Genomic DNA, 55,052 nt, shown 5'->3' on the forward strand with positions numbered 1-55,052 from the left:
AGCGATCAGATGTCACCGACAGAATATGAAAACCAGTATTATCAACGGCTCGGAAGTGTCTAAATTATCCGTGGCGATTCAATGGCCCAGATTTGACGGTGTAGCTCTGCACGCTGCTGAAGGCTTGTCATTTTGTATCCTGTTGTATGATTCTTAACTACTTTTATTGGCCCAATTTTATCGCAATTTCATATTGATGACAGGCTTTGTTGACCACTACAGTTTGCCCGATTGTGTAAGCAGCGCTCTTTCAGTCAGGCCAGTAGAAACGTTGTGCTGACGATAAATACTGAAGCCCCAATACTATCGGGGCTGAACGTTCAGTCGGTGAAAATTTCTTCATCCGTATCCATTGTGGATGGTGATGAATCTATTTTTGTTGTAAGAAATACCCGATTCAGCAGTCTTTGCTTCAGGGCGTTTCTTCGCTCATTGTAGAATTCCGGGAAGCGACTGAACTCAATATTGTCATCTGAAACTAACAACATTGATGGCGTATAGTTGTTTGATGAATGAGATAGCCATTGTTTCAGGGAAGTATCCTGTTTACTTATATTCTGAGAATGATTCAGTAAATGAAGATTAGGTATGGTGTCCCAGTGTTCCGGGTTTTCATAAAAGCTGAGGTTCTCTGGTGAGTTCGCAACATAATCTAATTTTTCAAGATATTTCTTTGAGAAGTGATTTCTTGGGTGAAGGTGATCAATATGAAACACCTCGGTCGGATTCATTTCAGGGAACAGAAGATGCAATAGTGCGCGGCAACGACCTTCGCCATATCTGATATCGAGAAGGCTTTCGATGTATTCGTCGTCAAATCTGAGGTCCTTATTCGAGCCTTTATATCTGTCAATAATCTTCTCAAGAGGAAAGTGAATATCTGAAAGACTATTTTTCATTACATCTCTGATGCTCGTGAGTAGCGCATCGGCCTGGCTTCCAAAGATCCCTTTCAGAAGTACCATGTAAAACCACTGGCTAATTACTGAGCGTTCATTGTGGTTCTTATTCAGGAGATTAATCGTTGTATATAATGGATGTCCACTGGTTTGCTTTTTGTAAAGCCAGTAGGCCACAGGAATGACTGCATTTTTAGATATCAAAGACTGTGGATTGATGCCGAATCGCCTGATAAGAATAAAAGTCTCCTTGATACAGGATTTTATTTCAGACCATTGTTGTTGTATCTTACCGACCTCCTCTGAAGTGAAGTTTTTTACTTTGAACCGGACGTCAGAGTCAATAAGCATCAGGCTGGTTTTTAAGAACCAGTCTCTTTCAATATAAAAACCCATTTCATTATTCTGATAAATATTTTTTGTCAGTTCATCCAGTTCTCTTCTGAAATCCCCCTGCCAGTGCGCTACCGCTATTGACATCAGTAAGTCGGAGAACTCAAGTTTTGTCCCCCCGCTGTTCGTGCGGATGAAAACATCCAGCACATGATCAATGTCCTGACTGCTCTCATTGAAGTAGTGGATGATGTTCTCAGTTCTTATTTTTGTATAAAGTCTCAGTAATGTTTTTCTGGAAAATTCACTGGAAATGAGTCCTCTTTTTTCGAGTTCTGGTACGACAACGTTAAATAAAATATCATCAGGAGAATCATGTTGCTCGTATTTGAATATTTCGTGCAGGCAGAACCAGTGATGTTTGTTGTCTGTAAGTGAATCAGTGTATTGCTTGTCGGTCAGGAACCTGAAGTTATACTTCATCATGAGCTCATCGTCTGAATTAAGTGGCGCTGTTAAATCGACGTAAAGCTTTCTTGGCGGCAGGATGCGATCATCCTGTGCCGAAGGCCACCACACCCGGGGCTGTTTATACGCATACGTTCCACACAATCCAATATATAATGATGTGAGACGTTGCTGACCATCAATCACAGCCTTGAAATCATGAAATCCAGCATTTGTTGCTACACAGGGATTTTCTTCATTAAATCGCTGACAGTATTCTTTCAGGAATTCATAGAATTTGTAATCGTTTTTAATACTGGCACTACGGATATCCCACATCATGAAAGAGTTTATCGGGTAGTCTCGCATGATGGAATCAAACAGCAGACATATCTGCCTGCTGCTCCAGACGAACTTCCTCTGAATTGCAGGCAGAAGATAGTGGCGTAAATTAATTGAATCTATCGCTTGTTTTATCGTTATTGCTTTTTCATACTGGCCAGCCATCATAAACCTCATATGTTATATTAGCTGGCCTATTTTAATTTAAAGCGTGTCGGTAGTACAGTCTTTGCACAAACTAATTTATGCAGTGGAAAAGCTGACGGCTCGGTTTGTGTTTTTCATTCGGGTAGACCCGCATTGCGGATGCACAAAGTGATGAAACCTGTCTTGCTATATTTTTACCGAAGTTAACAAGAAGGCCGTGCTTTATTTTTTCACCCTCTGCCCTGATGCTGATGATAAAGCTGAACTGATATACGATTACCTCAATGAGGTCATTGCCAAATGTTATAATGGCGGCGTTGTTTATTTCATGTTCATAATCCCTCAGGTCAGTGTTAAGTCTTGCTGTTGCATCTACAAGTGCGTATTCTTTATCGATAATCATAACTTTCTCACTTATCATGTTAATGTGATTTAATCATCACTAATAATATGTTGTGATTTTAATTACGATTATTCGTCTGTTTACTCCCGTAATGCATTATCTGATGAATAATGTTCATGTGGGGTAAGGCTTCCATAAAGTCAGACTGTTCAATCAGCGAAATGAGTGTGTTATCGATCTCAAACGTTGTATCCGGTATTACCTCAACCAGCCTGATTCGGGACAGGGAGATAACGAACACGCCCGATGACGTACATCCGGCAAGAAACCACTCCGCATGGCTGCAAAGCAGACGATAGGGATGAACGGTATGGCTGACGTTTTCGTCGGTTTTGATACGCACCTTGGTCTGGTTAAGTATGGCGAGCGTAAGTCTGCTGAAATCACCGAACAGCGTGGGTTTCTGGCGCGGCTCCGGAAGCATAATCCTGTAGGGCGAGGGATGCTCCCCGTCAAGCAGAAGGCTCAGCAGTTTGGCGTCCATCGCGGGTAACAGACGGTCAAGATGTAGCAACCTCGCCAGTATCTTCATATCCCGTTCCGTGCGGCGACGAAAGTAATGAGAGGCGAGCTGATACACGCCGTTGCTCTGTTCAATATCAAGGTATGTCAGACGGACGTTGAAATCCCGTCGCAGCGTTCGCGTCGTCACTCCAAATTCCTCTGCCAGCGTCCCGATATGCAGCTTTTCACCCTGAAACAAACGGCTCAGGATGATGGAAAGGCGGGTTGCCAGTCTGTCATGTTCGTTTTCTTGTGTTATCAGCGTCATACATCATTTCCGAATTTAGCCGGGAAATGATGCCAGCAGTAGCGGACAGGATTTGTCCGCCCTCTGAAGTTTTTTAAAGTCTGAATACCTTAAATGTAAGTGCTAAACGTCAGTATTCTCAGGTGAATAAAGATGCTTCTGGCGCATGTAGGCAATAAAAATGCAGGATGGTAGCGTCACCCGGTATGCGGGACCGGCTAAATCAATCAGCAGCCAGAGAGAACTGAGCACCCAGCCCACGGGACCGGCAAAAGCGCCCATGGTACGCGTCAGCATGGCATTTCCTGCAACGGTCAGCCCTCTGCCTAACAGGGCTTTCGCCACACCATTTGTGACAACAAGTGCCATCTGATAGGCCGCAAACCCGGATGTTTTAATCCCCGCCTGGATTGCCATGGTCAGCAGCTCCGGCGTGGGATTGCTGTAGCCTGTCTGCAATTCTTCCGCCACGGTCTTTAGCTGAGCGGGTGTCATCTTCTCAAGGCTTTTCTCCAGGATCTTCATCAGCAGATTCATTTCAATGGTTTCAACACTGGATTTGCTGTTGTAGTTCACCTTCATTTTATCGCAGGCATCGGTAAGGATTTCCCGGTACAGCACCCCTTTACCCCAGCGGAGCAGCGTGGCAAAGCTGTTTGCCCCAAACGTCTGAACCTCGGCGGCAATGGCATCCCAGTAGCGCGGGTGGTTGGGTTTGTGTTTTTTATACTGAGGATCGTAGGTCAGCGTTTCCGTGATGCGTGCCAGTCCGTCTTTCGGATCGCAGATAAGCACAGAAACCAGTAAATCCAGATCGTCACGATGACAGTGGCGCAGAAACTCAAGGTCAGGGTCGTGTCGGTAGGTAGCCATATTTCACCTCATTGCAGATATTGGACCTGACAGTTTAAGGAAGCCCCCGGACAGGGTTTGTCCGCCTGAAAAACAAAAAAGTAAAAAAAAACCTGCCCGAAAGCAGGTTTCTGTTCACCGGATGGAGGTATAACGCGTCGGGATTACTTTCCGCGCCATTCCTTTTCCACTTTATCCGCAAAGGCATCGCACTGCCGGGCATACTCGGGGTTATAGAGCAGCTCCGACTGCGAAAGCTGCATGGCGGTCATGCTGCCGTTACGGGCATTTGATTCGAGCCAGGTTCTGCCATAGGTTTTGTTCATCACCTGAAGTACCTTGTTGAATACCGAGCCGTTGAAGCGGGCATTGAGATTAACGCCTTTTACCTGAAGGCCGCTGTCACTGGTCTGGGTCAGGCGGGTGGAGTACATCGCGCAGAAGGTCGAGTTGGTTATCATCTGAGCGTCAGCCTGCTCGTCGGCGAACGCGCTGTGGCTGAAGGCTGAAAGCAGAATTGTGGCGGTTAACAGTTTTAAAATTTTCATCATGTTCCCTTATGGATTGAAAAGCGGAGACAGCCTGCCATACGGGGTGGTCAGGAGATGTCCGGCAGAGAAAAAAGTCAGGGTTTCAGCGAGGGAGCCAGTCGCCAGCGGTGAGGGCCAGCGGATTCCAGCACAAAGGCCAGTTGAGCGAGGTCCCGTCTTGCGGTCCGGGGAGATACGTCAAACTGCCGGATGATGTAGCGAACAGATATTGTCTGACCGTAAAACAGGGCTATGGTCAGCCGGATAAGCCGTTCTCCCTGTCCGGTGACACGTTGCCTGCAACGGCTGGCTTTCATCGTTGCCATACGCGCCATCGGTCCCCTTTCTGAAAAGAATCGAGGTGTCTGGCAAGCCAGATATCAGGGCACGAATCGCCGGTAACGCAGCGGGCAGTAAACCGGTGGCAGTTAAAGTCGAGCAGGCTGTAGGGATAGTGCTGACCCACTGCCGCCTTTGCCCGTTCAGCGGCCCGCGCACAACCCTGAGGCGTCAAACCCATACAGTCGGTATACACCGAGATAGCGGAGTTCCAGCCATCGAGCCGGTCAAGAAACCCTTTAGCCTTACTTTTGATAACGGTTCCATCGCCATCAAGATGAACAATATCGCCGTTACCCACATAGATACCGCTGTGTGCGGCAAGGCCAAAAAGCAGTTCGCACTGCACGATACCACCGTAAGCCGGTTCATCGACGCAGGAGAGAATGCAGTTATCGATAAATGAATCCACGAAGTTCAGCAGCAGAAGCCGGTACATAACATTCAGTTCCTTACTACGGGGGAGAGGGGGGATGCGGGGGAAACGTAGTGAACACTCAGCTTTCCCACAACGTACGGACCGTGAAAACCCCCATATCGTGGTAAGCCATAAAGTTACTTTCCCACAGCGACCAGAACTCACGGGCGTCGACATGAGAGATATCGCCACAGCGGGAAAGCCACGTGTATTGATGCGTCCAGCTCACATCGACATCTTTTTCAAGTTCAGGCCACGGATACCCTGCATAGTGAAAGTCGGTGACGTAATCGAGCTGCCAGTCTTCTCCGGCAGAGGTGAGGCGTATTTCGACCGGATGCCAGCCGCCCGTTTCCGGTGAGTATTCAGGGTCACGAAAGTTAATGGTTAATCCGGTGATGGGGTGACGATGAGGCGGTTTTTGCGCGACGATATCCAGAAGCATTTGGGTGAATGACCGGGAGACAGGCAGCACATAGCCGCCCTGCAATATTGCGGGTGATGACATAGTGAATATCCTGATTTTGGATTAACGGAACACAGAAAAAGTGAGGATTAGTCCTGACTGAGCGCAGCAAGCTGCGTCATACGATGTTGCCAGTCGGCATAACAACGGTGCATAAAGAGTCTGCTGCTGTCCGCTTCGATAAGGCAGATATCCGGACTTCTGAGCACAGCGGCAAGAAACCCTGCGTTATTGGTGCTGCCCTGACCAAACAGTGGGCGAAATACACGGGACGGAAAGCTGTCTGGCTGCTGTTCCAGAATGGCGTGAATCGCATCAAGCGCTATCCATTCACGGGAGAACAGGCCCCCTTCGCCATTGGCGGTTAAACGCAGGGCAAGGCTTCCGGTTTCATCCTCCTTACCCAGCTCATACGTCAGCAGTCCCTTACTGTGTGGACTGATTTTCTCGGCTTCACCCCTGTAGAACACGGTATAGCTTTCGGTGACGGCGGCTTCGGTAGCGACTTTTTTCTTACTCATGGTTCAGCGCCTCAATCAGGTTCTGGAGTTGAGTGATAACGGTCGTGTCCGGGAACACCAGATAGATACCCTGTCCGTTATCGCAGACGATACCGAGCAGGAGATACCAGCCATCATCAAGTGCGGTGACGTATTCCGGGTTAGCCAGTGCCACTGCCAGCAGCGGGTCTTCGGGGAGAGTGTCGTCGTGGTTGAGATGCCAGAGCAGGGTTCTTGTTTCGTTCCAGAAAGCAGTAAACAGGTCGATATCATCGACGGGGCCAAGAATTTCATTGCTGAGGGCCGCCAGTGCGGAGGCGGGCAGGTTGAGAAGGGGAAGACTGGTGGGTGTCGTGAGCTTGAACATGATTATCTCCATAATGAATTGATTTACATGGAAATAATATGTGCATAAAAAGAGGTTTTTTACGTTCATAGTCGTTGGGGTTGGTGAGCTTTGTGAATGTACAAAATCAAAGCACCCGCAGGTGTAAAATGTGATGATTGTCACAATAATAAAAATTAATGGAGTGTGGTTTTGATTGTTGAAGGGTTGATTTACCCTTAAGTTGGGCTGCATATTGTCAAAATCATCACTTTAATCTATTGATTTAAATAGCATTAATTTTAAATGCCTTATTGGGTTGTTTTTTAGTCGAAAATCGGTGGGGTCTATTACCATTTTCTTATTTCAGGGCCTCAAAAGTTGACTTACTTTGGGCGATGCATCCGGAACACAATTTTTTTATAGGGTTTAACGCTATTTTCCCTTTTCCCTGAGCAGGAGTACTCCTGATGAATCATCATGGTCTTTCTGACTTGAGTATTAAATGTCAATGGGCATGTAAGAGCTGATTTTTCATGGGCTTGAAAGTGATGCCACGAATAAATAAGCTTATCCCATTGTTGGCCGACATATTAAATTACTCATTATCATCTGAATTTTCAGAGGACCATGTACATATTATGAATGTTAATTACCCTTTAAATAAAATAACGCAAGTGCTGGATGAAAAGAGCATCACAGCTGCTCATAAAAATTCCTTCAATGTAGATGTGGAAGCTCAGGGGTATTCCGACTCTGGAGTATCTGATGTTGTAGAATATCCAGGGGTTGCACCTAAAAATACTGGAGGTGTTTTTACTAAAGCCCTTTTTGATGAATATAAAATCCGTGCAGTACAAGCTGCACAAACAATCGAGACCAGCGATAAGAAGTTAACCGGACTTAAGGCAATATTCTATCCATCAGGTCGCATTAAATTTATTGTCCGCAAAAGTATTCGCGGAAAGAATATCTACGTTGCCGTAGGAGGCTACCCGGAAATTTCAATTAAAGATGCAAGGGAGCATGCCTTTAAAATAATTCAGGAGCTCAAGACCGCCGTTGAGGCTTACGGTGAGCGTTTTCTTACTCACAGTAAAATGACGTTTAATGAGCTTGTGGATGAGTATGAGAAAAGCGTACTCAGCACGGGCGTTAAGCGTTCAGCTAACACCGACCTTTCTAAGATCCGTAAATACCTGCGCCCTCTTCTCGGTGACAAAAAGCTGGCAGGTATGACGGAGGCGGATATTCTGAGCTATCTGTATGCTCTCGATCTCAAGCCAGCCACCCGCAACCGCCATCTGGCGCTCATTAAAGCGGTGTTTACCTGGGCTATACGCATGGGATACACCAACCGCTCTCCGGCGCTTTATATCAAAGCGCTGCCTGAAGTGACGTCAGATCGCCGCGCCATGGATGATTCCCAGCTTCAGTGCTGGATGGAAGTGTGTGAGTGCTGGCGTAATGGTAAACCCGATCATGAAGCCCTTGCTCTGCTCATGTTCCTTGCCCTGACGGGACTGCGTCTGGGGGAAACCCGTCATCTTCGCCTTGAGGATGTGGACTGGAGCCGCAAAGTTATCACTCTTCGCCACACCAAAAACGGCAAACTCCGCCGTGTACCGGTATGTGATAAGGCGTTCGTTCTTCTGACAGAACAGCGTCAGCATCTGGGTGATGAAGGCTGGGTATTTCCGGGCAAGGGGACCGACAATCCGGTTGCTGAGCCGCGTCGCCTGCAAAAACGACTTTGTGAGGCTGCGGGTATTCCACCGTTCACCATCCATGAGATGCGTCATACCTTTGCGACAAAGCTCATTGAGAGCGGGGCCGACATTCACACCGTCAAAGACTTACTGGGCCACAGCACGATCAAAGTAACGTCACTTTACTTGCACTCATCACCGGCGCGTTACCACGAAGCCGTTAACCGGGCGATGGCAGATTTGAACCTTGTAAACATGACTTAATGAAAACATTCATAGAGCAGGACATGGCTTATACCGTTATATATTTTACAGGACAGAATTAATGACAATTGAAACTAAAACATTATCAACGCTACCACCTGCGCTTTCACCACTCGCGAAAATTATGTCAAATATGCATCGTGAAAAAACTGACAGGTCAGATGTCAAGAAGCTGCTGAGAAAAGCTTCACAACATAAAGATATCGATCTTTCCGTTATCAACGAAATGGTATTCCGTGAGGGATTGCCGGAGGGTTATGGAGCCAGTGCAGAAGCGCTTTATTCACTCTCAGGTAAGGCCCCGGTACCGTTTACATTTACACCTGTATTTCCTTATGCGAAATGCTTTTCTGCTGATAGTCAGTCTGATATGCAGTTGTTGCTTGTTGCAAGGAATCAGGCTGGAAAGATTATTTCTATTCGTATCAAAATGGATGAACTGTATGCCGATATTGATCGGGTAATGGCCTCTCTCGCTCACAGAGGCGTTGCGATTGATCCTGTTCGTAAAAATGAACTGATTAGATTCATTCTCAAGTGCATGGATATGAAGTTACCGTGTTATCTGGTGACGCCATCTATGGGAATGATCGATAAGAAAGCCGCTTTTTTGCACGGAAAAACCCCTATTTTCTGTGACCTTGACGGATTTGAAAATATTATCCCGGCTTCTGTAAAGCGTATCCCCGAAGGGATTAAGGAATACGGTGAGCTAGATCAGTGGCAGGAACTTATTGCTGAACATGCAAAAGGTGATTATCAAATTTTTGCCATCATGCTCTCTCTTGCATCCCCTTTGCTTGGGCTTGCCGGGCAGGATATTGCTATATTCCATTTCTATGGTCTTTCCACGACAGGAAAAACAATCCTGCTGCAACTGAGTGCATCGTGTCACGGGTATGGAGGAGATGCCGGAAGTAACGGCCCGTCGCTCATTGCCCGGTGGAATGCCACGAGCAACGGTATCGAGAGTCATGCTGCTTTACAATCCGGTACCGTGGTATGTCTTGATGAATTAGGAGCATTTTCTGGAAAAGAGCTTTCCTCCCTGATCTATAACCTGACATCCGGTGTCTCAAAAATTCGTATGGATAAAACGCAGGAGATGCGCGAACCGTTAAGGTGGAACTCGTTCTTTGTGTCTTCCGGCGAGATATCATTTTCCCATAAGCTGCGAGAAAAAAAACAAAACCTGCAGGGCGGTCATGAGCATCGGGTTATCAATCTCCAGATTTTCCCGAAAGATGCCGGAGCCCCTGGAGAGGGGCCGGAAATTATTCGTCAGCATGCTGACAAACTTAAGTCGGGACTTGAGCACTTCTGTGGGACGGCTGGACCCGCTTTTCTCCGTAGTCTGCTTTCTCAGACTGATGAAGAGGGGCTTCCCGTGAGTTATCAATGGTTACATGAATCCGTTAAAGCTAAGGTATCAGAATGTGAAGGCCTGCTTCTGGCTGAGCTGATTGATGAAGGGTATCTCCTGACGGATCTTCAACTCCGTGCGCTTCGACGCTTTTCTTTCGTAATGGCTGTAGGTCTGCTGGCGCAGGAACTGGGTATCTTGCCTTACTCTCCGGAACGAATTGCGACCGCCGTCTGGGAAATAGTTGTTCGTTGGCTGAGTGATACCTCTGTGCAATATAACCCGGTCCAGCAAGCATTGATTGATATTCAGCGTGATCTTGTAAAAAGGGAAGGGGCACATTTCATCGGCCTGAAAGATCGTGAGAGCCGTAAACCCGGAAACCACTGGGGGTATATCCACCATACTAATGAGGATTTTTTAATCTTCGCACCTGTATTTGAAGAGTGGTGCCAGAAACATTCATTAAGCGCTCGAGAAGTCGCTAAGGAGCTGGCATGCCGAAAACTTCTTCGGGTAGAAAGTAAAGGGCATTACAAAAAGCGTCCTCTTACTGGTATGGATAAGTGTTACTACCATATTAAGCGGGAGTTTATCAGTGTTGATTTGAATTTTTCTTAAAGCATTATCTGAATGTAGTTAACTAACTTATCTTTAAACTTATTATTCTGAATAAATTAACAGAAGGGGAACCCCATGACTGAATTCTGCGAATTAAATGAGACTCACTTTTTTCCTGGCGCTATTACAGGCTGTGAAACTATTCGTCCACCATTTACGCTTTATGGTCTTATCATGACGCAGGCTAAATGCAATTTCTATGGTATCTGTAGGGAAGTGACAGACAGTGAGTATCCTGAATTAAAAGCAATGATTAACCGGAATGAAAAGATTCGTTTCTTTGCCAGTTATATTTTCAAAGGTAACGTTCGTTATGATTATCTTGGCGAATTACCAACACTATCAATCGATCAGGCTCGCAATAAAGCCCGATATCTTGCCAGAAGTAATGAGGATGAGACCGCTTATGAATACATCCCATTCTGATTGATGAGTTTACCCTCAAAAAAAGCAGGGGCATTTGCCTCTGCTTTTCAGTTATCGCAAAGAAGGTAGCTGAGCTGTTATCCTTTCCGCCAGAAGTTGGCTGGTGTTTTGTAAGCGCTGAGGATGAAGGTGCGCATAACGCTGTGATGACTGACTACTGCGATGACCTAACTGCGCCTGAACGTCATACAGCGTTCCACCATGGGAAACGATGAGCGCCGCAACCGAATGGCGGCAGGTATGAATACACACTTCTTTGTCGAAAATTCCCGCCCGTCGCACGATACGCTGAAAGGCTTTGACCGGATTGTTCAGCGGCATTCCTTGTTTTTTACCGATAAACAACCACGGATTTCCACGCTGTGTTGGCAGCGTTCTGATTACGTCCATCGCCAGTGAGTTAAGATGAACAATCCGTCCATAGCCATTCTTGGTTTCAGGGAGCCACAGGGTGCGTTTAACCGGGTCAACATGCTCCCACTTAGCCAGACGCAGCTCATCACGACGAAGGCCGGTCAGTAACAGCAGTTTGACATAGCATGCAGCGACGGTGCTGGTATCATCATCGGCGGAGAGAAAAATACGACGAATTTCATCCTCGGTGAAATAGCGCTGTCGGGCGTTGTTCTCCCTGAGAAGCTGTACCACTCTTGCCGGATGGATAGAGGTAATGCCTCGCCTTCCTGCCCAGGTAAATACCGCTTTAACCAGTACGATGACACGATTACAGGTTGCTGCTGACAGTGAAATGCTTAACGTCTGCTGGAGGCGAAGAATCCTGGCTGGTGTGATATCACTCAGTAGCATTAGACCTAAGACGGGACGGATATGATCCCGGTAGCGCTGGAAATCCTTTCCCCAGCTACGTTTTGCAGATTTTGCCCATACCAGATAATGCTGGTTAAAGAGTTCATCGAATGTCATTTCTTGTCTCTTGTTTTCACGTTCCTGCTTAGGGTCAGTTCCGGTGGCAAGTGAGCGTTTATGCTCCATGGAAATCTTACGGGCTAAGGTGACATCTACCTCAGGCCAGTGACCAATAGCTATGGCGCGTTTTCGTCCATGATAGAGGTAGCGGAGCAAAAATTTTTTACGTCCTTCCCCTTTGCTGACCAGACACTTCAGGCCAGAAATCTCGGTATCGCTGTATTCGGCATCGGTGCTGTGTGAATCTGATGTGTTAGGGGGCAGGGATTTAATGAGCTGATTAGTAAAACGGAAGCGTTTCGGGCTGGACATATTACCTCCTGTGACTGGTGTTAAGTACGTCAGGGTTGACCCATCCCCGGCACGGCGTTGTTAATGGCTACATTGATTTTCTGGCGTGGCGAAGGAAATGCTGGTGCTACATGGTATGAGTTAAGACGGGAAATGCAGAAAGAGCAGGCTTTACGGTCTGATTCTGGTCTTGAGGGGAAAGATTGCCGTTGGGGAAGAGCTCACAGAAATAATATGTGTTTAAGTCGGATACAGTTACATGTCATCAGGGCAAGAACAGTTGAATATTCACTGGTTCATCTCATTGGAATATGCGCAAGTCAAACTCGACAAGTGGCGCAGGAATATAATCATGAGAGAACGCACCCACCATAAAATGACATGACTCCGGCTGAATTTATCCGGAGACTGAAAAAAGGCGAATATCTCTGATTTAGCACTTAATTGATTTTAGGACAGAATCAGAGCCTTTCAAATGCAATAATATTATCCAGATAGTTCCCGGCATTAATGGCATTCATGACTTCAGTGCTGTCGTAATAAAAGCCATTAATTAGAAACTCGACACAAAAAGCTCCATCTACCTTTAGCTTATCAATCTTTTCCTGAAAATCCTTTTGTATATAACTTAAAACTGGTGCGTTTAATGCATAATTAACAAAGTTCACAAAAGTAAAACGTTTTAATGTAACTTCTTGTTCATCAAAAAATTGCCGCTTATTAATCCATGTCACTAAATTGCTATCTAAAAATGCATCTTTGTCAGACGCTTTAGGATTCTCAATCTTAAGCAACAATGCACCGTTCTTTGTAGGCACGTGAATTTTAAACTCTTTTCTCTCACCTGCCCGCTCAGGAGGTCTTGTTATATATGAACGCACTGTTAGTTCTAAGCTCACCAGACCAGTCAAAATTTCCTCAAGCGCATCGGTAAGAGTCTGACACCCTAAACGTTGCACTACTCTTTCTAAACAATGTCGGGATATATTGACTACTGAGTGGAATGACTTCTCCTTCGAATGCAAATCAAAAATACATATTACGAGTGAGCCAGGGATAGTCCCAGCATCGTCTAAAGCAACAAAAACATTAACCATACTTTTTTTTTGCTTATGAATCTCATATAAAAGTTTTGATTCTGATTCTTGACATTTTTTCAAGTATTTTTTACTCAACCCAACACAATCGGAGTCATGAACTTTACTTAAAATTCCATAGGAATTGGAATGTATTGCAGGAACATAGCGATGAAAGAAAGGGAAGTGCATTTGTTTTATTTTTTTTAAAATCGCTTCTTCACGTAAGTCACGTGTTTTGAAGTTTTTAAGCTCCCGAGTAATAACATCAATAGTTTTCATTAATTCAGATGCATTGCCTTTCCAGTTCCGCAAATCTCTTTTCACAATGCCTTTTGCTAAAGTTTCATCAATGTAATGCATTATAAAATCCCAGAAGATGACTGCAATTTGAAACTATATCAAAAAAATTCTACCTTTGCCTCACAAGGTACCAAATATTGATAATGCCCAGTAAATTTCGTTTTAGTAAGAATAAAGCATGAGAATCATCAAGCTAAATAGTGTCTTATACTAGATGAATGCCATTTCAGTGAAGTGTTGCAAAACTAGTGAACCGTTTATCTTGAGCCCGTGAGTACCTATGTCTTATAATAGTAGTGTGACCTGCTACCCGTTGATTAATACACCGCGATTTTAGTAATGTCTTCATTATGATCCTGACCCCTGTTATTCCTGATTATGATTGAAGCATATTTGGTGTCAGAATCAATCATTCCGGTATTCTGTTTCTGAATGGGGCAGGATTTTGGGTCTGGGTCAATTAAACAGCATTTTGTTTATCACACAAAGAGCTGTACTCTCCAATGACATGATTATACCTGTCGTTCTACTTTTTTATCGATGGGGAACAGGTCTAATCTGCAAGTAGTCAGTCATTTGAAACTCAAATACCCAAATGAATCCCTGATTAGATAGAATAAAGCCCCAGTTGGGGCTTATCTTAATATAGGCTAGAGTAATCTTAAGGTTCTAACCAATCTCGATCGGGGCGTGCTAGTTGCCGAGCGTTGTTATAGGCCATATCTAGGGTCAAGCAAGTGGATGCTCTGTAGAATCCAGAAAAACGTTCTACTACCAATGCCAGGTCAGCTTTTGAAGCATCTTGTAAAGCCAGAGGAAGTAATAACTGCATAGTGCCTTGATAGTATTGGGGGATTGCAGTTTTGTAATTTCTTTTTGCTCGTTCTTTAGCTGAATCAATTGCACCATTAACGACATTTTGCAGTAAGAAATCACTCATGGACTGCATATTTTTCGGGAATCTGCTTTTATTGTCAGAAATAATGTGGTCAACATTCACTCTCAGATCGAGACGAGTATCGTAGACAAGAACCGAGGGGTCATCAAAGTAATGTGCCATTTCAGGAATGGCTGCAAATTTATTCAGATAGCCTTCCCCTTTTCGACTGAATCGGGAAAAATGCCAATAAGTTTTATGATCTTCAAGCTTATTTTTTTCAAAAAGAATGAATAGAGGCTCTTGCTTTTCTGTAATCAACCCCGTATTCCAGCAAGCGAAGTTCTCATCAGCTGTGATTGCAATCTTTTTTTCCTCTGCAATTCTCTGATAAGTATAAAGCAAGTAATTTTTAAGTATTGGGAATTTAAACGTATCGGTTGTGTTTTTATATCCCCAGTCTTCTGGCTCCGCTAAATTTCTCAGTTCTTCAATGCAATCTTGGAACTTTGGCATTAAAGCAAAGTCATAGAACGAGTTTGGAAATTCATAAGCACTATTTTTAATCATAAATCCCTCTGTTAAATACTTATATGACTCGATGTCGAGTCAACGCGCAAGCATACGACTCCAAAATAGATCAATGAGCGTTCAAAGAAAATAGGTCGATTGCAAATTCCTAGATATCGCAACGTAATGACCAAAACTCCCGATTGATGGGCAAAATTTGAATAGCTACTTTTGCGCCAAAAGTGTGAACCGCTCCTCGTTGATTAAGACACCTCAATGTTAGCCATGCTGTTGTTGGAGTAGTGAACTTCCGCTCCTCGCTCACAGCGGACACTCAGGTTTAACAGTCCAGTACGTTTAGCTTACGGATAAATCATTTTATGATGGCGTGGAGAACGGGTGATTCTGAAAACGGTAAGAAGTGAAAGGGCAAGAAGAGCTTGTTGCTGGTGGACGGACTGGTGAAGATCCCCATGTGAATGGTGGAGGGGATATGCTGCCAGGTTTACCCGTTTGCTATTGGGGATTTACCCACCTTATTCCCCGCGACAAAATCACGTTAAGACCAGCGGATTAAGGCGAAATGATAATTCCCCCGTTTCCCCCGTGTTTTCTACTTTATCATGTATGATCTTAGAGAAAGGTACCGTAGAAAGACCGTAGCTGTGAGGTAAGGAAAGGCACACCAGAGGATGTTGAGGTGTCTAAAAGTAAGGAACATCTGCGAAAATGGCGAGAAATGCAGCAAAAAAATAACGTGTTGCAACGACCAGAAATCTACCGTAGCCAAGAAAGGAAAAAGCCCCGCTTTGCAGCGAGGCCTTATGAATAGTGGTGCCCGGACTCGGAATCGAACCAAGGACACGGGGATTTTCAATCCCCTGCTCTACCGACTGAGCTATCCGGGCAACGGGGCGCATTAAACCCGATCCTCCCTCCGGCGTCAACGAAATTTGTTGCTTTCGGTGCAGACTGCACACTCTCTCACCATTTCGTCGCAAACTTAAGCGAAAAAGTGCGTCCAGAGCGCGGATAGCGGCATCGCGAGCAGGAGGGCAGGGAGCATGTTCACCACTGCAAACATCTTAATGCCACAGATTCGCAGCCCTGTCGCCAGCAGCAACAGGCCGCCGACGGCGGTAAAGTCTGCCATCATCGCTGGTGTTGTCAGCGGCAGGATCAGCGTGGCGCAGGTGGCCAGCGCCAGTTGAATAAGCAACATCGGCACGCAAATCGCGGCGACGGCGATGCCGAGGGTGGTGGCAAAGATGGTGGCAGTAAAGAAATCCAGAAACGCTTTCGCAATCAATATGCTGGGATCGCCGGTCATCCCTTCCTGCATCGAACCGAATATCCCCGTGCCGCTGGCGCAGAACAGAATAATGATCGCAACGTAGTTCTGAATAAACGACTCGTGCGTGCCGTGCTTCGCCTTGCCCGGTCGGGCAATCAGATTTTTGGCTTTGCCTACCGCGTGATTGATGCCCTTTTCCAGATAGCAAAATTCGCCGATCAGTGCGCCGAGCAGCGTCGCCAGTACCATCACCGGCAAGTTGGCGCATTTCACCACTAAAAGGATACCAATCCCTAACGACGCCAGGCCAAAAATGGAGGGCATGGAGACGCGAATACGCTCCGGCAACCGCTGGCTTAATACTGCCCCAAGTACACCGCCCAGCAATACGGCTCCCGCATTGATAAAGGGTCCAATTACCACGTTTAACTCCTGTTATTTAAGCACTGGCATTGCATCATTATGGCATGTTCGTCCCTGATTACGCTTAGCTTTGGGAGGCGTAACGCATACTGATTCCTTCTTGCACCTGAAAATAAAAGGTGACATGATTGCGCGAATTTTCTCCTTCCTGTCTCACCGTTCGGTGAGGGTATTTGCGCCTATGAAAACCATGAAAATTGCCGTCAGCCGCGAGCTGGTATCCAAAGTTTCTACGCATCGCGAAAAGGTTATGCTGGATAACACTGATTTCACCGATGTGGCGGCAGTCGTCATTACGGTTGTTGAAAGCTACAGCGGCATTCTCGCGTTGCTGAAGCGTACGGGCTTTCAGCTACCGGTATTTATGTTCTCAACAGAGCCAGGAGAGGTGCCAGAGGGTGTCACGGCGATCATCTCGGGTAAAGCACAGGAATTGCTGGAACTGGAATCTGCCGCCTGCCGGTATGAAGAGAACCTGCTGCCACCCTTTTTTGGCACCCTGAGCCAGTATGTGGCGATGGGAAACAGCACCTTTGCCTGTCCGGGTCACCAGCACGGCGCCTTTTTCAAAAAACACCCGGCGGGGCGGCAGTTTTACGACTTCTTCGGTGAAAACGTGTTTCGTGCCGATATGTGCAATGCCGACGTGAAGCTCGGTGATTTGCTGATCCACGAAGGTTCTGCCAAGCACGCGCAAAAGTTCGCGGCGAAAGTGTTCAACGCGGATAAAACCTACTTCGTGCTGAACGGCACGTCGGCGGCCAATAAAGTGGTGACCAATGCGCTGCTGACTCGTGGCGATCTGGTGCTGTTCGATCGTAACAACCACAAGTCCAACCATCATGGGGCGCTGATCCAGGCCGGGGCAACGCCTGTCTATCTTGAGGCAGCCCGTAATCCGTTTGGTTTTATCGGCGGGATTGATGAGCACTGCTTTGATGAGGCCTGGCTGCGGGAACTGATCCGTGACGTCGCGCCGCAGAAAGCCGCCGAGGCGCGCCCGTTCCGTCTGGCGATCATTCAGCTCGGCACCTACGATGGCACGATCTACAACGCCCGTCAGGTGATCGACAAGATCGGGCACCTTTGCGACTACATCCTCTTTGACTCCGCCTGGGTCGGCTACGAGCAATTTATCCCGATGATGGCGGAAACGTCTCCGCTTCTGCTGGAACTGAACGAGAACGATCCGGGAATTTTCGTGACCCAGTCGGTCCACAAGCAGCAGGCCGGGTTCTCACAAACGTCGCAGATCCATAAAAAGGATAACCATATTCGCGGTCAGTCGCGCTTCTGCCCACACAAGCGGCTGAACAACGCGTTCATGCTGCATGCCTCCACCAGCCCGTTTTACCCGCTGTTTGCGGCGCTGGACGTGAACGCCAAGATCCACGAGGGCGAAAGCGGACGCAGGCTGTGGGCGGAGTGTGTCGAGTTGGGCATTGAAGCGCGCAAGGCCATCATCGCTAACTGCCATATGATCAAACCGTTTATCCCACCGGTGGTGGCGGGGCGGCCATGGCAGGATCACCCCACGCAGGCCATCGCCAGCGAACGTCGCTTCTTTAGTTTTGAACTGGATGCAAAATGGCACGGTTTTGAAGGCTATGCCCGCGAGCAGTATTTCGTCGATCCGTGCAAGCTGCTGCTGACCACGCCGGGCATTGATGCTGAAACAGGGCACTATACCGATTTCGGCATTCCGGCGACCATTCTCGCCCACTACCTGCGCGAGAACGGCATTGTGCCGGAGAAGTGCGATCTCAACTCCATCCTGTTCCTGCTGACGCCAGCCGAGAGCGCGGAGAAGCTGATGCAGCTGGTGGCGATGCTGGGGCAGTTTGAACAGCATATTGAAGACGACACACCGCTCGCGGATGTGCTTCCGACCATCTATCAGAAATACCCGGTGCGTTACCGCGACTATACGATCCGTCAGCTATGCCAGGAGATGCACGATCTCTACGTCAGCTTTAACGTGAAGGATTTACAGAAGGCGATGTTCCGTCAGGAGAGCCTGCCTGCCGTGGTGATGAACCCCCAGGATGCCAACCAGGAGTACATTCGCGGGAACGTCGAACTGGTGCGTATTCGTGACGCCGAAGGACGCATTGCCGCCGAAGGTGCGCTGCCATACCCGCCGGGCGTTCTGTGCGTGGTGCCGGGGGAAGTCTGGGGTGGAGCAGTACAGCGCTACTTCCTGGCACTGGAAGAGGGCATTAATATGCTGCCGGGTTTCTCCCCAGAGTTGCAGGGCGTTTACAGCGAGAAGGATGCGGACGGGATCAAGCGGCTGTATGGGTACGTATTAAAGTAGGGACCCTCACCCTAACCCTCTCCCCAAAGGGGAGAGGGTATTGCACGGAGCCGTTTTTTCACCCTCGCCCCTTTGGGGAGAGGGCCGGGGTGAGGGGAGTTAAGTCGCACTACGCCTGTACATCCTTCTCGGATGTCCAATCTTACCGTACAGCATCTCCACCGTCAGAAAACCTACCTCCACGCAGTGTTCCAGATAGCGCCGGGTGGTGGTTTTACTCAGGCCCGTCTCGCTCACCACCTCATCCACCGTAAAACAGTGCGCCGCCTTGTTGTTAAACAGCATTTGCACCCGCGCCAGCGTGTTCTCCTCTATCCCTTTGCTGCCGTTGTCCAGACGATAGTTTTTCGCCTGTAACTGATAGAGTGAATCCACGTTCTGCTGGTCGACAATCTTCCAGACGCGCTGCTGTTCGGCAAACTGCACAAAACGCTCCAGCGACTGGCTGAGCCGCTTCCAGGAGACCGGCTTAAGGATATAGTCGAACGCGCCGTTACGAATGGCCTGGCTACAGGTGTCCATATCGCTGGCGGCGGTGATGAAAATCACCGAGCAGTTGGCGCGGGTGAGCATCGGGTTGCTGATAAGGGTGATGCCTTTGCCGTCCGGCAGGTAGTTATCCAGCAGCATCAGCTTCGGCTGTTTGCTCTCCAGTTGTACCTGCGCGTCGGCCAGCGACGCGGCAATCCCCACCAGCCTCAGACGCGGATGTTTACCGATAAGCTCCGCGTGCAGTTGCGCCAGTTCGTTCTCGTCTTCAACAATCAGTACGTCGATAAGTTCATGTTGCATAGTCGGTATCTTCCAGTTCCTGTACGGGGTGCCGGGCCGTTCCCGTGGCGGGAATAAACAGTGAGAAAATGGCACCGCGTGGGGTGTTATCGGCAACTTCAATTGCACCGCCAGCCTGTGTGACATAGCTTTCAATCAGATACAGGCCAATACCATGATCGCCGCGCGTTTTGGTGGTGATGCCGCGCTCAAAGATCCGGTCGCGGATCTCCGGTGTGATGCCGACGCCCTGGTCGGCGACTTCAATAATCAGTTCCTGCTCGTTCAGCTTTATCAGCACGTCCACCGGGGCATGCGGGAGCGGTGCACGCTGGGTCGCTTCAATGGCGTTATCCAGCAAGTTCCCGATGATCGAGATAAGTTCCGATTCGAGCAGCGGCAGGAACGGTTTATCCACCCGGCAGGCCGGATCGAAACTCAGCTCAACGCCTTTTTCACGCGCGCGGGCGGCCTTTCCAAGCAGCAAACCACACAGCGTCGGAGAGCTAAAGCGGGACGAGATAAAGTCCAGCAGCTCCTGAGCGTGTTCCGACTGCGCCTGTATGTAGCGAATTGCCTCGTCATAACGGCCCATATGCAGCAGGCCGGACAGCGTAGTCATGCGGTTCAGCTGTTCATGGCGCATGATGCGCAGGTTATCAACGTAGCGCTTCACCTGGCTGAGCTGGGCGCTGAGCGAGTCGATCTCGTTGCGATCGCGAAAGGTGATCACCCAGCCCTGCAATGCATCTTCCAGCATTATCCGCACCCGGCTGGCAATGACCGTGAGATCGTTAAAGCGACAGATCTCATCGTGGGTGTCTTTCGCAAGCATGGTTTGCGCGTTGAAGAACGGGACGGGCGCGATCACCTGGCTGATGAGTTGACCCCGCAGTTCGCGGGCGGGCTGGCGTAAGCCTAATAATTTACGCGCCGCCTGGTTGATCACCTCAATGCGGAGATCGTCATCGATGGCAATCACCCCTTCATAAATGGATTCCATCATCGCCTTTTGCTGGCGCACCAGCAGGCCGATTTCGCGCGGCTCCAGAGAGAATATCTGCTTCTTGATGCTGCGGGTGAAGAACCAGGAGAAAATAAACAGGGCGATAAGCAGCAGCACGGCGGCAATCAGGATATTAACCACCTTGCTGACGGTGATGGTGTCCAGATAGCTTGTGAGATAGCCTACCGAAACAATCCCCACCACCTGCCCGGCATCATTAAAAATGGGCGCTTTGCTGCGCAGTGAAATGCCTAACCCGCCCTTGCGGATGGTGATGGTACTTTTGCCGTGTAATACCTCGTCGTTATCTCCGCCAACCAGCGTTTTGCCTACCCGGTCGGCAAACACGGAGTGGAAAAGATGCAGCCCCTTATTGTCACCAATCACAATAAAACTGGCGTCGCTGCGGGCGGCTATTTTCTGCATAAAGTCATGGATGCCTGGATATCCTTTTGTTCGACTTCTTTTCGCAGGGTTGGAATAAGCGCAATTTCTTCAGCCTGTATTTTTGCGCGCGCGCTCATTTCCTGATAAAGCTGCCTGCCGACATCGACATAATAATATCCGCCCAGTAATGCGAACAGCACTGAGAAAAAGGCGACCAGCGAAATAAACAGCTTGATCTGAAACGATACTTTCATAACTTTCACGCGAGATATCAACAGGTCGGCTGAATATATCATCTTTTAAGGCCAGGATGCCCGCTTTGCCGAAAACTTGTGATCCCTTGCACAGCGCAGCCTGTAAAAGATTTTTCCGAAGGTCTCATCCTCTTAAGGTTAAATGAATAAATGTTATTTCTTTGTTCAGCTAAGAAAAGAAACCATAAAAACCACGGCAATAAATAAGGCATAAATCACATTAAATAAAAGAAACCATTAAAACCATAGCGTCCATTAAAACTTCGCTTTTAATATGCCATCCCTCACATAAAGTAAGCCTTTGTGACTCTAAGCTGAACGCACAAAATAACTAAGGGGCTTATTATGAGCACAACTGACGATTCATTCTCTGTTACCCACGACCCGATTGATATTCAGCGGCCATCGCTCAAAGAGCGCTGGTGGCATATTATGGATACCTGGAAAATCGGCATTATACCTCTGCCGCTGTTCGTTCTGGCGGGCGCGCTGATTGCGATTGATTGCCTGGGCGGAAAACTACCGAGCGACATTGTGGTCATGGTGGCCACGCTGGCCTTCTTCGGCTTTGCCTGCGGTGAGTTCGGCAAACGCCTGCCGATTGTCGGCAAGCTCGGCGCGGCGGCAATTTGCGCCACCTTTATCCCTTCCGCGCTGGTCTATTACGGCCTGCTGCCGGATGTAGTAGTGGAATCCACCACTAAGTTCTATAAATCCACCAACATTCTTTATCTCTATATTTGCTGCATTATCGTCGGCAGCATCATGAGTATGAACCGCACCGTGCTGATCCAGGGCTTCCTGCGCATCTTCTTCCCGATGCTGTGCGGTGAAATCGTCGGCATGATTGTCGGCATGGGTGTTGGGCTGGCGCTGGGCCTCGAGCCGTTCCAGATCTTCTTCTTTATCATTCTGCCGATCATGGCGGGCGGCGTCGGGGAAGGGGCAATCCCGCTTTCCATCGGCTATGCCACCCTGTTGCATATGGATCAGGGCGTGGCGCTCGGCCGCGTACTGCCGATGGTGATGCTCGGCGGCCTGACGGCGATCATTATCTCCGGTTGCCTCAACCAGCTCGGGAAACGCTACCCGCACCTGACCGGTGAAGGCCAGCTGATGCCTAACCGCGCCAATGCCGATGCCACCGTTTCTTAGCCTGCGTTCTCCGGCAAGGCGGACGTGACCACGATCGCCTCCGGCGCGCTGCTGGCGGTGCTGCTCTACATGCTGGGCATGCTCGGCCACAAGCTGATCGGCCTGCCTGCGCCGGTCGGCATGCTGTTTATGGCGGTGCTGGTGAAGCTCTGCAACGGTGCCTCTCCGCGTCTGCTGGAGGGTTCCCAGGTGGTGTACAAATTCTTCCAGACCTCTGTGACCTACCCGATTCTCTTTGCCGTTGGCGTGGCCATCACCCCATGGCATGAACTGGTGGCCGCCTTCACGCTGACCAACCTGCTGGTGATTATCAGCACCGTCTCCGCGCTGGTGGCAACCGGGTTCTTCGTCGGCAAAAAGATTGGTATGCACCCGATTGATGTCGCCATCGTCTCCTGCTGCCAGAGCGGCCAGGGCGGTACTGGTGACGTGGCGATCCTGACCGCAGGCAACCGCATGAGCCTGATGCCGTTCGCCCAGATTGCTACCCGTATCGGCGGGGCGATTAACGTCTCCATCTCTCTGCTGATTCTGGGCAACTTCCTCGTTTAAGTTTTCAGGAAAGAACAATGAAACTCGCAAGCTTTTTATACCAGGGAAAACGCAGCTACGGCATCGTTCAGGCCGACGGCGTGATTGATTTAGGCCGCCGCCTCGGCGAACGCTATGGCGACCTTAAAGCGCTGTTGCAGGGGAACGGGCTGGCGCAGGCCACCCGATTCCTGAACGACGCGGTGGACGTGCCGCTGAACGCCATCACCTTCTTACCGGTGATTGTACAGCCGGAAAAAATCCTCTGCGTGGGCATGAACTATGCCGACAAGCGCAAGGAGTTTGACCAGCACAACCCGGCCCCGACGCTGTTTGTCCGCTTCCCGGACTCACAGACCGGCCACAACGAGCCGGTGCTGAAGCCGCGCCACTCCAGCGAGTTCGACTACGAAGGCGAGCTGGCGGTGATCATCGGCAAAGGCGGGGAGAACATCAGCCGCGACGACGCCCTGCGCCACGTGGCGGGCTACAGCTGTTACATGGACGGCTCCGCCCGCGACTGGCAGCACACCTGGTTCACCGCCGGGAAAAACTGGCGGCAGACCGGGGCGTTCGGCCCGTGGATGGCGACGGCGGATGAGATCCCCGATCCGCACCAACTGGCAATCCGCACCTGGCTGAACGGCCGCATGGTGCAGGAAGACAACACCAGCAGCATGATCCACAAGGTGGCGGAGCTGATCGAGTACATCAGCACCTTCACCCGTCTCAGCCCGGGCGACGTGATCATCACCGGATCCCCAGGTGGGGTGGGTAAAAAGCGTAACCCGCCGCTGTTTATGAAAGAGGGGGATCGCATTGAGGTGGAGATCGAGCATATCGGTCATCTCAGCAACGTGATCGTGGAAGCGCCAGCCGTCGGGCTTGCGGCAGCACATTAAGTAAGGCGGCAGCATGCAATCGCAACCCATTGATTTTCGGCACACCGTTGTGGCGGAACACCCGGAACGCTTAAGCCAGATCCGCTACCTGCTGGCAGACAGCGGCCTTGGCCTGGACAACGACATCACGCTGTTTGTCGAAGCCTGGTCCGGCGCGCAGCTGGTGGGTTGCGCCGGGCTGGCTGCCAACGTCATCAAATGCGTGGCGGTCAACGAGCAGCTTCGTGGGGAAAACCTCAGCGCGCGTCTGCTGGCAGAGGTGGAAAATGCGGCGCTGGAGCGCGGCCATTTTCACCTCTTCCTCTGCACCCGGCCGTGCAACCGGGAGCGCTTTGCCCGCAGCGGCTTCTGGCCTATCGCCCAGAGCGGGAACAACGCGGTGCTGATGGAGAACACCCCGCAGGGGATCGCGCGCTACTGCCGTTCCCTGCGCGCGAAGCGCAAGTGCGGGGAGAACATTGGCGCCATCGTGATGAACGCCAACCCGTTCACCCTCGGCCACCGCCATCTGGTGGAGCAGGCGGCGCAGCGATGCGATGCCCTGCATCTGTTCGTGGTGCGCGAAGACGCGTCGTTCTTCCCGTTCAGCGCGCGTCTCGAGATGGTGCGCGCGGGCGTGGCGCACCTGCCGAACGTGGTGGTGCATGAGGGCTCGCAGTACATCATTTCCCGCGCCACGTTTCCGGCCTACTTCCTGAAGGAGACCGGCAAAGTGCAGCAGGCGTGGAGCGAGATCGACGTGCTGATCTTCCGGGACTTTATCGCCCCGGCGCTGGGCATCACTCACCGCTTCATCGGCTCGGAGCCGTTCTGCGATATCACCCGCCAGTACAACCAGACGCTGCACGACCTGCTGGCCTCGCATATTGACGTGGTAGAGATGCCGCGCATCAAGGCCACCGGCAACGCCATTTCGGCCTCGGAAGTGCGCCGTTTACTCAAGACACAGCAGTTTTCCCGGATCCGGGAGATTGTCCCGGACTCCACCTTCGCGCACCTCGAAGCACATTATCGTGCGAGTGCGGAAGTCGCATAACTATCAGGAATTTATCATGAATATTGTAAGGGAGGCGCTGGCCGGAACGCAGGAGTCCAGCGACCTGATGGTGAAAATCGCCCCCGCTCACGGTGAGCTGGAGATCGTCATCCACAGCGAAGTGATTAAGCAGTTTGGCGAGCAGATTCGCCAGGTGGTCAACGACACATTGCGCGCCATGAACGTGCACCAGGGATTAATCATTATTGAAGACAAAGGGGCGCTGGACTGTGTTATTCGCGCCCGCCTGCAAAGCGCGCTGATGCGTGCCGCCGATGAACAGGCCATCAACTGGGAGGCGCTGAAATGAGCAAACTCCGCCGCAGTATGCTGTTCCTGCCAGGCGCCAATGCCGCCATGCTCTCTACCGCCTTTATCTACCGTCCCGACTCCATCATGTTTGACCTTGAGGACGCCGTGGCCCTGCGCGAGAAAGACACCGCACGCATGCTGGTGTTCCACGCGTTGCAGCACCCGATGTATCAGGATATCGAAACCGTGGTGCGCATTAACCCGCTGAGCACGCCGTTTGGCCTGCTGGATCTGGAGGCCGCCGTGCGCGCGGGCGTGGACGTGATACGCCTGCCGAAAACCGACACCCCGGACGATATTTACGAGCTGGAAGGCCACCTCGAGCGTATCGAGCAGGCGTGCGGCCGCGAGGTGGGTTCCACCCGCGTGATGGCGGCGATTGAATCGGCCATTGGCGTCATCAACGCCGTGGCGATTGCCCGCAGCTCTCCGCGCCTCATCGGCATTGCGCTGGCCGCCTTTGACTACGTGATGGATATGCAGACCGAGCGCGGCGACGGCACCGAGCTGTTCTACGCCCGCTGCGCCGTACTGCACGCCGCCCGCGCGGCAGGCATCGACGCCTTCGACGTGGTGTGGTCAGACGTTAACGATGAAGCCGGGTTCCTGCGCGAGGTCGACCTGATCCGCAAGATGGGCTTTAACGGCAAATCGCTGATTAACCCGCGCCAGATAGACCTGCTGCACAACGCCTACGCCCCGACACGGGAAGAAGTGGAACACGCGAAACGGGTGATTGAGGCGGCAGAAGAGGGCGAGCGTAACGGCCTGGGCGTGGTGTCGCTCAACGGCAAAATGGTGGATGCACCGATTATTAACCACGCGCAGGTGGTGCTGGAGCGCGCGGCGGCCTCCGGCGTGCGTCGGTAAGGATGACATAATGAATCAGACAGAACTTCTCCATATGAATTTCCCCCATCTGCGGGATCTGAAACCCTTTGATACCGCCCACAGCGCGACGCCGTGGCTGGCGGACAGCGAGGCGAAGCACAGCCGCAAGCTCTGCGCCTCTATTGAAGAGGCGGTTAAGCGCTGCGGCTTGCAGGACGGGATGACCATCTCCTTCCACCACGCCTTTCGCGAAGGCGACCGGGTGATCAACACCGTCGTGGCGCTGCTGGCGCGGATGGGCTTCAAAAATCTGACCCTGGCTTCCAGCTCGCTGATGACCTGCAACGACGCGCTGATCGAGCATATCGAAAGCGGCGTCATCACCCGGATTTACACCTCCGGCATGCGCGGCAGGCTGGCGGATGCCATCTCTCACGGGCTGATGGACGAGCCGGTACAAATTCACTCCCACGGCGGGCGCGTGAAGCTACTCCAGGACGGCGAACTGAACATCGACGTGGCGTTTCTCGGCGTGCCGTGCAGCGATGAGTTTGGCAACGCCAACGGCACGCACGGCAAATCGTGCTGCGGCTCGCTGGGCTACGCGATGGTGGACGCGCAGTTTGCCCGTAAGGTGGTGCTGCTGACCGAAGCGCTGGTGCCGTTCCCCAATATGCCCGCCAGCCTGGTGCAGGATCAGGTGGACTACATCGTGCAGGTGGAGAGCGTGGGCGACCCGGCGAAAATCAGCGTCGGCGCAGCGCGCGTCACCAGCAACCCGCGCGAGCTGATGATCGCCCGCTATGCGGCGGACGTGATTGAACACTCCGGCTACTTCAAACCGGGCTTCTCGATGCAGATCGGCTCCGGCGCGGCGGCCACGGCCTGCACTCGCTTTATGGAAGAGAAGATGGAGCGCAGCGGCGTGAAGGCGCGCTTTGCGCTCGCCGGCATCACCGGCAGCCTGGTGGATCTGCACGAGAAGGGGCTCATCGAAAAGCTGCTCGACACCCAGTGCTTTGACGGCCAGGCAGCGGCCTCGCTGGCGCGCAACCCGAACCACGTGGAGATCTCCACCAACGTCTACGCCAACCCCGGCAGCAAGGCGGCAAGCTGCGACCAGCTCGACGTGGTGATCCTCAGCGCCCTGGAAATCGACGTCGACTTTAATGTCAATGTCATCACCGGCTCCGATGGCGTGATGCGTGGCGCATCCGGCGGACACTGCGACGTGGCGGCGGCAGCCAACATGACCATTGTGGTCGCGCCGCTGCTGCGAAGCCGCATCCCGACCGTCGTGAAGCGCGTTACCACTCGCCTCACGCCGGGGGAGAGCATTGACGTGCTGGTCACCGACCACGGTATTGCGATCAACCCGGCGCGCCCGGAGATCCGCGAACGACTCATGGAAGCAGGGATGAAGGTTGTAGATATCAACGCGCTGTATGAGCGAGCGATTTCGTTGACAGGCGTACCGAAACCGATTGAGTTCACCGACAAAATCGTCGGGGTGATCCGCTACCGCGACGGCAGCGTGATCGACACTGTGCGACAGGTGAAGGAGGAAGTATGACTTTAGCGACACCCGTGCGGGCGGGTGTCAGCCTGGAGGAACTGCTGGCGGCGAAAGAGCGCCGCGCAGCCCGTCAGGCTGACTGGCTTACGCACTATCAACAACCGGTGATCTCCCTCACGCTGGTCACGCCCGGGGAAGTCAAAGACAGCCTGCGCTACCGCAACACCATGGGGGTGGCGTTACAGATGTGCGACCAGCTGCTGTGGGAAAACCGCTGGCAGGTGCTGGACCGCCTGGTGCTCTGGCTACCCACCGGACCTGAAGCATTGTGGTGCGTCGCGCATCCGGCGGCGGAAATCAAAGCGCACTGTGCAGAACTGGAGCAGACGCACCCGCTCGGCAGACTGTGGGATCTGGACGTGATCTGCCCTGAAAACGGCCTCGTGGGCCGTCAGTCGCTGGGTTCACACCTCAGACGCTGTCTGATTTGCGACGAGCCCGCCCACGCGTGTTCCCGTTCGCGCCACCATCCCGTTGAGCAGGTGGTTTCCCGCGTGGAGAAGATGATCGATGACTGGTTTGCTCGCGACTAAACCGCGCCCGGTTGACGTGCCTGCGCTTGCCGAAGCGGCGCTGTGGCAGGAGCTGGAGCTGACGCCCAAGCCGGGGCTGGTGGACAGGCTCAATAACGGCTCGCATCGGGATATGGACCATGCCTTGTTTGTCCGCAGCATTATGGCGATTACGCCGTGGTTTGCCCGGTTTGCGGAACTGGGTGGAGCACATGCGGCCAAACCTGCCGATCGGCAGTTGCGGATTCTCCGCCCAATGGGAATGGCCTGCGAGCAGGCAATGTACGCCGCCACGGGCGGGGTAAATACCCACAAGGGCGGTATTTTTGCTCTTGGTTTGCTCTGCTTCGCCGCCGGTCGTGTGAAAAATATCTCTGCGGATAGCCTCTGTTGTGAGGTAAGTAACATCTGTCGCGGGCTGGTGGCGCGGGAGCTGGCCGGGCGCAGCGGGCAAGCAACGGCGGGGGAGCGGCAGTTTCAGCATTACGGCTTAACCGGGGCGCGAGGCGAGGCGGAGAGCGGCTTTGCGACGGTGCGTAAGGCGCTGGGGCAGTGGAACGGACAGTTGCTTCACGACCTGCTGTTGCGCCTGATGGCGGTCAATCAGGACAGTAATCTCGTGTCACGCGGCGGCATTCAGGGGCTGCGCTATGTTCAGGGCTACGCGCGTGAATTACTGGCAAGTGGCTGGGATCGCGAGGCGTTGCTTAAGATGGATAAGGCACTGATTGAACGAAACCTGAGTCCGGGCGGCAGCGCGGATTTGCTGTCGGTGGGGTGGGTGCTCTCTGCAATAAAATAGCCGGGTGGCGGCTTCGCCTTACCCGGCCTACGGTCTGGTTTTGTAAGCCCGGTAAGCGCAGCGCCACCGGGCACAACAATCAATGCGCGATCGGCTGCGCACCATTCGGCACGCGAACATGCTTGTACTTGAACAGCGCGATGAACGCGAAGAACAGCACCAGCGAGTACCCGGCGAAGATCAGCCACACCGGCTGCCAGTCTGTAATGCCGTTGGTGGTGTACATCTCAACCACTTTACCGCTTACCACGCCGCCCAGAATACAACCGAAGCCGTTGGTCATCATCAGGAACATGCCCTGCGCACTGGCGCGGATTTCAGGCTTCACCTCTTTTTCCACAAACACCGAGCCGGAGATGTTGAAGAAGTCGAAGGCACAGCCGTAAACAATCATCGACAGAACCAGCAGCACGGTGCCGAACGCGCTTGGGTCGCCATAGGCGAACAGACCGAAGCGCAACATCCAGGCGGCGATACTGATCAGCATGACGTTCTTGATACCGTAGCGGCTCAGGAAGAACGGGATGGTCAGGATGAACAGCGTCTCGGAGATCTGCGAGATGGACATCATCACCGACGCGTGTTCGACGATAAAGCTCCCGGCAAACAGCGGATCGTTATCGAAGCTGTGCAGGAAGGTATTACCGAACATGTTGGTGATTTGCAGTTCCGCGCCCAGCAGCATGGAGAAGATAAAGAAGATCGCCATGCGCTTGTTTTTGAACAGTGCGAAGGCGTCCAGGCCAAGCATGGTGCTCCAGCTCTGGTTTTTCTGCTGGTTAGACACCGGAATGGTGGGCAGCGTCAGGGTGAACAGCGCCAGCAGCACGGAGAGCGCGGCACCAATATACAGCTGCATATGGCTCAGCTCGAAGCCCGCGAAGCTCACGCCCCACATCGCCATGATAAAGCCGATGGTGCCCCAGATACGGATAGGCGGGAAGTCGGTGACGATATCCAGTCCGGCAGATTTCAGGCGGTAGTAGGAGATGGTGTTGATCAGGCCAAGCGTTGGCATATACGCCAGCGAGTTAAGCAGGATCACCATAAACATCGCCCCCGGCGTGGTCACTTCGGCCGCCATAAACAGCGTCCCCGCACCCACCAGATGGCAAAGCATGTATAGCCATTTCGCACTTAACCATTTATCCGCCACGATACCGAGCAGCGTTGGCATGAAAACAGCCGCAATGCCCAGCGAGCTGTAAACGGCACCGATCGACGCACCATCGAACTTGAGCGTCACAAACATATAGGAGCCGAGTGTAGTCAGCCAGCTACCCCACAGGCAGAACTGCAGAAACGACAAGATTTTAAGCTGCAGCTTAAGGTTCATGTTACTTTCCTCACAAGTGAGCGGGAGATATGTTGTTATAGGAACATTCAGGGTTGTTATTTGATGCAATTCTATCAGTTGGCAACGTTATGTTTTGTTACCTCCCGCAAAAAAATGCAATCCACATTAATTTGCAGTCTGGATTGTGATGCAAATAGCATTTTCGTATGGGTGGGGGGGATGAGTGCGGCCTGATGCCCCCTCACCCTAACCCTCTCCCCAAAGGGGAGAGGGAACTTGAACACCCTCTCCCCTTTGGGGAGAGGGCAGGGTGAGGGGTGGTGTTGGTTTTTAGCGGCGACGATAGTTCTTCTGCGCCGTATTCACCTTATACAGATAGCGGCGGGATTCCGCAGACGGGTGGCGGGTGGTGAGGGTAGCGTACACATCCCCTGGCGCCATGCTGTTGATGATGTTTGCGGCCTGCACTTTGTCATTTGAGAAGACGCGCAGCACGCTGCCCGCCCCGCCGTTGTAGGCGGTGATCACCGCATAGCGACGTGAGGTTGGGTTATCAATCCCGCCGAGATAGACATTGTTCAGCATCGCCAGATAGGCCGTGCCGGTATCAATGTTGCTCTGCGGGTCAAACAGGTAGCTGCGGCTCGGCGTGCCGGATTTCCCCTGCGCGCGGAACACGTCTTTACCGGCGCTGTGCTGCACAACCTGCATCAGCCCCAGCGCGTCGGAACGGCTTACCGCGTAGGGGTTGAACGAGGACTCGGTCTGCATAATCGCCAGGATCAGCGACTCATCCACGCCATACTTACGCGACGCCTGACGCACCATGCCCAGATACTTATGCGCACGCTTGTCGAGGTGGTTCGGCACCAGGTTGATGGTGACGCTGTAGATCACTTTCAGGCCGTTGGTACGGCTTTTCAGGCGCGTTTGCAGCAGATAGTCGGCAAATTTCGTGGCGCGGCCTTCCCAGCGGATCGGCTGACCGGTCTGGTCAACGACCTGGCCATACAGGAACGGCTCTTTGGAGATGGTGATGTCATCGGCATCAGAGTAGAGGTCGATAGACCCCGGATCGTCGCCCATCAGCAGGGTTTTAATGATGGCCTGACGTAAATGCGCCGCAGGTTCAGTCCCCGCGATGGTTTCAACCGTAATCGTACCGTCATCAAAGTTGATGTGGCTACGGGTCTGATAGGCGTCGGTGTACTTAACGTAGTCCTTCGGTCCGGCAATAAGAACTTCGTTAAATCCCCATATGTTCTCGATGTTGTGGGCAAACTGCCCCATCAAAATGTCAAAACCGTTGGTGTCCTTGACCCAGGCTTCGTTGTATTCATCGCCTTTTTTGGAAGAACAAGACACAAGCAACGGCGCAACAAGGGCTAGCGCTAAAAGTTTTTTCATCATTCCGGGAGTGCGTGTTGTGTTTGCTTTGGGGTTGCTGTTGCCGGGTGGCGCTGCGCTTACCCGGCCTACATAACCGTAGGCCCGTGCAAGCGCAGCGCCGCCGGGCAGCAGCTGCGCGTTATTATTTTTCCGGTGGCGTATAGCCTTCGATGTGGACGTCTTTACCCTCGAACAGGAAGTTCACCATCTCCTGCTCCAGCAGTTTGCGGTGTTCCGGGTTCATCATGCTGAGCTTTTTCTCGTTGATCAGCATGGTCTGTTTTTTCTGCCACTGTCCCCAGGCTTCTTTGGAGATCTCGTTGTAAATGCGCTTACCCAGGTCGCCCGGGTAGAGCTGGAAATCCTGGCCTTCAGCGTCGCGCTGTAGGAAAGTACAAAAAATGGTTCTGGCCATACTCATTCCTCTTTGTCTTGCCGATGCTAAACCATTGCACCGACACGTAATTGCTGTAACAGGCGCTCCACGGGAGCCGCCAGCCCGACTGATGGCGGTTGCGCTAAGTTATACCAGAGAGCGGTGCCTTCATCCATGCACGACGTGAATGAGGACACGGGAAGCCACATCGGCACAATGTCCAGATGGAAATGGCTGAAGGTATGACGGAACGCGTTGAGTTGCGTCAGGGTTTCGGCCGCAATGCCGCGCTGTTCAAGCCATGCCCGAAGCGAGGCTTCATCCTCAAACTGTGGGAAGCAGTATAGACCACCCCACAGGCCACTCGGCGGACGCTGAGCGAGAAACACCTCGTCGCCATGCTGCATCAGCAGCATGTACCCGGTGCGTTCAGGCAGCGTCTGCTTCGGTTTTTTCCCCGGATACTGCGCCCAGGTGTGGTTCGCATAGGCCACGCAGAGGTTGTTTACCGGGCAGAGTTCGCACTTCGGTTTTGAACGGGTACAGACCATCGCGCCCAGATCCATCATCGCCTGGTTAAAACGCTCCACCCCTTTCGCCGGAGTGACCGCTTCACTTATCTCCCACAGGCGTTTCTCAACCTCTTTCTTACCCGGCCAGCCATCTACGGCGTAGCAGCGTGCGAGCACGCGCTTGACGTTGCCGTCGAGAATAGGGAAATGTTTGCCTAAAGAGAGGGAGAGGATTGCGCCTGCGGTCGAACGCCCGACGCCGGGCAAATCCGCCACCTCGTCGAAGGTTTCCGGGAATTTACCGTTGTGGCGCGTCGCGACCTGCTGTGCGGCCTTGTGCAGGTTGCGCGCGCGGGCGTAATAGCCAAGCCCGGTCCACAGGTGCAGCACCTCGTCCAACGGGGCGTTCGCCAGATCGGTGACTGTCGGGAAGCGCGCCATAAAACGCTCGAAGTAAGGAATGACCGTCGCGACCTGCGTTTGTTGCAACATCACCTCGGAGAGCCATACTTTGTACGGCGTTTTTTCAATTTGCCAGGGCAGGGTTTTACGCCCGTATTTGTCGTACCAGTCCAGCACCTGGGCTGAAAATTGAGAGGCTTGCATGGTCATCGATTCGCTTAATCAGGGACGCAGATTGCAGCACAGCGTCAATCTGCTGTAAACCGGATCTTTCCCATGCTTGCATAGAAGCCTTAACTTTGGATAATGCCCGTTTCCCGAACATTCTCACAAGCAGACAACTCTTTTATGAAAAACGACGTCATTTCACCGGAATTTGATGAAAACGGTCGCCCGCTGCGCCGTATTCGCAGCTTTGTCCGCCGTCAGGGGCGCCTGACAAAAGGGCAGCAACACGCGCTGGACAACTACTGGCCGGTGATGGGCGTTGAGTTCAGCGAGCAACCGCTCGACTTCACCGACCTGTTTGGCCGCGACGCGCCAGTGACCCTGGAGATCGGCTTTGGTATGGGCACCTCGCTGGTCACTATGGCGAAAGCGCGCCCGGAGCAGAACTTCCTCGGTATTGAAGTACATTCGCCGGGCGTCGGCGCATGCCTGGCAACGGCCCATGAAGAGGGCGTTGAGAACCTGCGCGTCATGTGTCACGACGCGGTGGAAGTGCTGCACAAAATGATTCCTGACAATTCTTTGAACATGGTTCAGCTCTTTTTCCCTGACCCATGGCACAAAGCGCGTCATAATAAACGCCGTATCGTTCAGGCGCCGTTTGCCGAGCTGGTGAAAAGTAAGCTCAAGCTGGGCGGCGTTTTCCACATGGCAACCGACTGGGAACCTTATGCGGAACATATGCTGGAAGTGATGTCGTCCCTGGACGGGTATAAAAATCAGTCTGAAAGCAACGACTACGTACCGCGTCCGGATTCACGTCCGGTGACAAAATTTGAACAGCGTGGCCATCGTCTTGGTCACGGCGTATGGGACTTAATGTTCGAGAGGGTGAAATAATGGCAAAGAATCGTAGCCGTCGTCTGCGTAAAAAGATGCACATCGAAGAATTCCAGGAAGTGGGTTTCTCCGTTGCCTGGCGTTTCCCGGAAGGCACCAGCGTTGAGCAGATCGATCAGGACGTTGATGCGTTCATCAACGAGGTGATCGAGCCAAACAAGCTGGCCTTCGACGGTAGCGGCTATCTGGCGTGGGAAGGTCTGATTTGCACCCAGGAAGTGGGGAAATGCACCGAAGAGCATCAGGCGCTGGTACGCAAATGGCTTGAAGACCACAAACTGGAAGATGTCCGCGTTAGCGAACTTTTCGACGTTTGGTGGGACTAATAAAGCAAGAACGGGCCAGCATTAGCTGGCCCATTTTGTCTGAGGGAGTGTTAAAGATGCGCAAAACGTTGCTGGCTGTTGCTTTACTGGCAATCGGATCCACCGCCCATGCGGAGTATAAATGTAGCGTCACCCCGCGTGATGACGTGGTGCTGAGTCCGCAAACCGTGCAGGTTAAGGGCGAGAATGGCAATCTGGTGATTACGCCGGATGGCAACGTGACCTTTAACGGCAAACCGCAAAACCTGACGGCCGCCCAGCGCGAGCAGGCGATGGACTACCAGGCCGAGTTGCGTACCGCGCTGCCCTGGATCAACGATGGCGCGCTGACCCGCGTTGAAAAGAGCCGCGTGGCGCTGGATAAAATCATCACCAAAGAGGTGGGGGAGAGCAGCAATATGCGCACCCGCCTGACGAAGCTGGATAAACAGCTGAAAGAGCAGATGAACCGTATTATCGAGACGCGCTCTGATGGCCTGACGTTCCACTATAAGGCGATCGATCAGGTGCGTGCCGACGGTCAGCAGCTGGTGAACCAGGCGATGGGCGGCATTCTCCAGGACAGCATCAACGAGATGGGCGCCAAAGCGGTGCTGAAGGGTGGCGGTAATCCTTTGCAGGGTGTACTGGGTAGTCTGGGCGGACTGCAAACCTCGATTCAGAACGAGTGGAAGAATCAGGAAGCCGATTTCCAGCAGTTCGGCAAAGACGTGTGTAAGCGCGTGGTGTCGCTGGAAGACAGCCGGAAGGCGCTGGTGGGGACGCTGAAGTAATTCACTTAGCCCCTCACCCTAACCCTCTCCCCAAAGGGGCGAGGGGATGTTTGCCCCCTCTCCCTTTCAGGGAGAGGGCCGGGGTGAGGGTTGCAGCGCTTGCAGCGTTTCAAGGATCCTTTCTAACACCGCCTCTTCGTTATTCCAGAGTTCGTTGTTCCAGAATCGAATGACGTGCCAGTCCTTATGGTTTAACCACAATGTCCTTTGTCGATCGTATTCCTGATTTTCATCATGTTGTCCGCCATCCAGCTCAACGGCCAGCCGAGCCGCGCAACAGGCGAAATCCAGAATGTAGTTACCTACCGGGTGCTGTCGGCGAAATTTATAATTTTCGAAACGGCGGCTGCGCAGTAAATACCAAAGCCGTCTTTCTTCCTGTGTCAGCTCGCGTCTGAGCTGCTTTGCGTATGAACGTATTGTTTCCATCCCCACACTCTGCCAGCCTTTCCCTCAGCCAGCAGAACGGGATGTAAAATTCTGAATCAGCCTTCAGGATTTTCAGCGAGGAACAACTCAAGAAGGGAGTTCAGGAACAGCTTGCCGTACTCGGTGATCTGCCAGGACTCATCACACTCGGTCAGATACCCCTGCGCCAGCGCCTCGTCAATCTGCGGGCGAATCACTGACTCCGGCAGCCCGGTATAACGCGTAAATTCCGCGCGCGGAGCGGCTTCCAGCAGACGGAAGCGGTTCATAAAGAACTCAAACGGCTTATCCACCGCCTCGACGTCGTGCTGACGCTCCAGGTAGCGGCCTTCCATATACCCGCGCGGATGACGCGTTTTGGCGGTACGCAGAATGCGTCCGTCCGGGAAGGTCACCTTGCCGTGCGCACCGCAGCCAATTCCGAGATAGTCGCCAAAACGCCAGTAGTTCAGATTGTGCTGACACTGATAGCCCGGCTTCGCATACGCCGACGTTTCGTATTGCTGATATCCCGCCGCGGTCAAAAGCTGGTGGCCCTGCTCGAAGATATCCCACAGCGCGTCGTCGTCCGGCAGCACCGGCGGGCGCGAACCAAACAGGGTGTTCGGTTCAATGGTCAACTGATACCACGACAGATGCGGCGGGTTCAGTTCAATCGCCTGACGCAAATCGTCAAGCGCTTCTTCGAGCGACTGATCCGGCAGGCCGTGCATCAGGTCGAGGTTAAAGCTGCGCAGCCCAAGCCCCGTTGCCAGGTTTGCCGCGCGCTTTGCCTCTTCCGGGCCGTGAATGCGCCCCAGACGCTTCAGCTTTGGCTCGCTAAAGCTCTGCACGCCGATAGAGATACGGTTCACGCCCGCACGCTGGTACTCGACAAAACGGTCGGCCTCAACGGTGCCGGGGTTGGCTTCCATCGTAATTTCAGCATCCGCTGCCAGGTTCAGGCGTGCGCGCACACCGTCCAGCAGCGTCTGCATCGCCGGGCCTGAAAGCAGGCTCGGCGTACCGCCACCAATAAAAATGGTCTTCACTTCACGTCCCTGTGCGTACGGTACATCGGCATCCAGATCGGCCAGCAGATGCGCGACGTAATCATCGTGCGGCACTTCACCCTTCAGCGCGTGCGAGTTGAAATCACAGTACGGACATTTCTGCACGCACCATGGGATGTGAATATAAAGACTCAGAGGCGGCAAATTAGCCATTACGCAGTGCTTCCAGTAACAGTTTCAGGGCGCGTCCACGGTGGGAGATCGCGCTTTTCTCTTCGCGGGTGAGTTCCGCAGCGGTTTTGCCCTCGGTCGGGACAAAGAAAATCGGGTCGTAACCAAAGCCGCCGTTGCCCGCCGCTTCACGGGTGATCACGCCCGGCCAGCTGCCGTGACAGACAATCGGCGTGGGATCTTCCGCGTGACGCATGTAGACCAGCACGCAGTGGAACTGCGCGGTACGCTGTTCGTCAGGAACGTCTTTCAGGGCCACAAGCAGCTTTTCCAGGTTCTGCTGGTCGGTGGCGTCCGGCCCGGAATAGCGGGCGGAGTAAATCCCCGGCGCACCGCCCAGAAAATCCACGGCCAGACCGGAATCATCGGCAATCGCGGGCAGTCCGGTTACCTGCGCCGCATGGCGCGCTTTCAGAATGGCGTTTTCGATAAACGTCAGGCCGGTCTCTTCGGCGGAGTCCACGCCCAGCTCGGTCTGAGCCACCACGTCCAGCCCAAAATCATTTAATAGCGAGGCCAGCTCGCGCACTTTACCGGCGTTACCGGTGGCGAGAACAACTTTCTGCATGGTTTAGTCCTGTTCTGTCAGAGCCGCGACTTCCGTCGGGATAGATTGCGGGTTAAGGATTTTTACCTGTTTATGCCGGCCAAGTTCACCTTTCTCAATGATGACCTGGCTTTTAGCGACGCGAAACTGTTTAGCCAGATATTTGGTCAGATGCGCATTCGCCTGGCCGTCAACCGGCGGGGCCGTGATGGCGACTTTTAGCTCGTCGCCATGCAGCCCAACAATACTGTCGCGGCTGGCTTTCGGCTGAATGTACAGCCGTAAAACCAGCCCGTCGGCGCAGGGGCTAACTGCACTCATAACGCCATCCACAGCCCCGGCAGCAGCATATTACCCGTCGCCTGTAACAGTTCCGCGATACCCATATTCAGCACGTACAGCAGCAGAACGAGAAGCATCGGTGAGAAGTCGATTCCGCCCATCGCAGGCAGCAGGCTACGAATTGGACGCAGCAACGGTTCCGTCAGCTGAATCAACGCGTACTCCACCGGGCTACGGCCCCGGCTTACCCAGCTCATGATCGCCATCACCAGCAGGACCCAGAAGATCAGCGAGCCGACGGTTTTAACCAGGATCAGAACGGCTGAAATCCAGATAATCGGCTGGAAAGTGATGACCATAAACAGCACGATCGCTTTGATAACGCTCAGAATAAACGCCATCAGCAGAGATGAACTGTCAATCGGCCCCATTGCCGGAATGATGCGGCGAAGCGGCCCCACAATGGGCTGCGTGATTTTCACGATAAATTGTGAGAATGGATTGTAAAAATCACAACGGGCCCACTGCATCCAGACGCGCAACAGCAGCGCCATCGTATACAGTTCAATGACCGTTGAAAGCAGGAAAGTCAACGTCTTCATGGCGTTCCTCAGGTTTCCTTATTATTGGGGGTAATCGCGCGCACCGAAAATTGCCGTGCCGATGCGCACCATGGTGCTGCCTGCCGCGATGGCGGCTTCCATATCATCCGACATGCCCAGAGAAAGCGTGTCTACCGTGTCATAGCGCGCTTTAAGCGCCTCAAATGCTACAGCCATTTGCTGTGCTACGGCAAACTGCCTTTCATAACTTGACTCTGGCGCCGGGATAGCCATCAGCCCGCGCAGGGTTAAGCGCGGCAGCGCCGCTACGTCCGCCGCCAGCGCATCCAGTTCGCTCAGCGTAATGCCGGACTTGCTGTTTTCATCGCTGATGTTGATTTGAATTAGCACGTTAAGCGCTGGCATCTCAATAGGGCGCTGGTCGCTCAAACGGGTAGCGATACGCAGACGATCGATGGTGTGACACCAGTCGAAGTGCTCTGCTACCAGACGGCTTTTGTTCGACTGTAGCGGACCGATAAAGTGCCATTGCAGGTCTGCATTTCCCCGTTCCCGGAAAGCGAGAATCTTATCTACGCCTTCCTGCACATAGTTTTCACCAAAGGCACGATGACCGGCGGCTATCGCTTCTGCGATGGCGCTCGCAGGCTTGGTTTTGCTGACTGCAAGCAATGTAATTTCTTCTGGAGCACGGCCGCAACGCGTTGCCGCGGCTGAGATTTTGTCCCGGACCTGTGCCAGGTTATGCGCAATGTCGTTCATTTTCCGAGGAGTAGTCTATGGATGTGGAAGAAATTGTGGCCCTTAGTGTAAAGCATAACGTCTCCGATCTACACCTGTGCAGTGATTCACCACCGCGCTGGCGCAGGTCAGGCCGTCTTGAACCTGCGCCGTTTCCGCCCCCGGATGTGGAGGCATTATTAAAAGCGTGGCTCAACGACGAACAGCAGGGCGCCTGGTGGGCAAATGGGCAGGTGGATTTTGCCGTTACCCTCGCAGACCGTCAGCGGCTGCGCGGCAGTGCGTTTAAGCATATGCACGGCGTTTCGATCGCGCTGCGCCTGTTGCCGCTGACGTGCCCGCAGCTCTCTGCGTTAGGTGTGCCGCGAGCGATCCCGGAGCTTTTGTCCAATGACAATGGCCTGATTCTGGTCACCGGCGCCACCGGCAGCGGGAAATCGACCACCCTGGCCGCGATGGTCGATTTCCTCAATCACCAGACGGACGGGCATATTCTGACCCTGGAAGATCCGGTGGAGTTTATGTACCAGAGTGAACGTTGCCTGATCCAGCAGCGGGAGATAGGCCTGCACAGCCCGTCCTTTGCCGAGGCCCTGCGCAGCGCGCTGCGTGAAGATCCGGATGTGATTCTGCTTGGTGAGCTGCGCGACAGCGAGACGATACGCCTGGCGCTGACGGCGGCGGAAACCGGCCATCTGGTGTTGGCCACGCTGCACACGCGCGGTGCGGCGCAGGCGATCGAGCGCCTGGTCGATACCTTTCCGGCGCAGGAGAAAGATCCGGTGCGTAATCAGCTGGCGGGAAGCCTGCGTGCGGTTCTGGCGCAGAAGCTGCGTCAGGATGTCCAGGGCGGGCGCGTGGCGCTGTATGAGCTACTGGTGAATACGTCGGCGGCGGCAAACCTGATCCGCGAAGGCAAAACCTGGCAACTGCCGGGCATTATTCAAACGGGGCAGCAGGCGGGGATGCAGAACTTTGAGCAGAGTCTGGCGGAGCGACGGGCGCAGGGGCGGCTGTAGACCCCTGCGCTCAGTAACCCTGTTCGAAATAGCTTTCGAGGATAATGACGGCTGAAGCTGAATCCACGCTGCCTTTGTTCAACGCCCGGAAGCCACCGTGCTCGAACAGGCCAGCGCGTGCCTCGACGGTGCTCAAACGTTCATCGTGCAGCTTAACGGAGACACCAAAGCGGCCATGGATTTTGTTCGCGAACTTGCGCGCGCGGGCGGTAAGCGGCTGCTCGGTACCGTCCATGTTCAGCGGCAGACCGACAATCACGTCGTCCGGCTGCCACTCTTTGAGCAAGCGCTCAATAAGGTTCCAGTCCGGCGTGCCGTCGTTAGCTTTCAGCGCAGTGAGCGGGCGAGCGGTGCCGGTGATCCGTTGACCCACAGCGACGCCGATGCTTTTGGTGCCGAAGTCGAAGGCGAGAAGGGTGCCGCTCATTACGCGTGCCCCGCAACGCCAGGCATGGTCAGAATATCAATGCCAATCAGTTTTGCCGCGTCACGCCAGCGATCGGCGATAGGGGTTTTAAACAGGATATTCATATCCGCAGGGGCCGTCAGCCAGGCGTTGTCCAGAATTTCTTGTTCCAGCTGCCCTTTTTCCCAGGAGGCGTAACCGAGCGCAACCAGCACCTCAGAAGGCTGATTTGCCGTGCCCAGTGTTTCGAGCACATCGCGAGAGGTGGTGACGACGGTGTTATCGGAGATACGAATGCTGGACGAGAAAACCGGCGGGGTATGCAGGATAAAACCACGATCTTCTGCAAGCGGGCCGCCGAGCATCACCGGTTTATCGAGACGGATTTCCGGCAGCCGCGCTTCAGCAGGGATTTTCAGCTTGTCCAGAATCCCTTCAACCTGAAGGTTTTCCAGCGGCTTATTGATGATAATCCCCATCGCGCCGTCTTCGTTGTATTCACAAATATAGACCACGGCGCGGCGGAAAATCGGATCCTGGAGAGCAGGCATGGCAATAAGAAAGTGATGCTGTAAATTCATTGTCAGAGGTACTGTTTCCTGGTTTAAAAAGCGACAGCGCCCAGTATGGGGATAAACACAGGCGCTGTCACAGGTTATTTCTGTAAACGTTTTTCGATAGCGTCCATCAGCATTCCGGTGATCGAGATCGGGAATTCCGCTTCGATTTCACGAATGCAGGTTGGGCTGGTGACGTTCACTTCGGTCAGACGATCGCCGATGATATCGAGGCCAACGAAGATCAGGCCTTTGGCTTTAAGCGTAGGGCCGACGCGGCGGGCAATTTCCCAGTCGCTTTCGCTTAACGGACGCGGTTCGCCACGGCCGCCAGCCGCCAGGTTGCCACGGGTTTCCCCTCCCTGCGGAATACGCGCCAGGCAGTAAGGCACCGGCTCGCCGTCTACGACCAGCACACGCTTGTCGCCGTCTTTAATGGCTGGCAGATAGTTCTGTGCCATACAGAAGCGGGTTCCCAGCTCGGTCAGCGTTTCGGCAATCACGCCAATGTTCGGATCGCCCTCTTTCACCCGGAAGATCGACGCGCCGCCCATGCCGTCCAGGGGTTTCATGATGATGTCGCCGTGCTTCTGCCAGAATTCTTTCAGCTGCGTTTTGCTGCGGGTGACGAGCGTTTCCGGCGTCAGGTCAGAGAACCATGCGGTATAGAGCTTCTCGTTGCAGTCGCGCAGGCTCTGCGGCTTGTTGACGATCAGCGTGCCTTTCTCTTCGGCACGCTCAAGGATATAGGTGGAATAAATGTATTCGGTGTCGAACGGCGGATCTTTACGCATCAGGATGACGTTGAGGTCGGCCAGGGCAATATCCTGCTCGGTACCGAATTCGTACCATTTTTCGTAGTTCTGCTCGACGTTAACGATGCGGGTGCGTGCGCGGGCTTCACCGTTGATCAGGTAAAGATCGTTCATCTCCATGTAGTGGAGTTCATAGCCGCGACGCTGCGCTTCCAGCAGCATAGCGAAGCTGGAGTCTTTCTTGATGTTAATGTTTGCGATGGGGTCCATCACGATGCCGAGCTTAATCATCTTCTTCTCCGGTTATGGGTCTTTGCTTCAACCCAGATCGCCAAATCGCACCTGTAGCGCGGTAATGGCGGTGAGTGCCGTTGTCTCAGTGCGCAGAACGCGAGGTCCCAACAGAATATCAGTAAACTGGTAACGCGCCGTCATGGCAATTTCGTCAGCCGACAGGCCGCCTTCCGGGCCAATCAGCAGGCGTACACGCTCAACGGGCAGCGGCAGCGTATTGATGCTGGCGCTGGCGCGCGGATGAAGATTAAGCTTAAGCCCGCTTTCCTCTTCTGCACACCAGTCCTCCAGATCCATCGCCGGGCGGATCTCCGGGATACGATTGCGGCCGCTCTGTTCGCAGGCCGCAATGGCAATTTTTTGCCACTGCTGGATCTTTTTGTTCAGACGTTCCGCATCCAGTTTAACGCCGCAGCGCTCAGAAAAAAGTGGCGTAATGAGGCTTACACCCAGTTCAATGGATTTCTGAATGGTGAACTCCATTTTTTCCCCACGCGACATCACCTGGCCCAGGTGAATGTGCAGCGGGGATTCCCGGTCGTCCACGTCGCCACGCAGCACCTTCACGTGCACGCTTTTTTTATCGGCGCGCGTAATTTCAGCGTCGAAAACCTGATTAGAGCCGTCAAAGAGCTGAATCGCCTGGCCTGCACCCATGCGCAGCACGCGGCCTACATGGTTTGCGGCATCATCAGACAGGGCGATTTCGCCGCCTGGGGTAATCAGTTCAGGGTGATAGATGCGAGGGATGCGCATAGTCAGAAATTCCATGTGTCATGCGATATAAGCGAATTGCCGTAGTGTAGGTTAGCTCTTTTGCGCCTGGCAAGCCCGCTGGACGTAAGGGTTGTGATTCCCCTGGACTTTGGCGATACGTTCGTCGCGCTGGCATTCCCAGTCCGTCACCGGGTAGAGCTTGTCCCAGGCATTGAAGAGCTGCGTCTGCTGGCGGGAAAGATTGAGATCGTAGCGGTCGCGCATATAGAAATAAGTGCGGGCGATGCTACCGCGCGCGCGGGCAGGCGGTTCGGCGACTTTCTCTTTGAAATCGACCTTCATGGCGCACTGACCGTACTGGCCTTCGCCACCGTTCCACTGGCTGTACATGAAGTTTCCGCGGTCGCCATTGACCTCACCCACGGCGGGTTGCAGGTTGTGCATATCGCTTTCCATCTGGCGGTAGACCGGATCTTTTGCGCAATTTTTACGTCCACCGTCCTGCCAGCACTGGCGCTGGTGGCCAAACTGCCAGGCCGGAACGACGTGTTCCCATTCGATTCGGCTGGCGCGGTTCTCGTTCTTGCGCACCTTATAGCCGCAGGATCCCAGATCCACGACCCCTTTCTTACCCTGCCAGTTAATTTTACAGCCGCAGTAGAAATCACCCGGTACGTCGGCGTTAATCTTTACGCCTGCGGTTTTTGCCTGAGAGAAACTGTGAATACCGTCGGCCAGAGCATGGCCGGAGAGCGCTGTCGCCAGAAAAGCGACCGCGAGAGAAACATTACGGGACATCTTACACTCCGTGTCAAAACGAGCCCGCAACGTAACGAATGTTGTTCCCGTATGCAATCAGTCAGATCAGGAAAGTTCCTGAAAGTTCGCGTGATTATTCCGCAACCAGCGGTTCGCCGCATTTAACGCAGCGGTAGGTCGCCTCGCCCCGCACTACGCGGTTATGGCGGCGGACGGTAAGCTGGTGCTGCTGGCACTGGCAGCGGTAGGGGAAGGTATTGCGGCGTACCGATTCCAGCTCGAACTGATGGGTGCGACGGGCCGGAACGCCGAGCACCGCCTCCATCATCCACTTCCACTCTTTGCCGTGCGGCGCGACGCGGCCAAAGTGCTTCCACACCAGCAGATGCGCCAGCTCGTGCGGCACCACTTCTTCGATAAACGCCTGCTGATTTTCCATCATCAACACCGGGTTGAGGCGGATCTCATACGATTCCAGCCAGGCGGTACCTGCCGCGGTGCCACGCTGCTGATAGACCAGCTTCGGTTCAGGATAATTGCGGCCGAGCTTCAGGTTGGCCTGGGCGAGTTTTTCCCGCAGGCTGCGCATAACGGCTTGCTGAATGGCGATGGGGAGACGGGGTGCTTTCATAGGGGCAGAGCATAAAGCGGGAAGCGGGGAGGCGCAAGAGGCGCCTCCCGCAGGAGGATCAGTCGTGTGCGCCGATTTCGCGCAGAGGACGACCTTTCATCAGGTTACGTTCAATGTGTTCCAGTGAAACATGTTTGGTTTCAGGAACCAGCCAGATAGTGAGAACAATAAAGAACAGGTTCAGACCGGCGTAGACCCAGAAGGTGTTGGCATTACCCAGAGTATTAAGCATGGTCAGGAACGTTGCGCCGACGATCATGTTGGCAATCCAGTTGGTCGCGGTAGAGCAGGTGATGCCAAAATCACGTCCTTTCAGCGGCTGGATCTCAGAGCACAGCACCCAAATCAGCGGACCGGCGCTCATCGCAAACCCAATGATAAACATCAGCAGCATCGCCACGGCGAAGTACTGTGCCGTTGGGGAGTGAATGCCCATGTGCATCATGGTACCCAGCACGCCCATCCCGACGGCCATCACCAGGAAGCCCAGCGTCAGGGTTGGCTTACGTCCCCAGCGGTCCACCAGACCGATAGCGATAAAGGTCGCCAGCACGTTGGTCAGGCCAACGATCACGGTGCCCCACATCTGCTCGGTGGTGTTGGTGTAGCCCGCCAGTTCGAAGATTTTCGGCGCGTAATACATGATGACGTTCATCCCGGTGAACTGTTGCATGATCTGTAACAGCACGCCGAGGAACACCGCGCGGCGGAAGTTGCTGTTCTCTTTGAACAGCGCCCAGCCGGACTGTTTGACCTTCAGGCTTTCGCGGATCTCTTCCAGCTCGTTTTTGGCTTCGGCGCTGGTATCACGCAGGCGTAAGAGCACGCGTTCGGCATCATGGAAGCGGCGTTTGGCGGCGAACCAGCGCGGACTGTCCGGCAGGAAGAAGACGCCAATCAGCAGCAGGATGGCAGGAATGATGATGACGCCCAGCATCCAGCGCCATGCGCCGCTGTAGCTGAATGCGGTATCGGAGAGATAAGCCCCCAGAATACCGATGGTGATCATCAGCTGATACATGGAAATCATGCTGCCGCGGATTTTTTCCGGAGCGATTTCAGACAGGTACAGCGGGGCAGTATAAGACGCCACGCCCACTGCCAGACCGAGCAGCACGCGGGAGATGATCAGCACTTCAACATTAGGCGCAGCGGCAGAGAACAGTGAGCCGGCAACGAACAGGATCGCGCCAATCATCAGGCTCTTTTTACGCCCGAGCTTAAAGGAGAGCCAGCCGCTGCCGACCGCGCCGACGGCGGCACCGAACATCATGGAGCTAACCACCCATTCCTGAGTGTGTGCGCTAATCTGGAACTCATCGGTGATGAAAGGTAATGCACCGGCAATTACGCCAATATCCAGGCCAAAGAGTAATCCTGCCAGAGCGGCGAGGAAGCAGACGAAGAACGTCATTGCCTTATTGGACGTACGCCCCTGTTTATTATTGTCAGGCATTATGCCCTCCAGTTGGGTTATCAGTTTTTACGATATTAAGAGTAGGTGAGCGGCTCATAAAAATATGTGAGTCAAATCACAACGGTGTAATCGGTTACACTGGCTTGTAACCGTAAAAATAATTAAAGCTTTGAAAATATAGAGGTAAATTAATTGATGTGCATCGCGTTTGCACAAATTTCAGACTTAACTGAAAGGGAATGTAACAGCAGAAGAAATGCGATCATGCAAAGAGAATATTCTGAAAGCGGGGTATAGAGAGTGAGGTGTAAACGGTTCCAAACATTGTCGGGTGGCTGCTGCGCCTTACCCGGTCTACAAAAACTCACTACCCGTAGGTCGGGTAAGGCATAGCCGCCACCCGACATAAAAAAGGCCAGCACAAAGGCTGGCCTGTTTAAGCTGCTGGCAGTCGATTATTTCAGACCGGCAGCATCACGCAGCAGGGCGGCTTTGTCGGTTTTTTCCCATGGGAAATGTTCGCGACCAAAGTGACCGTACGCTGCGGTTTCCTGGTAGATTGGGTGCAGCAGATCCAGCATCTGAATCAGACCGTATGGACGCAGGTCGAAGAACTCACGCACCAGCAGGGTCAGCTGTTCAGAAGGCACTTTTTCAGTACCGAAGGTTTCCACCATGATGGAGGTTGGCTCAGCCACGCCGATGGCGTAGGAAACCTGAATTTCACAGCGGTCAGCCAGACCGGCAGCAACGATGTTTTTCGCCACATAACGTGCAGCGTACGCGGCAGAACGGTCAACTTTAGACGGATCTTTACCGGAGAATGCGCCGCCGCCGTGACGTGCCATGCCGCCGTAGGTATCTACGATGATTTTACGACCGGTCAGACCGCAGTCACCCATTGGGCCGCCGATAACAAAGCGTCCGGTTGGGTTGATGAAGAATTTGGTCGCAGAGCTCAGCCATTCAGTTGGCAGAACCGGCTTGATGATCTCTTCCATCACCGCTTCTTGCAGGGATTTCTGGTCAATCTCTTCAGCATGCTGCGTGGAAAGAACCACGGCATCAATACCGACGATTTTCCCGTCGTCATACTGGAAGGTCACCTGGCTTTTCGCATCCGGACGCAGCCACGGCAGAGTGCCGTTTTTACGCACTTCAGCCTGACGCTGCACCAGACGGTGTGCGTAGGTCACCGGCGCTGGCATCAGTACGTCGGTTTCGTTGGTTGCGTAGCCGAACATCAGGCCCTGGTCGCCCGCGCCCTGTTCCAGCGGATCGGCACGGTCAACGCCCTGGTTGATGTCCGGAGACTGTTTGCCAATCGCGCTCAGTACGGCGCAGGAGTTGGCATCAAAGCCCATATCAGAATGTACATAGCCGATCTCACGCACCGTGTTACGGGTGATCTCTTCGATATCAACCCATGCGCTGGTGGTGATCTCACCGCCAACCAGAACCATGCCGGTTTTGACATAGGTTTCACACGCTACGCGCGCCTTTGGATCCTGCGCGAGGATCGCATCCAGCACCGCATCGGAGATTTGGTCAGCAATTTTATCAGGATGTCCTTCTGATACGGACTCGGACGTAAACAGGTGTTTTGCCATGTTTTATTTCACCTAAGAGGAATTTGGTTAGCTCAAGCTGCTGTGTGGAATAGCCATAGGAGATAATTCTACCAAGGCCTACAGGATTTTGACACTGGCAGTCTGAGTGTTAATCGGTATGGATGGATTAACATCTGGACGTCTATTTTAGGTCACTTCTTCACCCGATTTCCAGTTTTTTTTGACTCACCTCTCATTGCGTTGAAAACGCTGCTGGAAATTTTTGCTGACGACGCTGGCAACCTGCGCATTTTTGTTTTGCTTTTTAGCGACCTTCTCGGTATAAAACGCGGCGCGCGGCTCATATAAAATAAGCGCTCGATGAACACATCGTGTCGCCACTTCCAGCCGGGTTAAGCAGTGAACTTTTAGCTTTGGCTTGTGGTCCGTTTCAGCAGAGGCGGCCGTGGAGGTGATACCAGATAATGAACCATCGTTTTCCGCTCATTCAGCGCAGCCGTTCTGGCGCGCATTTGATTCCCACCCGCACTTCTGGTCTAAACACCTGCCGATGTTATACCCATCTCGGTGCTTCTCAGGATTCCAGAGCCGGTCACGCTTTGTGAAAACTGAACAAGGGCGCTCTTGTTAATACAGGAGTTTTCTCGTGGTTTCGCCGAACCTTGTCATACAGAGTTCGGATACGTGTTTTACAATGATATGAATAAGAAACCGGTCGCACGGTCTGGATTTCAGCATACTCTGCTGGGAAATGGAGCCGTTAATGGGTTGTTATCGCCGTATAACGCTGCGATAGTAGTCAACTGTTTTACACTTAATACAAAGAGTTGAGGTTCGCTATGTCTGACGACATGTCTTCGCTTTCGCCTTCGTCAGCAGGCGAACAGGGTGTACTACGTTCTATGCAGGAGGTTGCGATGAGCTCCCAGGAAGCCAGCAAGATGCTGCGCACTTACAATATTGCCTGGTGGGGCAATAACTACTACGACGTTAACGAGCTGGGCCACATCAGTGTCTGCCCGGATCCGGACGTCCCGGAAGCGCGCGTGGATCTCGCTAAACTGGTGAAAACCCGTGAAGCGCAGGGTCAGCGCTTGCCTGCACTGTTCTGCTTCCCGCAGATCCTGCAACATCGCCTGCGTTCTATTAACGCCGCGTTCAAGCGCGCGCGGGAATCGTATGGTTATAACGGCGACTATTTCCTCGTTTACCCGATCAAGGTCAACCAGCACCGTCGCGTGATTGAGTCCCTGATCCACTCCGGCGAGCCGCTGGGCCTGGAAGCAGGCTCTAAAGCGGAGCTGATGGCGGTTCTGGCGCACGCGGGCATGACCCGGTCGGTGATCGTCTGTAACGGCTATAAAGATCGCGAATACATTCGTCTGGCGCTGATTGGCGAGAAGATGGGCCACAAGGTCTATCTGGTGATCGAGAAGATGACCGAAATCGCGATCGTGCTGGAAGAGGCCGAGCGTCTGAACGTGATCCCGCGCCTTGGCGTGCGTGCGCGACTGGCGTCGCAGGGTTCCGGTAAATGGCAGTCTTCCGGCGGTGAAAAATCCAAGTTCGGCCTCGCGGCGAACCAGGTGCTTCAGCTGGTGGAAATTCTGCGCGAGCGCGGTCGTCTGGACAGCATTCAGCTGCTGCACTTCCACCTCGGCTCGCAGATGGCCAACATTCGCGACATCGCCACCGGCGTGCGTGAATCGGCACGTTTCTACGTTGAGCTGCATAAGCTCGGCGTGAATATTCAGTGCTTTGACGTGGGCGGCGGCCTGGGCGTGGACTACGAAGGGACCCGCTCGCAGTCTGACTGTTCGGTAAACTATGGCCTGAACGAATATGCCAACAACATCATCTGGGCGATTGGCGATGCCTGCGAAGAGCACGGCCTGCCGCACCCGACGGTGATCACCGAATCCGGCCGCGCGGTCACGGCGCACCATACGGTACTGGTCTCTAACATCATTGGCGTTGAGCGTAGCGAAATCACCGAAGCCACGCCTCCGGCAGACGATGCCCCACGTTCCCTGCAAAGCATGTGGGAAACCTGGCAGGAGATGCACGAGCCGGGCACGCGTCGTTCCCTGCGCGAATGGCTGCACGACAGCCAGATGGACCTGCACGATATTCACGTCGGCTACTCGTCAGGCACATTCAGCCTGCAAGAGCGCGCGTGGGCCGAGCAGCTCTACCTGAATATGTGCCACGAAGTGCAGAAACAGCTCGACCCGAGCAACCGCGCGCACCGTCCGATTATCGACGAGTTGCAGGAGCGTATGGCGGACAAAATGTACGTCAACTTCTCCCTGTTCCAGTCGATGCCGGATGCCTGGGGTATCGACCAGCTGTTCCCGGTTCTGCCGCTGGAAGGGCTGAACCACGCCCCGGAACGCCGCGCCGTGCTGCTGGACATCACCTGTGACTCTGACGGCGCGATTGACCATTACGTTGACGGTGACGGTATCGCAACGACGATGCCAATGCCGGAGTACGATCCGGAGAACCCGCCAATGCTGGGCTTCTTTATGGTGGGGGCGTATCAGGAGATCCTCGGCAACATGCACAACCTGTTCGGTGATACCGAAGCGGTTGACGTGTTTGTCTTCCCTGACGGCAGCGTGGAGGTTGAGCTGTCCGACGAAGGGGACACCGTGGCGGACATGCTCGAATACGTTCAACTGGATCCGAAAAAACTGCTCACCCAGTTCCGCGATCAGGTGAAAAACACCGGTCTGGACGACGCGTTACAGCAGCAGTTCCTGGAAGAGTTTGAAGCGGGTCTGTACGGGTACACCTACCTGGAAGATGAGTAGGTAAACTCCCTCTCCCGGTGGGAGAGGGGCGGGGTGAGGGCAACAGACCGCACAATGCCCTATACTCACTTGAACCCGTATGAATTAACGGCGATAATTCGCCCCAATTAGCGATTTACGAATCAATCCCTTCCTCGTCGGGTTTAACGACGCGGAGGGGATTTTTTTTCATCTGTTTTTAATGTATCGACTTTATAAGAGGTCAGGACATGAGCACTTTAGGTCATCAGTACGATAACTCTCTGGTATCTAACGCGTTTGGTTTTTTACGCCTTCCGATGAACTTCCAGCCGTACGACAGCGATGCGGACTGGGTGATCACCGGCGTACCGTTCGACATGGCAACGTCCGGTCGCGCGGGTGGTCGTCATGGCCCGGCGGCGATCCGTCAGGTTTCCACTAACCTGGCCTGGGAGCACAACCGCTTCCCGTGGAACTTCGACATGCGCGAGCGCCTGAACGTGGTGGACTGCGGCGATCTGGTGTACGCCTTCGGCGACGCGCGTGAGATGAGCGAAAAATTGCAGGCGCACGCCGAGAAGCTGCTGGCGGCCGGTAAACGCATGCTCTCCTTCGGCGGTGACCACTTCGTGACCCTGCCGCTGCTGCGCGCCCACGCGAAGCACTTCGGTAAAATGGCGCTGGTGCACTTCGATGCGCACACCGACACCTACGCGAACGGCTGTGAGTTCGACCACGGCACCATGTTCTACACCGCGCCGAAGGAAGGCCTGATCGATCCGAACCACTCCGTGCAGATCGGCATCCGCACCGAGTTCGACAAAGACAACGGCTTCACCGTACTCGACGCGGGCCAGGTGAACGATCGCGGCGTGGACGATATTCTGGCTCAGGTTAAGCAGATCGTCGGCGACATGCCTGTCTATCTGACCTTCGACATCGACTGCCTGGATCCGGCATTCGCACCGGGTACCGGTACGCCGGTGATCGGCGGCCTGACATCAGACCGCGCCATCAAGCTGGTGCGCGGCCTGAAGGATCTGAACATTGTCGGGATGGACGTGGTGGAAGTGGCTCCGGCCTATGACCAGTCCGAGATCACCGCGCTGGCCGCGGCGACCCTGGCGCTGGAAATGCTCTACATCCAGGCGGCGAAAAAAGGCGAATAAGCCTTACGCGCTGATTGCTGCTGCGCGCCGCATGCGCAGCAGCAACATTCCCCCGGCAAGCAGGGTGATAACCTGCGAAACGACCAGCACCGAAAAGCCTGAACTGACCGACCCCACCGATCTCATCACCATCCCCATCAGCAGCGGAATAAACGCCGCGCAGATATTGCCGATCCCATTGATTATGCCGTAAGCGCTGCCCACCGCTTCCCGCGCGGCGTGATGCTGGATCACCGCCGGAATAGCCGCCCCCTGTAGCCCCCAGAAGACATTAGCCGAAAGCATAAACAGCGCCAGCCAGGCAGGCTGATGGCTGAGCATCAGCGCGACCACGGACAGCGCCGTCATCGCCCCGCCCACCACAAACAGCATCGGTGCCTGTTCCGGACGCATTTTGTCGAGCAGCACGCCGCCCAGAAACTTTGACCCCAGGCTGAGCAGGAAGGGGATCGCCGCAAGCCAGCCCGTGGCATGCAGCGAGAAATGATGCTCGTCGCGCAGCCACGCGGGCAGCCAGGCGCTGCTTCCCCAGAGATAGCTCAGGGTGGCGATTTCAACCACCATAATCCAGCCCAGCAGCGGCGTCTGCCAGGCCAGCGTGAAGGTGTGGACAAACCCCGGTTTTTTCGCGGTCAGGAGCTTGCGCGGCGCGGGCAGAAAACGCCAGATTAAGCTGCCCCCGAGGAGAAGGTTGATTGCCGCCAGTGCATAAAACGATCCGGCCCAGCCCAGATGCGACATCAGCCAGGTCACCAGCGGAAAGCCCACGGCCAGCCCGAGCGAGACGCCCAGCGCGGTCACGGCGTTGGGTTTACCGATCTCTTGCGCGCTAAAGTTATCGCTGATAAAGCGCGTTTTCAGCGAAAATAGCGGACCCTCCGCGATCCCCAGAATCACGCGGGCGATGAGCATTCCCGTCAGCGAGCCGAGCAAAGGTGAAGCCGCGCAGACCGCGGCCCAAATCGCAATGCTGCTTAATAATCCCTGCCGATAATGAAGTTTGCTTTCAATAACCGGCGTTAATAATAGAGCGGAAAAACCATAACCCAGAAGAAAGCAGGTCATGAGCAGGCCCTGTAACATTCTGTTTTCATTTAACTGAAAATGTTCGGCAAATTCCGGGTTTAAAATCATTACCGAGATATTTACCCGATCGACGTACGAAATAATAATGAGTAATAAAAGCGCAATCGTGCCTTGCCATCTTGCCGTCATCATGTCCGCCTTACGTTTTTTGTAACTTATATTTTTCATCAATGTGATTGTCACGGATCTAAAATGGTTCACCTGTGAAACTCTTTGTTTAGTAAAGATAAATTAAAAATTAGTTTCACAGGTGAAACGCGAAAGAGGTGACGTTCATTTATTTTTAAAGAGTAAAAAGAAAGGAAGTCAATATCTTTTATTCAAAATAAGAGGCCATTAAAAAAACGTATTTCTCACGCTGCAATAATGAAAATTTCATATCGCTGCATTTTTTCGTGATCCCTTGCACACTTAGTTAATTAATTGCTGGTCGATTAACAAATTCGTCACATTGTCGCTTGACGAAACATTCATCGCTTTTATATTGACCGTATTAAATAAGAAACAGAGTTTCATATATGAAACAAAAGCCTGGAGGATCGTGATGAGCTGGATAGGCGTATGTGACGCAGAGCAAGTACAGGAAGATTTCCCTTTTAGCGGCAACGTCGACGGTAAAGAGATCGGCGTTTACCTGATCGACGGTGAATATTACGCGCTGGAGGACGTATGCCCGCACGCCTATGCCCTGCTGAGTCAGGGCTTCGTGGAAGACGGCAAGGTGGAATGCCCGCTGCACGAGGCGGTATTCGACGTCAAAACCGGTCAGTGCCTGCACGGCCCCGGCGGGCGCAATCTCAACCGCTACCCGGTTCGGGTCTTTGAAAACCAGATTCAGATTACCTTCGTCGAGGAGACCGTGGCATGAGCGACACCCTGAACTTCAACCCGGCGCTGCCGGAAAGCCGCCAGTTTACCCCACCGGCAGAGGGCGGTAATGGCGCCATTCATAAGCCGGGGGATTACACCAACCTGATCTGGCAAACCCGCAGCCGCGAGCCGGAAAGCTGGGAAGTGAAGCTGATTGCGACGCTGGAAGATCTCTTCGAGCAGGGCGTTGAAACCTTGCCGGAGCTGGTAAGCGGGCTGAACGCGGTGCGCATGCACGACCAGCAGGGCGAGCCGTGGAGCGACGCCAGTTTCCAGGCATTCTTACAGGTTAACGGCTACTGAGGGCAACGTGATGACGACGACCGTACAACATTATCTGGATAAAGGTCTGCGCGGCCTCTGGTATCCGGTGCTGGCGAGCTGGGAAGTGCAGTCTGCGCCGGTGGGCATCACCCGCCTGGGCGAGCAGATTGTGGTCTGGCGCAATAAAGATGGCCAGGTTCAGGCGCTGGAGGACCGCTGTCCGCACCGCGGCGCGCGCCTGTCGATGGGCTGGAACCTTGGGGACCGCATTGCCTGCTGGTATCACGGCGTAGAGGTGGCGGGCAACGGCGAGGTGAAAGACGTACCCGCCGTGGATAAATGTCCGCTGGTCGGCCAGCAGTGCGTGCGCAGCTATAGCGTGCAGGAAGCGCACGGCGCCATCTTCCTCTGGTTTGGCGTCACCGCGGACCAGCAGCCGGACGAACTGACCTTCCCGGACGAGCTCGCCGATACGGACAGCTTCAGCAACTTCCTCTGCACCGCCGCGTGGAAATGCAATTACCAGTACGCGCTGGAAAACGTGATGGACCCGATGCACGGCACCTATCTGCACTCCTCGTCGCACTCGATGGCGGAAGGGGATCGCAAGGCCGACATGGTGCTCCAGCCGACCAAAACCGGTTTTATTTTCGAGAAGAAAGGGCAGAGCGGCGTCAATTTTGACTGGGTGGAGCTGGGCAACAGCGGCACCTGCTGGATGCGCCTCTCCATTCCGTACAAGAAGCGCTTCGGGCCGGGCGGCCACTTCTTTATCGTCGGCATGGTGGTGCCGGAAGATAACGACAACTGCCGCGTCTTCTTCTGGCGCATTCGCCGGGTGCAGGGCTGGCAGCGCGATATGTGGCGTTTCATGTACCGCAACCGTCTGGAAAAACTGCACTGGGAAGTGCTGGAGCAGGACCGCGTGGTGCTGGAAAGCCTGGCGCCAAACGCGCGCGATCATGAGTACCTGTATCAGCACGACGTCGGTCTTTCGCGCCTGCGCCGCATGATGCAAAAGGCCGCCAAAGAGCAGCTGGCGATGCGTGAAGCACAGCAGGGAGCCGCCTGATGAACGGGCTGCTGAGCGGCAAGCGCATCGTCATAACCGGCGCCGCGCGCGGGCTGGGCTTTCACTTTGCCAAAGCCTGCGCGGAGCAGGGCGCGGCGGTGGTGATGTGCGACATCCTGAAGGGCGAGCTGGCCGAAAGCGCCCACGCCCTGAGCGAGCGGGGCTATGCGATCGAACCGCACGTTATCGATCTGGCCGATCCACAGTCCATTGAGCAGGTGTTCAGCGCCATTGGCGAGCAGGGTCAGATCGATGGCCTGGTGAACAACGCGGCGATGGCGACGGGCGTCGGCGGCAAAAACATGCTCGATTACGATCCGGAACTCTGGGATCGGGTGATGAGCGTCAATGTCAAAGGCACCTGGCTGGTGACGCGCGCCGCCGTGCCGCTGCTGCGTGAAGGGGCGGGCATTGTGAACGTGGCGTCCGACACCGCGCTGTGGGGCGCGCCGCGCCTGATGGCCTACGTCGCCAGCAAGGGGGCCGTCATTGCCATGACCCGATCAATGGCGCGCGAACTGGGTGAAAAGCG

57 protein-coding genes, 1 tRNA gene and 2 pseudogenes (1 of these 60 running past the window's edge) are annotated in these 55,052 nt (G+C 53.6%); 24 read left to right on the plus strand and 36 right to left on the minus strand.

Translation table 11 applies throughout. The features are described 5' to 3' along the window. Window positions 1-320 precede the first annotated feature (320 nt). The 10 genes from ACOTYB_RS12020 to ACOTYB_RS12065 all read right to left on the minus strand — a co-directional run bounded on the left by ACOTYB_RS12020 (window position 321) and on the right by ACOTYB_RS12065 (window position 6,794). Window positions 321-2,189: a DUF262 domain-containing protein gene (locus ACOTYB_RS12020; RefSeq protein ID WP_248250747.1), complete on the minus strand. Its 1,869-nt coding sequence runs from the start codon at window positions 2,187-2,189 to the stop codon at window positions 321-323. Window positions 2,190-2,259: 70 nt separating this feature from the next. Then, entirely contained in the window at window positions 2,260-2,571 is a 312-nt protein-coding gene (locus tag ACOTYB_RS12025; protein ID WP_000582609.1) for a hypothetical protein, read from the minus strand. A gap of 58 nt (window positions 2,572-2,629) precedes the next feature. Next, window positions 2,630-3,343 carry a helix-turn-helix transcriptional regulator gene (locus ACOTYB_RS12030; protein ID WP_103142986.1) on the minus strand — a complete coding sequence of 238 codons (714 nt, stop codon included), beginning with the start codon at window positions 3,341-3,343 and terminating at the stop codon, window positions 2,630-2,632. Between the two features lie 102 nt (window positions 3,344-3,445). Then, window positions 3,446-4,195, minus strand: a complete 750-nt coding sequence (locus tag ACOTYB_RS12035) for a DUF3944 domain-containing protein (protein WP_032610118.1) — start codon at window positions 4,193-4,195, stop codon at window positions 3,446-3,448. A gap of 143 nt (window positions 4,196-4,338) precedes the next feature. Beyond that, window positions 4,339-4,725, minus strand: a complete 387-nt coding sequence (locus ACOTYB_RS12040) for a hypothetical protein (RefSeq protein ID WP_223870270.1) — start codon at window positions 4,723-4,725, stop codon at window positions 4,339-4,341. Between the two features lie 74 nt (window positions 4,726-4,799). Continuing rightward, window positions 4,800-5,030: a DeoR family transcriptional regulator gene (locus ACOTYB_RS12045; protein ID WP_193227429.1), complete on the minus strand. Its 231-nt coding sequence runs from the start codon at window positions 5,028-5,030 to the stop codon at window positions 4,800-4,802. Next, entirely contained in the window at window positions 5,018-5,482 is a 465-nt protein-coding gene (locus tag ACOTYB_RS12050) for a lecithin retinol acyltransferase family protein (protein WP_033488136.1), read from the minus strand. The genes ACOTYB_RS12045 and ACOTYB_RS12050 overlap by 13 nt, the downstream gene beginning before the upstream one ends. 58 nt (window positions 5,483-5,540) lie before the next feature. Continuing rightward, a complete protein-coding gene (locus ACOTYB_RS12055; protein WP_152044277.1) occupies window positions 5,541-5,969 on the minus strand; it encodes a DUF2787 family protein in 429 nt (142 codons plus the stop codon). Between the two features lie 47 nt (window positions 5,970-6,016). After that, window positions 6,017-6,448: a hypothetical protein gene (locus ACOTYB_RS12060; protein WP_052952423.1), complete on the minus strand. Its 432-nt coding sequence runs from the start codon at window positions 6,446-6,448 to the stop codon at window positions 6,017-6,019. Then, on the minus strand, window positions 6,441-6,794 hold the full coding sequence (locus ACOTYB_RS12065) for a hypothetical protein (RefSeq protein ID WP_023337776.1): 354 nt from the start codon (window positions 6,792-6,794) through the stop codon (window positions 6,441-6,443). The genes ACOTYB_RS12060 and ACOTYB_RS12065 overlap by 8 nt, the downstream gene beginning before the upstream one ends. Before the next feature lie 494 nt (window positions 6,795-7,288). Here ACOTYB_RS12065 and ACOTYB_RS12070 point away from each other — a divergent pair, with 494 nt between their 5' ends. From ACOTYB_RS12070 to ACOTYB_RS12080, 3 genes are all read left to right on the plus strand, one after another. Beyond that, window positions 7,289-8,725, plus strand: coding sequence for a tyrosine-type recombinase/integrase (locus ACOTYB_RS12070; protein ID WP_223863123.1), 1,437 nt, complete (start codon window positions 7,289-7,291; stop codon window positions 8,723-8,725). Between the two features lie 61 nt (window positions 8,726-8,786). Beyond that, window positions 8,787-10,709 carry a DUF927 domain-containing protein gene (locus tag ACOTYB_RS12075; protein ID WP_220153335.1) on the plus strand — a complete coding sequence of 641 codons (1,923 nt, stop codon included), beginning with the start codon at window positions 8,787-8,789 and terminating at the stop codon, window positions 10,707-10,709. A gap of 75 nt (window positions 10,710-10,784) precedes the next feature. Beyond that, a complete protein-coding gene (locus ACOTYB_RS12080; RefSeq protein ID WP_032673100.1) occupies window positions 10,785-11,135 on the plus strand; it encodes a hypothetical protein in 351 nt (116 codons plus the stop codon). Window positions 11,136-11,186: 51 nt separating this feature from the next. On the opposite strand, the gene ACOTYB_RS12085 is transcribed toward ACOTYB_RS12080, so the two are convergent. The 5 genes from ACOTYB_RS12085 to ACOTYB_RS12105 form a co-directional block, all read right to left on the minus strand. Beyond that, on the minus strand, window positions 11,187-12,374 hold the full coding sequence (locus ACOTYB_RS12085) for a site-specific integrase (protein WP_032610113.1): 1,188 nt from the start codon (window positions 12,372-12,374) through the stop codon (window positions 11,187-11,189). Window positions 12,375-12,814: 440 nt separating this feature from the next. Then, entirely contained in the window at window positions 12,815-13,792 is a 978-nt protein-coding gene (locus tag ACOTYB_RS12090) for a hypothetical protein (protein WP_148731400.1), read from the minus strand. 601 nt (window positions 13,793-14,393) lie between these two features. After that, window positions 14,394-15,179, minus strand: coding sequence for a DUF3825 domain-containing protein (locus ACOTYB_RS12095; protein WP_023337771.1), 786 nt, complete (start codon window positions 15,177-15,179; stop codon window positions 14,394-14,396). Window positions 15,180-15,951: 772 nt separating this feature from the next. Further along, a tRNA-Phe gene (locus ACOTYB_RS12100) sits at window positions 15,952-16,027 on the minus strand. Between the two features lie 95 nt (window positions 16,028-16,122). Then, window positions 16,123-16,836: a DUF554 domain-containing protein gene (locus ACOTYB_RS12105; RefSeq protein WP_003862452.1), complete on the minus strand. Its 714-nt coding sequence runs from the start codon at window positions 16,834-16,836 to the stop codon at window positions 16,123-16,125. Between the two features lie 181 nt (window positions 16,837-17,017). On the opposite strand from ACOTYB_RS12105, the gene ACOTYB_RS12110 reads away from it, so the two are divergent. Beyond that, window positions 17,018-19,153 carry an ornithine decarboxylase gene (locus ACOTYB_RS12110; RefSeq protein WP_220153332.1) on the plus strand — a complete coding sequence of 712 codons (2,136 nt, stop codon included), beginning with the start codon at window positions 17,018-17,020 and terminating at the stop codon, window positions 19,151-19,153. 99 nt (window positions 19,154-19,252) lie between these two features. Here ACOTYB_RS12110 and ACOTYB_RS12115 read toward each other — a convergent pair whose 3' ends face one another. Beyond that, window positions 19,253-19,945, minus strand: a complete 693-nt coding sequence (locus ACOTYB_RS12115; protein WP_003862448.1) for a response regulator — start codon at window positions 19,943-19,945, stop codon at window positions 19,253-19,255. Next, a pseudogene (locus tag ACOTYB_RS12120) lies at window positions 19,935-21,571 on the minus strand (ATP-binding protein). Before ACOTYB_RS12120 ends, ACOTYB_RS12115 begins: the two are co-directional and overlap by 11 nt. Window positions 21,572-21,916: 345 nt before the next feature. Here ACOTYB_RS12120 and ACOTYB_RS12125 point away from each other — a divergent pair. The 8 genes and pseudogenes from ACOTYB_RS12125 (at window position 21,917) to citG (ending at window position 29,228) form a co-directional block, all read left to right on the plus strand. Further along, window positions 21,917-23,278: pseudogene (locus tag ACOTYB_RS12125) on the plus strand (2-hydroxycarboxylate transporter family protein). Window positions 23,279-23,295: 17 nt separating this feature from the next. Beyond that, window positions 23,296-24,159, plus strand: a complete 864-nt coding sequence (locus ACOTYB_RS12130; RefSeq protein ID WP_126296858.1) for a fumarylacetoacetate hydrolase family protein — start codon at window positions 23,296-23,298, stop codon at window positions 24,157-24,159. Window positions 24,160-24,172: 13 nt separating this feature from the next. Then, the gene (gene citC / locus ACOTYB_RS12135) at window positions 24,173-25,195 is read left to right on the plus strand and encodes a [citrate (pro-3S)-lyase] ligase (protein ID WP_058662843.1); all 1,023 of its coding nucleotides are present in this window, start codon (window positions 24,173-24,175) and stop codon (window positions 25,193-25,195) included. A gap of 16 nt (window positions 25,196-25,211) precedes the next feature. Then, window positions 25,212-25,505, plus strand: coding sequence for a citrate lyase acyl carrier protein (gene citD / locus ACOTYB_RS12140; RefSeq protein WP_023314830.1), 294 nt, complete (start codon window positions 25,212-25,214; stop codon window positions 25,503-25,505). Continuing rightward, entirely contained in the window at window positions 25,502-26,377 is an 876-nt protein-coding gene (citE, locus tag ACOTYB_RS12145) for a citrate (pro-3S)-lyase subunit beta (protein WP_003862436.1), read from the plus strand. The genes citD and citE overlap by 4 nt, the downstream gene beginning before the upstream one ends. A gap of 10 nt (window positions 26,378-26,387) precedes the next feature. Continuing rightward, window positions 26,388-27,911, plus strand: a complete 1,524-nt coding sequence (citF, locus tag ACOTYB_RS12150) for a citrate lyase subunit alpha (RefSeq protein WP_409248886.1) — start codon at window positions 26,388-26,390, stop codon at window positions 27,909-27,911. Further along, window positions 27,908-28,447: a citrate lyase holo-[acyl-carrier protein] synthase gene (gene citX / locus ACOTYB_RS12155; RefSeq protein ID WP_220153330.1), complete on the plus strand. Its 540-nt coding sequence runs from the start codon at window positions 27,908-27,910 to the stop codon at window positions 28,445-28,447. Before citF ends, citX begins: the two co-directional genes overlap by 4 nt. After that, a complete protein-coding gene (gene citG, locus ACOTYB_RS12160) occupies window positions 28,425-29,228 on the plus strand; it encodes a triphosphoribosyl-dephospho-CoA synthase CitG (RefSeq protein WP_045342432.1) in 804 nt (267 codons plus the stop codon). The genes citX and citG overlap by 23 nt, the downstream gene beginning before the upstream one ends. A 79-nt stretch (window positions 29,229-29,307) precedes the next feature. On the opposite strand, the gene ACOTYB_RS12165 is transcribed toward citG, so the two are convergent. The 4 genes from ACOTYB_RS12165 to mutY all read right to left on the minus strand — a co-directional run bounded on the left by ACOTYB_RS12165 (window position 29,308) and on the right by mutY (window position 33,408). Next, the gene (locus tag ACOTYB_RS12165; RefSeq protein ID WP_003862429.1) at window positions 29,308-30,564 is read right to left on the minus strand and encodes a nucleoside permease; all 1,257 of its coding nucleotides are present in this window, start codon (window positions 30,562-30,564) and stop codon (window positions 29,308-29,310) included. A 291-nt stretch (window positions 30,565-30,855) separates the two neighbouring features. Next, entirely contained in the window at window positions 30,856-31,932 is a 1,077-nt protein-coding gene (mltC, locus tag ACOTYB_RS12170) for a membrane-bound lytic murein transglycosylase MltC (protein WP_003862427.1), read from the minus strand. 124 nt (window positions 31,933-32,056) lie between these two features. Continuing rightward, window positions 32,057-32,329, minus strand: a complete 273-nt coding sequence (locus ACOTYB_RS12175; RefSeq protein WP_003862425.1) for an oxidative damage protection protein — start codon at window positions 32,327-32,329, stop codon at window positions 32,057-32,059. A gap of 26 nt (window positions 32,330-32,355) precedes the next feature. Beyond that, entirely contained in the window at window positions 32,356-33,408 is a 1,053-nt protein-coding gene (gene mutY, locus ACOTYB_RS12180; protein WP_023314826.1) for an A/G-specific adenine glycosylase, read from the minus strand. 144 nt (window positions 33,409-33,552) lie between these two features. Here mutY and trmB point away from each other — a divergent pair, with 144 nt between their 5' ends. From trmB to ACOTYB_RS12195, 3 genes are read left to right on the plus strand one after another with little or no spacing between them, the layout of a single operon-like run. Then, window positions 33,553-34,272, plus strand: a complete 720-nt coding sequence (gene trmB / locus ACOTYB_RS12185; RefSeq protein WP_015571843.1) for a tRNA (guanosine(46)-N7)-methyltransferase TrmB — start codon at window positions 33,553-33,555, stop codon at window positions 34,270-34,272. Then, window positions 34,272-34,598 (plus strand): YggL family protein, encoded by a 327-nt coding sequence (locus tag ACOTYB_RS12190; RefSeq protein WP_003862421.1) that lies wholly within the window; start codon window positions 34,272-34,274, stop codon window positions 34,596-34,598. Before trmB ends, ACOTYB_RS12190 begins: the two co-directional genes overlap by 1 nt. Window positions 34,599-34,654: 56 nt before the next feature. Next, a complete protein-coding gene (locus ACOTYB_RS12195) occupies window positions 34,655-35,371 on the plus strand; it encodes a DUF2884 domain-containing protein (RefSeq protein WP_003862419.1) in 717 nt (238 codons plus the stop codon). Between the two features lie 66 nt (window positions 35,372-35,437). Here the strand turns inward: ACOTYB_RS12195 and ACOTYB_RS12200 are convergent, their stop codons facing one another. Genes ACOTYB_RS12200 through ACOTYB_RS12225 form a run of 6 tightly spaced genes read right to left on the minus strand, consistent with a single transcriptional unit; the run spans window position 35,438 to window position 39,177 of the window. Then, window positions 35,438-35,800: an endonuclease domain-containing protein gene (locus tag ACOTYB_RS12200; RefSeq protein ID WP_022651832.1), complete on the minus strand. Its 363-nt coding sequence runs from the start codon at window positions 35,798-35,800 to the stop codon at window positions 35,438-35,440. Between the two features lie 56 nt (window positions 35,801-35,856). Further along, complete coding sequence (gene hemW / locus ACOTYB_RS12205) at window positions 35,857-37,005, minus strand: radical SAM family heme chaperone HemW (RefSeq protein ID WP_023323732.1); 1,149 nt, start codon at window positions 37,003-37,005, stop codon at window positions 35,857-35,859. Continuing rightward, a complete protein-coding gene (locus tag ACOTYB_RS12210; RefSeq protein WP_022651831.1) occupies window positions 36,998-37,591 on the minus strand; it encodes an XTP/dITP diphosphatase in 594 nt (197 codons plus the stop codon). The genes hemW and ACOTYB_RS12210 overlap by 8 nt, the downstream gene beginning before the upstream one ends. A gap of 3 nt (window positions 37,592-37,594) precedes the next feature. Next, entirely contained in the window at window positions 37,595-37,891 is a 297-nt protein-coding gene (gene yggU, locus ACOTYB_RS12215; protein ID WP_003860023.1) for a DUF167 family protein YggU, read from the minus strand. Continuing rightward, complete coding sequence (locus ACOTYB_RS12220) at window positions 37,888-38,454, minus strand: YggT family protein (protein ID WP_003860024.1); 567 nt, start codon at window positions 38,452-38,454, stop codon at window positions 37,888-37,890. The genes yggU and ACOTYB_RS12220 overlap by 4 nt, the downstream gene beginning before the upstream one ends. 21 nt (window positions 38,455-38,475) lie before the next feature. After that, window positions 38,476-39,177 (minus strand): YggS family pyridoxal phosphate-dependent enzyme, encoded by a 702-nt coding sequence (locus tag ACOTYB_RS12225; protein WP_032610102.1) that lies wholly within the window; start codon window positions 39,175-39,177, stop codon window positions 38,476-38,478. Window positions 39,178-39,194: 17 nt separating this feature from the next. Between ACOTYB_RS12225 and ACOTYB_RS12230 the strand changes: the two genes are divergently transcribed. After that, window positions 39,195-40,175, plus strand: coding sequence for a type IV pilus twitching motility protein PilT (locus ACOTYB_RS12230; RefSeq protein ID WP_045332866.1), 981 nt, complete (start codon window positions 39,195-39,197; stop codon window positions 40,173-40,175). A 10-nt stretch (window positions 40,176-40,185) separates the two neighbouring features. On the opposite strand, the gene ruvX is transcribed toward ACOTYB_RS12230, so the two are convergent. The 8 genes from ruvX to metK all read right to left on the minus strand — a co-directional run bounded on the left by ruvX (window position 40,186) and on the right by metK (window position 47,321). After that, window positions 40,186-40,602, minus strand: coding sequence for a Holliday junction resolvase RuvX (ruvX, locus tag ACOTYB_RS12235; RefSeq protein ID WP_006811925.1), 417 nt, complete (start codon window positions 40,600-40,602; stop codon window positions 40,186-40,188). Next, window positions 40,602-41,162, minus strand: coding sequence for a YqgE/AlgH family protein (locus ACOTYB_RS12240; protein WP_022649353.1), 561 nt, complete (start codon window positions 41,160-41,162; stop codon window positions 40,602-40,604). The genes ruvX and ACOTYB_RS12240 overlap by 1 nt, the downstream gene beginning before the upstream one ends. Window positions 41,163-41,236: 74 nt before the next feature. Beyond that, the gene (gene gshB, locus ACOTYB_RS12245) at window positions 41,237-42,184 is read right to left on the minus strand and encodes a glutathione synthase (protein ID WP_220153329.1); all 948 of its coding nucleotides are present in this window, start codon (window positions 42,182-42,184) and stop codon (window positions 41,237-41,239) included. A 27-nt stretch (window positions 42,185-42,211) separates the two neighbouring features. Next, window positions 42,212-42,943, minus strand: coding sequence for a 16S rRNA (uracil(1498)-N(3))-methyltransferase (gene rsmE / locus ACOTYB_RS12250; RefSeq protein ID WP_017382923.1), 732 nt, complete (start codon window positions 42,941-42,943; stop codon window positions 42,212-42,214). 51 nt (window positions 42,944-42,994) lie between these two features. Further along, window positions 42,995-43,702 (minus strand): deoxyribonuclease I, encoded by a 708-nt coding sequence (gene endA / locus ACOTYB_RS12255; RefSeq protein ID WP_003860034.1) that lies wholly within the window; start codon window positions 43,700-43,702, stop codon window positions 42,995-42,997. Between the two features lie 94 nt (window positions 43,703-43,796). Beyond that, window positions 43,797-44,294: a SprT family zinc-dependent metalloprotease gene (locus tag ACOTYB_RS12260; protein WP_003860035.1), complete on the minus strand. Its 498-nt coding sequence runs from the start codon at window positions 44,292-44,294 to the stop codon at window positions 43,797-43,799. Between the two features lie 58 nt (window positions 44,295-44,352). Further along, a complete protein-coding gene (gene galP / locus ACOTYB_RS12265) occupies window positions 44,353-45,750 on the minus strand; it encodes a galactose/proton symporter (RefSeq protein WP_015571832.1) in 1,398 nt (465 codons plus the stop codon). A gap of 416 nt (window positions 45,751-46,166) precedes the next feature. Next, entirely contained in the window at window positions 46,167-47,321 is a 1,155-nt protein-coding gene (gene metK, locus ACOTYB_RS12270; RefSeq protein ID WP_003860037.1) for a methionine adenosyltransferase, read from the minus strand. A gap of 425 nt (window positions 47,322-47,746) precedes the next feature. On the opposite strand from metK, the gene ACOTYB_RS12275 reads away from it, so the two are divergent. From ACOTYB_RS12275 to speB, 4 genes are all read left to right on the plus strand, one after another. After that, entirely contained in the window at window positions 47,747-47,887 is a 141-nt protein-coding gene (locus tag ACOTYB_RS12275) for a hypothetical protein (protein ID WP_418235904.1), read from the plus strand. Between the two features lie 94 nt (window positions 47,888-47,981). Further along, window positions 47,982-48,113, plus strand: coding sequence for an acid stress response protein YqgB (gene yqgB / locus ACOTYB_RS12280; protein ID WP_057979949.1), 132 nt, complete (start codon window positions 47,982-47,984; stop codon window positions 48,111-48,113). Window positions 48,114-48,121: 8 nt separating this feature from the next. Next, window positions 48,122-50,098 carry a biosynthetic arginine decarboxylase gene (gene speA / locus ACOTYB_RS12285; protein ID WP_017382922.1) on the plus strand — a complete coding sequence of 659 codons (1,977 nt, stop codon included), beginning with the start codon at window positions 48,122-48,124 and terminating at the stop codon, window positions 50,096-50,098. A gap of 209 nt (window positions 50,099-50,307) precedes the next feature. Next, on the plus strand, window positions 50,308-51,228 hold the full coding sequence (gene speB, locus ACOTYB_RS12290; protein WP_017382921.1) for an agmatinase: 921 nt from the start codon (window positions 50,308-50,310) through the stop codon (window positions 51,226-51,228). A gap of 3 nt (window positions 51,229-51,231) precedes the next feature. Here the strand turns inward: speB and ACOTYB_RS12295 are convergent, their stop codons facing one another. Then, the gene (locus tag ACOTYB_RS12295; RefSeq protein WP_409248887.1) at window positions 51,232-52,443 is read right to left on the minus strand and encodes an MFS transporter; all 1,212 of its coding nucleotides are present in this window, start codon (window positions 52,441-52,443) and stop codon (window positions 51,232-51,234) included. Between the two features lie 415 nt (window positions 52,444-52,858). On the opposite strand from ACOTYB_RS12295, the gene ACOTYB_RS12300 reads away from it, so the two are divergent. The 4 genes in view from ACOTYB_RS12300 to ACOTYB_RS12315 are tightly spaced (at most 10 nt apart) and all read left to right on the plus strand, a layout consistent with a single transcriptional unit that may run on beyond the window. After that, window positions 52,859-53,182: a Rieske (2Fe-2S) protein gene (locus ACOTYB_RS12300; RefSeq protein ID WP_003860044.1), complete on the plus strand. Its 324-nt coding sequence runs from the start codon at window positions 52,859-52,861 to the stop codon at window positions 53,180-53,182. After that, a complete protein-coding gene (locus ACOTYB_RS12305) occupies window positions 53,179-53,487 on the plus strand; it encodes a recombinase-like helix-turn-helix domain-containing protein (protein WP_022651826.1) in 309 nt (102 codons plus the stop codon). Before ACOTYB_RS12300 ends, ACOTYB_RS12305 begins: the two co-directional genes overlap by 4 nt. A gap of 10 nt (window positions 53,488-53,497) precedes the next feature. Beyond that, a complete protein-coding gene (locus tag ACOTYB_RS12310) occupies window positions 53,498-54,520 on the plus strand; it encodes an aromatic ring-hydroxylating oxygenase subunit alpha (RefSeq protein ID WP_022651825.1) in 1,023 nt (340 codons plus the stop codon). After that, on the plus strand, window positions 54,520-55,052 hold the 5' portion of the coding sequence (locus ACOTYB_RS12315) for an SDR family oxidoreductase (protein WP_045342424.1). 217 nt of this gene lie beyond the right edge of the window; only the first 533 of its 750 coding nucleotides appear in the window; its start codon is at window positions 54,520-54,522; its stop codon lies off the right edge, out of view. The genes ACOTYB_RS12310 and ACOTYB_RS12315 overlap by 1 nt, the downstream gene beginning before the upstream one ends.

Origin of the sequence: Enterobacter cloacae complex sp. IR5450 (assembly GCF_049238665.1) — a bacterium.
GTDB classification, from domain to species: Bacteria; Pseudomonadota; Gammaproteobacteria; order Enterobacterales; family Enterobacteriaceae; genus Enterobacter; species Enterobacter hormaechei_C.

Coding starts and splice junctions, on each gene's coding strand:
- ACOTYB_RS12020 (WP_248250747.1), bottom strand. CDS start 2,189: ATGATGGCTGGCCAGTATGAAAAAGCAATAACGATAAAACAAGCGATA.
- ACOTYB_RS12025 (WP_000582609.1), bottom strand. CDS start 2,571: ATGATTATCGATAAAGAATACGCACTTGTAGATGCAACAGCAAGACTT.
- ACOTYB_RS12030 (WP_103142986.1), bottom strand. CDS start 3,343: ATGACGCTGATAACACAAGAAAACGAACATGACAGACTGGCAACCCGC.
- ACOTYB_RS12035 (WP_032610118.1), bottom strand. CDS start 4,195: ATGGCTACCTACCGACACGACCCTGACCTTGAGTTTCTGCGCCACTGT.
- ACOTYB_RS12040 (WP_223870270.1), bottom strand. CDS start 4,725: ATGATGAAAATTTTAAAACTGTTAACCGCCACAATTCTGCTTTCAGCC.
- ACOTYB_RS12045 (WP_193227429.1), bottom strand. CDS start 5,030: ATGGCAACGATGAAAGCCAGCCGTTGCAGGCAACGTGTCACCGGACAG.
- ACOTYB_RS12050 (WP_033488136.1), bottom strand. CDS start 5,482: ATGTACCGGCTTCTGCTGCTGAACTTCGTGGATTCATTTATCGATAAC.
- ACOTYB_RS12055 (WP_152044277.1), bottom strand. CDS start 5,969: ATGTCATCACCCGCAATATTGCAGGGCGGCTATGTGCTGCCTGTCTCC.
- ACOTYB_RS12060 (WP_052952423.1), bottom strand. CDS start 6,448: ATGAGTAAGAAAAAAGTCGCTACCGAAGCCGCCGTCACCGAAAGCTAT.
- ACOTYB_RS12065 (WP_023337776.1), bottom strand. CDS start 6,794: ATGTTCAAGCTCACGACACCCACCAGTCTTCCCCTTCTCAACCTGCCC.
- ACOTYB_RS12070 (WP_223863123.1), top strand. CDS start 7,289: ATGGGCTTGAAAGTGATGCCACGAATAAATAAGCTTATCCCATTGTTG.
- ACOTYB_RS12075 (WP_220153335.1), top strand. CDS start 8,787: ATGACAATTGAAACTAAAACATTATCAACGCTACCACCTGCGCTTTCA.
- ACOTYB_RS12080 (WP_032673100.1), top strand. CDS start 10,785: ATGACTGAATTCTGCGAATTAAATGAGACTCACTTTTTTCCTGGCGCT.
- ACOTYB_RS12085 (WP_032610113.1), bottom strand. CDS start 12,374: ATGTCCAGCCCGAAACGCTTCCGTTTTACTAATCAGCTCATTAAATCC.
- ACOTYB_RS12090 (WP_148731400.1), bottom strand. CDS start 13,792: ATGCATTACATTGATGAAACTTTAGCAAAAGGCATTGTGAAAAGAGAT.
- ACOTYB_RS12095 (WP_023337771.1), bottom strand. CDS start 15,179: ATGATTAAAAATAGTGCTTATGAATTTCCAAACTCGTTCTATGACTTT.
- ACOTYB_RS12110 (WP_220153332.1), top strand. CDS start 17,018: ATGAAAACCATGAAAATTGCCGTCAGCCGCGAGCTGGTATCCAAAGTT.
- ACOTYB_RS12115 (WP_003862448.1), bottom strand. CDS start 19,945: ATGCAACATGAACTTATCGACGTACTGATTGTTGAAGACGAGAACGAA.
- ACOTYB_RS12130 (WP_126296858.1), top strand. CDS start 23,296: ATGAAACTCGCAAGCTTTTTATACCAGGGAAAACGCAGCTACGGCATC.
- citC (WP_058662843.1), top strand. CDS start 24,173: ATGCAATCGCAACCCATTGATTTTCGGCACACCGTTGTGGCGGAACAC.
- citD (WP_023314830.1), top strand. CDS start 25,212: ATGAATATTGTAAGGGAGGCGCTGGCCGGAACGCAGGAGTCCAGCGAC.
- citE (WP_003862436.1), top strand. CDS start 25,502: ATGAGCAAACTCCGCCGCAGTATGCTGTTCCTGCCAGGCGCCAATGCC.
- citF (WP_409248886.1), top strand. CDS start 26,388: ATGAATCAGACAGAACTTCTCCATATGAATTTCCCCCATCTGCGGGAT.
- citX (WP_220153330.1), top strand. CDS start 27,908: ATGACTTTAGCGACACCCGTGCGGGCGGGTGTCAGCCTGGAGGAACTG.
- citG (WP_045342432.1), top strand. CDS start 28,425: ATGACTGGTTTGCTCGCGACTAAACCGCGCCCGGTTGACGTGCCTGCG.
- ACOTYB_RS12165 (WP_003862429.1), bottom strand. CDS start 30,564: ATGAACCTTAAGCTGCAGCTTAAAATCTTGTCGTTTCTGCAGTTCTGC.
- mltC (WP_003862427.1), bottom strand. CDS start 31,932: ATGAAAAAACTTTTAGCGCTAGCCCTTGTTGCGCCGTTGCTTGTGTCT.
- ACOTYB_RS12175 (WP_003862425.1), bottom strand. CDS start 32,329: ATGGCCAGAACCATTTTTTGTACTTTCCTACAGCGCGACGCTGAAGGC.
- mutY (WP_023314826.1), bottom strand. CDS start 33,408: ATGCAAGCCTCTCAATTTTCAGCCCAGGTGCTGGACTGGTACGACAAA.
- trmB (WP_015571843.1), top strand. CDS start 33,553: ATGAAAAACGACGTCATTTCACCGGAATTTGATGAAAACGGTCGCCCG.
- ACOTYB_RS12190 (WP_003862421.1), top strand. CDS start 34,272: ATGGCAAAGAATCGTAGCCGTCGTCTGCGTAAAAAGATGCACATCGAA.
- ACOTYB_RS12195 (WP_003862419.1), top strand. CDS start 34,655: ATGCGCAAAACGTTGCTGGCTGTTGCTTTACTGGCAATCGGATCCACC.
- ACOTYB_RS12200 (WP_022651832.1), bottom strand. CDS start 35,800: ATGGAAACAATACGTTCATACGCAAAGCAGCTCAGACGCGAGCTGACA.
- hemW (WP_023323732.1), bottom strand. CDS start 37,005: ATGGCTAATTTGCCGCCTCTGAGTCTTTATATTCACATCCCATGGTGC.
- ACOTYB_RS12210 (WP_022651831.1), bottom strand. CDS start 37,591: ATGCAGAAAGTTGTTCTCGCCACCGGTAACGCCGGTAAAGTGCGCGAG.
- yggU (WP_003860023.1), bottom strand. CDS start 37,891: ATGAGTGCAGTTAGCCCCTGCGCCGACGGGCTGGTTTTACGGCTGTAC.
- ACOTYB_RS12220 (WP_003860024.1), bottom strand. CDS start 38,454: ATGAAGACGTTGACTTTCCTGCTTTCAACGGTCATTGAACTGTATACG.
- ACOTYB_RS12225 (WP_032610102.1), bottom strand. CDS start 39,177: ATGAACGACATTGCGCATAACCTGGCACAGGTCCGGGACAAAATCTCA.
- ACOTYB_RS12230 (WP_045332866.1), top strand. CDS start 39,195: ATGGATGTGGAAGAAATTGTGGCCCTTAGTGTAAAGCATAACGTCTCC.
- ruvX (WP_006811925.1), bottom strand. CDS start 40,602: ATGAGCGGCACCCTTCTCGCCTTCGACTTCGGCACCAAAAGCATCGGC.
- ACOTYB_RS12240 (WP_022649353.1), bottom strand. CDS start 41,162: ATGAATTTACAGCATCACTTTCTTATTGCCATGCCTGCTCTCCAGGAT.
- gshB (WP_220153329.1), bottom strand. CDS start 42,184: ATGATTAAGCTCGGCATCGTGATGGACCCCATCGCAAACATTAACATC.
- rsmE (WP_017382923.1), bottom strand. CDS start 42,943: ATGCGCATCCCTCGCATCTATCACCCTGAACTGATTACCCCAGGCGGC.
- endA (WP_003860034.1), bottom strand. CDS start 43,702: ATGTCCCGTAATGTTTCTCTCGCGGTCGCTTTTCTGGCGACAGCGCTC.
- ACOTYB_RS12260 (WP_003860035.1), bottom strand. CDS start 44,294: ATGAAAGCACCCCGTCTCCCCATCGCCATTCAGCAAGCCGTTATGCGC.
- galP (WP_015571832.1), bottom strand. CDS start 45,750: ATGCCTGACAATAATAAACAGGGGCGTACGTCCAATAAGGCAATGACG.
- metK (WP_003860037.1), bottom strand. CDS start 47,321: ATGGCAAAACACCTGTTTACGTCCGAGTCCGTATCAGAAGGACATCCT.
- ACOTYB_RS12275 (WP_418235904.1), top strand. CDS start 47,747: ATGAACCATCGTTTTCCGCTCATTCAGCGCAGCCGTTCTGGCGCGCAT.
- yqgB (WP_057979949.1), top strand. CDS start 47,982: ATGAATAAGAAACCGGTCGCACGGTCTGGATTTCAGCATACTCTGCTG.
- speA (WP_017382922.1), top strand. CDS start 48,122: ATGTCTGACGACATGTCTTCGCTTTCGCCTTCGTCAGCAGGCGAACAG.
- speB (WP_017382921.1), top strand. CDS start 50,308: ATGAGCACTTTAGGTCATCAGTACGATAACTCTCTGGTATCTAACGCG.
- ACOTYB_RS12295 (WP_409248887.1), bottom strand. CDS start 52,443: ATGACGGCAAGATGGCAAGGCACGATTGCGCTTTTATTACTCATTATT.
- ACOTYB_RS12300 (WP_003860044.1), top strand. CDS start 52,859: ATGAGCTGGATAGGCGTATGTGACGCAGAGCAAGTACAGGAAGATTTC.
- ACOTYB_RS12305 (WP_022651826.1), top strand. CDS start 53,179: ATGAGCGACACCCTGAACTTCAACCCGGCGCTGCCGGAAAGCCGCCAG.
- ACOTYB_RS12310 (WP_022651825.1), top strand. CDS start 53,498: ATGACGACGACCGTACAACATTATCTGGATAAAGGTCTGCGCGGCCTC.